The sequence below is a fragment of the Halobacillus litoralis genome, from assembly GCF_004101865.1.
In the GTDB taxonomy this organism is placed as follows: Bacteria; Bacillota; Bacilli; order Bacillales; family Halobacillaceae; genus Halobacillus; species Halobacillus litoralis_A.
Genome location: NZ_CP026118.1, coordinates 4,019,064 through 4,075,360 on the forward strand (window position 1 = coordinate 4,019,064; position 56,297 = coordinate 4,075,360).

A 56,297-nucleotide genomic window follows, 5' to 3' on the forward strand; every position below is an offset into this window, starting at 1 on the left:
ATCGTAAGGGAAAGCCATTGTATATGAAAATCCTCATTGCCGCACTTATTATTGCATTGTTTTTTTCAGTGAAAACATGGAATGACAATCGTGAGCGCAGTTTGGGGGAGTTAGTGAATTATGATGAAGAGAAGTTTGCAGGATTAGGATTTACACAAAATAGAAATCAAATTCCGGAAGGGCAAGGATTTCAATGGTGGACCTCAAATGAGGAGGCTGCCAAAGAGCTTGATGAATTTTTCAGTCAGTACAATGTGAAAAAAATATCTGAAGAGCATTATAACAAGCGCTTGAATAAAGAACCCACATTCCAATACGAAATCCAGCTCAGGGATTCAAATCCTATCCTTGTTCATGGTATGGCAACGAGGATTCATATCCTGGTCGGTCATTACTATGAAGTTACAAATGGCCCGATTGATAGAGAGTGGCTTGTTCAATTCAGTAAGAAATATGGTGAAAGTTCATGACGGAACAGACCTTGAAAAAAGTAAGGAGCGTTCTATTATACATAGCTTTTGTTGCCCTTTCTTTATTGGTGTCTTACTTACTTGCATACCCAGCAGGTTATGCACCACTTGGATATGGGGTGATTTCAAAGCAGGAGGAAACTGTTAAGATACAGCCTTATAATACTTGGGGCATTGAAAAAGAACCGATAATCTTTCAACCGGTCGAAGGTGAAGAATGGGAGATGAAAAGGTTAGTAGATCTGATTGAAAAGCAGGACATGTGGTACCTTATGTTCTTTGCGAGCTGCCTAATTGCGCTTTACATGGTTGGGACAGATTTACTGAAAGGTGAAACCCTGAAGAAAGTAGCGTGGGAGAAGTGTATTTGTCGTACTGTTTCCAGCGATATCACTAGTCCAGCATCTCCATGATATTCAGTATATATTGAAAAACTCGCTTTAATAGGAGGGAGTACGCATGTCAATCAAAGGGGTGAACCACCTCACTTTTTCCGTTTCAGACTTAAGCCGGTCAATCGCGTTTTATGAACAGGTCTTCACTGCCAAGCTTTTAGTGAAAGGAAAAAACACGGCCTACTTCGATTTGAACGGGATTTGGCTGGCATTGAATGTCGAGAGGGAGATTCCGCGTAACGAAATCGCATATTCTTACACGCATACGGCTTTCTCCATAGCTGAAGAAGACTATGATTCTATGTTTGAAAAATTAGAGAATTTGAATGTCAATATCTTAACAGGGCGCCCGAGGTCCGAGGACGATAAACGGTCCATCTACTTCACCGATCCTGATGGTCACAAGTTCGAATTTCATACGGGTACATTGCAGGAGCGACTGGCTTATTACAAAAAAGAAAAATCACATATGGAGTTTTTTGACTGAGCTAGTTTTTATATTCTAAAGGAGGAACACATGAATATCAGAAGAGCTGTATCAGAGGATGCCAGTCAAATCGCCAAAGTCCACGTTGATGTTTGGAGGACCACCTATGAAAATATCATACCAAATGAATACCTGAGACAGCTCAGCTATGATAAGCGAGAGCGATTGTGGAGAAAAAATATAAGAGAACTGGATGTTTATGTTGCTCAGAATGAACATGGGAATATCGTGGGATTTTCTACTGGCTCCCATAATTACAGGAACCGTTATAATGAATATGATGGGGAGTTGTCTTCCATTTACATATTAGAAGCTTATCAAGGCAGAGGGATAGGAAAGAAACTCTTGAAAGCTGTAGTCAGTCGTTTTGAAAATCTAAATATTACTTCAATGATTGTGCTGGTGCTAGAAGAAAACCCTGCGAAACATTTCTATGAGTCTCTCAGAGCGAAACGGATAGACTCAGTGCAGATTAAAGGATACGGAGGAGAACTTACTGAACTTGTCTACGGTTGGAAGGATATACACTCGATACACATTTAAATTAGCTTCGCATTAGATCAGTTTGAAATTTTTGTCCGGGAAGGAGAGTGTTCGTATCGGTTTTTGGGCTTCGATTTTTGTCGGTGGTATTTCTATTATTGGGTGGTTAACAATTTCATATTTTACCGGGTTAAGTGAAAAAGCAGATAACGGAGGGAAGAAATGAACCGATTCCACCACGTCATCAAAGACGAAAAACAGTTGAGAGCGTTAATCGGAGAGCCAAATAAGCTTGTTAATAATAAAGTGATCGATTATCTAGACGATAACTGTGCGAAATTCATTGCTCAATCTCCATTTCTGACTATGGCAACGTCCGATCGCCAAGGCTTTTGCGATGTTTCACCAAGAGGGGATTCTCCTGGTTTTGTGAAAGTGCTGGATGAAAAAAGTTTAATCATCCCGGAGCGACCGGGTAACAAGCGGACCGATTCCATGCATAACTTGCTTTCAAACCCTCGTCTAGGACTGATCTTTTTTATTCCTGGGCTAGGAGAGACCTTAAGAATCAACGGCAAAGCGACGCTTGTTATGGATGACGAATTGCTTGGACAAATGGCGTTTAAAGGGAAGAAGCCGTTGATCGGAATTGGAGTAGAAGTGGAGGAGTGCTTCATTCATTGTGCGAAAGCGTTCAAGCGGTCCGGTCTCTGGAACCCAGACACCTGGAAGCGAAAAGAAGAGCTGCCATCAGCGGCCAAGATGCTTGTCGAACATACCAAACTTCCAGATATGGATGAAGTAAATATTAAAAAGCGTCTTGATAAAAGTTATAACGAGCGTTTGTATTAATTTATAAAAAGTTTTAAACAAATGAGCCACTCAGCAATGGAATTCATCCAGTGGCGTGGGGATTTGTAAAAAGAATATATAGGGGGAGCACACCACTAATGAAATATGCAATTTCAGTAACAGATACGACCATGACTGGACATATCGAAAAAAGCGGGTTGGAAGTTTTGAAAAGACTTGATTCTTATGCGAAGTCTTTGGCTGCTATAACAGATTATGAGGAGCCGAGAGGGATAGTATTTCATGATTTGAAGTCAGCCACGGAATTATACTCTGACATTCCTTTGCCTGCATATACTTCAAGAGATCTGATACACCTCACTCCATTGGTGGATATATGGAAGGATCTATTTCGCCAATCTGCCGGTGACTCAGAAAAAGCTCATACGTATTACGATAAGCTGGATATAGACGACATCGTTGAGATAGCAGCCCACGAACTCACTCATCATGCAGAATTTTTCCACGATGATTTTGATGAAATAGACGAAACGAATATGTGGTTTGAAGAAGGACTTTGTTTTTATTTACCTAGAAAAATCATATTTTCAGAAGAGAAGCGGGAGGCGATTATGGAGGTGGAGTGTGATCTCATTCAACAATACAAAGATGAATATGGCGAGTATCCGCTTACCAAATTCGGACAAGCGGGTTACCGGGGAGGCGAACGTTTCGAATATTCAGCAGCTTTTTATGATTACTGGAGAAGCACTAAGGTGGTGACGACACTCGTTGAAAAGTATTACAATGGAGATGTAAACGCATTAGTAGAAGCCTATCAGAAGTGGATGAATGAGGAGAATGATATTGGCCTCCACACATTTTTCGTACGTGAGCAGGAGATGAGCCGACAAGAAGCGAATCAATTATGGTTGTTTTGATGAGCAGGGAGGATGCTGATGAGCATATCATATGATGAGAAATGATTAAGCGAATTTGTCGAGAAAATATCTCCTTTAGGGTGTGAGGAAGAAATAAAGTGGAAGAATTCAAAACATATTTTTGGAAGCGTTTTTGGTTTGTTTTTATCCCTTTGTACGTGATAGCAATTGTCAATGAACCTCTAATCATGGATAATCCATTTGATGAATTCGAAGATATTGGTGCTTTTTTGTTTCACTCAGCCTTTTATTTTGTTGCTTATGGTTTCCTCACCGCTATGCTTATCAATATACTATGGCGTTTTCACAAGCGGAAACATGGACGATGAAGTGTAAATTCGTTTGTGCTGTCCGCCATCTTTCTTATCATTAATGGCGAATGTCGAGGGCTCCAAGCTAAAGCTGACCTTTTATTTGGACACAAAGAAAACAAAAAAGCCCCCTGGGCCGTTCAAAGCTCAAGGGGGAGATTCAATAATCATTTTTTACATACAGCTACACCTAACGGATAGTAGACCCCTTCTCTTGGAGGTTCAATGGTGACACCACGCTGGTAAAAAATCTCCTTGTCCGGGAAATCTTCAAATAACAAGCTGAATTCTTCCGAAGTAAGCTGGAAATAGTGAAACGGTGACCCGCTTGGATGGTTTCTTCCTTTTCCGAACGGAGTGGAAAGGACGAGCGTGCCACCAGGCTTCAACAGGTCATACATTCGCTTTATGAAAAGGCGGTCGTCTCTCACGTGTTCAATCGTTTCAAAGCTGAGGATCGTATCGAATTGACCGATGTGTTGCGGCAGTTCTGAATCCATCGCATCTCCTTGCTTGAAGGTAAGCAGAGGATGATAATAATTATGGACAGCATATTGCAGCGTATCTTCACAAATGTCCACGCCAATGATTTCATCGATTTCTTCTTTTCTTTCCTTTGCAACCATCACGCTACCGTAGCCCGTCCCACATGCAATATCCAGAACTCTTCCTTTTACGTAGGGGGTTGAAAAGGTATAGCGTGCGATGTGTTCCAGCAGCATATTGTTCATCGGATCCATTTCTTTCGGAATGACACGTTCACCGTTATCTTCTAGCATAAAATCATTTCACCGCTTTGTATTATTTTTTTGCTCTAAATATTATAACACAGCGGCCATCCGTGATGCTGATCGCTGTGTTAGTTTCCAACACGGATGATAAGAACAATTCAACACTGCAGTTGAAGGGAGGAGGCGTCACTTAACAACGATGACAGGAGATTGAATATACTTGACCAGTTTATGACTGACACTGCCAAGAATCAACGTCTGTAACTTGTTGCGGCCACGGCTTCCGATCACTACACAATCATATTCATGCTCGTTGGCATATTCCGTAATTACTTCAGCCGGATTACCATGAAGGATGATGACTTCCGCTTTAACGCCTTTTTCTTCGATCTCCTGGACGCTGCCCAAGAATTTTTCTTTGCGTTTCATCGTAGCAGTATGGGAATCGCCATATTTTAAAACGTCTTCTTTGGATGATTCACCGTCTACTGCGTATATTAAATCGATAGTGACCTGATCTTTATATGGTTCCACCATTTTGAGAGTTTGTTCAATGGCTCTTGAAGAATGATCTGAACCATCTGTAGCTAGTAAAATTTTATTGAACATTTGTAGATGTCTCCTTTAACGTAAAATCTTTATTTTAATGGCCTGATTCTTTAGAAACTCCGCCCAGGCGGTTCAACAGGCGGTTACTTTCTCCGTTAAGTCCAACGAACCGGACCGGTATCTGTTGAGCATGGAATTTCGCTTCCACATGATCAAGTGCACCGATTGCGGAATCATCCCAAAGGTGTGATTCGCTTAGGTCAATGACGACTTCATCTACATCGTCTTTATAGTTGATACCTTCTTGGAATTCGGTCACTGAAGCGAAGAACAACTGCCCTTGTACATAATAAATTTTCTTTCTGCCCTCATTAGCGTATAGTCCGAGGACACGCACCTTAGAAATTTTGACAGCAAAGAAAATCATGCTCAGGACGACACCAGCAAGAACACCATAAGCAAGGTTATGAGTGAGGACCACTGTCAGGACTGTGACTACCATTACTGCTGCATCGCTTAGCGGTACTTTGTGGAGGTTCTTCAAGGAACTCCAGTCAAAGGTTCCAATCGATACCATAATCATGACCCCGGCGAGAGCAGCCATCGGAATTTGAACCACGACCCCACCTAAGACGATGATCATGAACATCAATACAATTCCAGCGACAAGTGAAGAAAGTCGTCCGTTACCTCCTGATTTCACGTTGATGACAGACTGCCCGATCATTGCACAACCGGCCATTCCGCCGAAGCATCCGGTCACGACATTGGCAATTCCCTGTCCACGGCTTTCTTGATTTTTATCACTATCTGTATCTGTCATATCATCGACAATGGAAGCAGTAAGCAGCGATTCGAGCAAACCGACAATGGTAAGTGCCATTGCGTATGGGAAAATGATCATCAACGTTTCGAAATTCAAAGGAATTTCCGGTAGAGCAAATAAGGGTAGAGTTTGTGTCAATTCTCCCATATCTCCAACGTTCCGTACACCGATATTCATACTGATCACAATTACAGATACTGTGACAATCGCTACTAAAGTGGAAGGTACAGCTTTTGTAATCAATGGAAAAAGGTAAATGATAGCAAGCGTCAATCCTACCAATACATAGATGATCCAGGGCTCGTTTACAAAGTGTTGTAATTGCGAAGTGAAGATAAGAATCGCCAAAGCATTGACGAACCCGACCATTACGGAACGGGGGATGAACTTCATGAATCTAGCTAACTTGAAAACTCCGAATAAAACCTGCAGTATACCGGTTAATATAGTAGTGGCTAACAAGTATTCGATGCCGTGTTCAGCTACAAGTGTAATCATGACTAAGGCCATTGCACCTGTTGCCCCTGATATCATACCGGGACGGCCACCCATAAATGCGATAACAACAGATATACAGAAGGATGCATAAAGCCCGACCATCGGATCTACACCTGCGATGATCGAGAAAGCAATCGCTTCAGGGATGAGAGCGAGAGCTACAACGATTCCTGAGAGAATGTCCCCTCGTAAATTACCAAACCAATTTTGCTTTAAAGATAAAGTCGACATAAATACCCTCTTCCTTTATTTAAAATTAAAGACCACTGAGTCTCGCAGTGATCAAATGCTTTCATTTGAAAAGTCTTGGTTTATTTTCATTGTTTATATTTAATAATCCTTTATAACCGAATATAATAGATTATAAGATAAAGCAATCATTTGCAATGGTTTTTTCATAGGTAAACGTTTACATGGATGAAGATTTTATAATTTCCAATTATGAAGGGGGATTTGATGATGTACAATCGCATTTTGTTAGCTTCTGATGGCTCTGCCCACGCCGCCCGCGCAGCCGAACATGCAGTGCATTTAGCGAAATTGGAAACGGGGGCAACGGTTACCGTTCTTTATTGTATTGATGGCTCTACTTCAAAAACAGATGTTTTAAAAGAAGATGACCGGACGCTGCTACTAGAAAAAAGAAAGAACCGGATTCAATCGACCGAAAAAGTGTTAGAAGAAGCTGATGTATCCTATGAAGTGGAACTCATTAAAGGAGACCCAGGGCCAAAGATCGTGGAATATGCAAATACCAATAAATTTGAAGTAGTTGTAATCGGGAGCAGGGGTCTGAACGGCTTTCAGGAAATGGTTCTTGGAAGTGTGAGTCACAAAGTGGCAAAACGGGTGAACTGCCCGGTTATGATCGTGAAATGACAAAACGGCAAGCCTCGATTAGCGGCTGTATTTCATATTTTCTCAGACCATAAAAAAAGAGAGGATCTGTATGTGCATCCTCTCTTCGTTATTCTTCAGGCAGATTTTTCAGGTGTTTCTTAATAAGTTGTGCAGTAGCGGATAAATCCAGAGGAGACGGCCGTCCGAAGGGTCCTGTCTGCTTTTGCTGGTACATCAATTTACCTTCTTCGTTGATTAAGAAATAGGCAGGCTCTCCATGAGCCCCATGGTCTTCATAGGGGGCACCAGTTTTATGTGTGAAGACACCGAAGGCATCCAGCACTGTAAAGAACTCATCTACCAATACCGGAAAAGATAAACTTTCATGCTCCGCCATCTGTTTCAATGTTTTCTGGTTTTCTGCTGCAATCGCCGCTACTCTAATATCCATTTTACGGAATGTTTCCATATGATTCCCGATATCTTTAAGGGTTTTTATACAATACGGGCACCATGATCCACGGAAGAAGACGATCAAATGCCAGGCAGTTATATGGTTGTTTTTCTGTTCCTCAAAAGAATAAGTTTCCTTTGAAATTGTAGGAAGCTTGAAATTCGGTACCTGGTCGCCCAGTTGTAAATCATACATACAGCTTTACCCCTTTTGATGGTCTGAAGTTTTTACTAGGATAGACGAAAATATCGACTTTGAAACATTGAAAACGCTTCTATTATATATAGAATGAATTAATGTCAAAATTTCATTGAGATATTCCACTTAAACGTATAAACTGTTACTATACTTGAATTAAAAGGTAGGTCGCATTTCAATGGATCAAGAACGCGAAATCATGACAATTTCCCAAGTCGCTGATTACTTGCAAATCAGTGAGGTAACAACGTATAAATTAGTACAAGAAGGGCGCATCCCGGGCTTTAAAATCGGCCGGCACTGGCGCGTAAGAAGAGATGATCTCCGTGAATATATTGCTGGTCTCCAGCATGGTGAGAATTTATAGTGTATACAAAAGATGCTGGGACAAAATAATTTTTCCGCTAGAAAACCCGAACGAATTCGTTCGGGTTTTCTTAATGAAGAAATAAATGCATACGCCGCTCCGGCAACATACTTGAGGCCACTGAAAAACACTTTTCAATCTAGAGGAACTGTTAAAGTTTGTTGTTGCTTCTCCCGAATCGCTTGTCGGTGGATGCTTGCCGCGGGCACGGCCTCAGCCCCCTCAGTAAGCAAAGACGGCTTACCGGCGTATTCCGCTCGTGCTATTCCCCCCAGGAGGAATCTATGTATGTTGCCTACGCTCCGTTTGATCCAATCCACACTATTGTTCGTCTTTTCCTGTGGCAGTTAGCGTTTTGTCTCAGCCCCTTTGTTTATGCTGACATTATCAAGTAACACCGTTTGGATAAGTTTTGCCAGATGATCAGACTGGGCTAAAGTTGACCATCATACCAAGCGAAATAACCAAAATGAATGGCTGCAACAATAACAATTCCAAGCATACCGAACATCATTAAAGGAAACGCCCAGTCTTTCCTGTGAATTTTCATCGGCCGGTAAAATGTGCGTGCACGTTCCCCTGTGAAACCTTTGGACTCCATTGCAATGGCTGTTCGTTCGGCTTTGCGGATCGCTCCTGCCAATAAAGGAATAGCAAACCGTTGATACTGAAGCCATTTTTCCTTGAAAGATTTTGCTTGGCCGACCCCTCGCACCCTGTGGGCAGCACGGACTTGTTGAAATTCGGTTCTCATCATAGGTAAAAACCGATAGCCGGCGAGGATTCCATAGGCTAACTTTGGTGGAAGTTTCAACTGTTGGATCAGGCTCAGGATGAAGTGGACCATGTTCGTTGTGAAGACGAACAATAATGATAAAGTTGCAAAGGCAAGAACTCTCAATGATAAGGATACCGCGACCCAAAGATCTTCGCGAGGAAACTCCCACCACAGTAAAGTGATCGTATGCTGCGGAGCACTGGCAGGGTTCGCGAAGGCGATGGTTGTCCATAACATTCCGAGTGCGAATAGAGTAAAAGGAATGAAATAATAAAAGTAATACTTTTTCCTGAAGGATCCGAACAAAAATGTAATACCAACCGTCCAGACTATATAAACGAGTGGTGTGATCGGATCGAACAAAAAGGCGAGCACAAACACAACCCCGATAATCGTCAATGCTTTGACAGAGGGATTGATCTCATGAAGAAACATAGGATCGCTTCCTTTCCTCGATCATCTCTGTCATTGTGATACGTGGAGGCTTTTCGATGGAATACTTTTCGAGATCCTGGTGCTTCCACAATATCTCCGGTGGTTTATCGAAAGCGATGGTTCCTTTTTCCATCACCACAACGCGCGTAGCGAACCTGTCTACGAGGTCCATGTCGTGTGTGATCATAATGATCGTCGTCCCTTGTTTATGCTTTTCCTGCAGCAAATCCATCAAACTTTCTGTCGAGCTGGCATCCTGCCCGAACGTCGGCTCATCAAGGAAAAGCATGCGTTGGTCAGAGACAATCATAGTGGCTACACTGAGCCTTCGCTTTTGCCCCTGACTCAACAAGAAAGGGTGTTGATTTTCCAGGCCATCTAAACGGCAGAGTTGTAGTGTGCTATGAACCACTTCTTGTAAACGACTCTCATGTATACCTTCCACTTTCAGGCCGAATGCCACCTCTTCGAAAACCGAATCCGTGATGAATTGGTGTTCAGGATTTTGAAATACATAACCGATTTCACTGCGTAACTGTTGTTCGCCCCATTTGCTTAAAGTCCTATCATGCAAAGTGATCTTTCCGCTTGAAGGTTTCGTGATGCCTGCCAGCAGTTTGGACAAGGATGTTTTCCCGCTGCCATTTGCCCCGACAATAGCAATCCATTCTTTCTTATGAATAGCCAAATCAATGCCGTTTAAAATCTTTTTCCAACCAATATTGCGTGTTGCCAGCCATTTTTCTGTTTGCTCTGCAGTCTTTTCTCCAACAATAGGAAAATCACCGCCTGAGGCCACATAGTCAGCGATCGTTAACGGAAGATCCCCACACCAGTTATGACTTAGGGCCTGTTTTGTAGCATATGGCAAAGATATACCTTGTTGTTGCAGGGCAGGGGCAGAATGAAGCAAGCCTTCCTGAAGAGACCCATCATAATATACACTGCCGTCCATTTGTAAAATGAAAACACGGTCAAGGATTTCAACCCAGCCTTCCAGTTGATGTTCGATTACGACCAGGGTCAAGGAAAGATGTTGTTTCAGGTATCTCAGCAAATCGATGAATTCCCGGGTCGCGATGGGGTCGAGGTTTGCTGTCGGCTCATCCAAAATGAGTACCTCAGGTTCCATTGCTAGCACACAGGCGAGCGCCAGCTTTTGCTTTTGCCCCCCAGAGAGTTGTGCGATCGTTTTTTCTTTAAATTCAAGCAAACCTACCCATGTTAAGACTTCCTCGACTTTTGCTCTCATAGCATTTAATGGCATAGATAAATTTTCAAGTCCGAATGCGACTTCATCTTCCACTGTTAGCATACAAAATTGTGTTTCAGGATCTTGGAAGACGACACCAATATGTTTGGAAATTTCACCTGGTTGATAATCGTTTGTTCTCTTTCCGTGTACCCATACTTCCCCACTCATCTCTCCATCCAGTTCTCTTGGGTATAGTCCATTCAAACAATGGGTAAAGGAACTTTTTCCAGAACCGCTTGGACCGAGGATCAGCATATCATCACCCTCCATTATGGAAAGCGAGACATCCTGCAACACCGGTGTTACACAATCTTCATAAGAAAGACTCAGATTCTCTGTACGTAGGATTTGTTTAGTCATGCTGCTCGTTGCTTTCTGCGTTCTTTTCCTAAGGCGAAGCTTGAGAGTACTCCCGTTTTTGCCAGAGAGTCACTGAGTGCTTTTCCTAGGACGCCTGAAATTAGCGCACCACTGATGATGCGGACAATGAACATGGCCAGTACATAACCGGTACTTAATGCAGCGAAGCCTGAGAGGAAGTAACCCCATACGAAACTGAAGACGGCAGCCATCATACCGGCGAGCATCAAAGTGAATAAATCATAGCGTTTATAACGGGTCATTGCGAACGCCGATTCTGCTCCAAGACCCTGGATCATCCCCGTTACCATCAATATCGGTCCCACCGCATTACCAAGCAACACTTCGACAGTGGCAGCAATTGTTTCTGACAGAAAGGCAGCACCGGGTTTGCGGATAATATAGGCAGCGATGATGGATACAATGAACCAAATCCCGAAGATGAAATCATAGCCGAGAGGTCCGAAAAAACCGACAAGAATTTTCCCCACAGGTAGAAACGCGAGGTAGACGACGGCGAATACAACAGAAAGTACGGACATGACGACAATTTCTTTAAGCTTCCAGCTATTCATCATTCAGTCTCCTTATGTGAAGGACTGTTGGCTGATACAGTGACCGTCATCACCGTATGCGAAGAACCGCTTTCTTCTGTTTCACGAAAGACATCTTCAAGCCCTGTGAAAATATCATGCGTATCCCCGTCCAGTCTTGTTGAATAATGAGCAGGGGAGACTTCGACCCCTTTTGATTTCATGGCTTCTATTTGTGCGTAAATGGTATCCATATAATCACCGCCACCCATAGGATATAATGAAAATTTAGCTGCAATCAGCAGGCGGAGGCCCGTTACTTTCGTTTCATTCAGACGTTCAGAAGACTCATCCATATACACATCTCCGGACGTATCTCCAGGGCATCCGATCGAAAAAGTACCTTGAAACGCTACGTGGACACCAGTTTTCGCGATATGCAAAAGAATTGCTTTCGTTACATCAAAAACGTGTTCCATTCGTCCTCTCACAGTTGTAGTCACATCATCGGTATGCAGCCATACTTTTGATGTATCGACCTCTTTCAAACTATCCATAATGTACGTAACAAACTGATCGGACATCGGGTGCACAGAAAAGGAGCAGCCCACAATACGAGAATTTTCACATGCTTGATTCATTTTTATTCCTCCTTTTTTAAGCACAAAAAAACTGCATCCCATGGGAATGCAGTCAACTATCGAAAAAGGAAGAACCTTGAAGGTCTTCGGCGAGAGCCGACTGCACTTCCCCACGCTAGTATTATCTAGTTCGGGTGCCAAGGGTCGGAATTATTTCCTCTCAGCCGCGTTACGCAGCTCCCCTAGTGCTAATCAATGGTTATGCAGTTATCGTACTTTGATTTCATAGTAGCGGATGTCGCTGGATTTGTAAACGGTTTGTCTTGAAGAGTTTTATTTAGTCCCTTTCGTGGGTTCTGCTTGGGGGAAAAATCTCTGATCGTCGAAAAACTTGGGCGATGTATAGTTCTTCATTGAAATCCGCAAACAAATTTGTATGTTTCACCTGAGCACCTTGTCCACACTTAACACCTCCTGAAACATAGATTAGTAATAGTTTTATATGGAAGGAGGTGGTCATATGATAGGGCTGAAAACAGTATCGACTGGCGTATTAAGAAAAGAACCTGTCACTATATCCGCTGTCGTCAACCTTGTTAATACAGGGCTGAGTTGTGAACAAGTCGTCATTGAAGTATGGAATTGGAGTTCTTATTCAAATCCTGTACAATTGCCGGTATTAATCGGAAATAACCAGCCAGTTGACTTCCCATACTCTCTTCCCGCTGGTAACTTAGCTGTGATGTACACGAATCTTTCAGGAGTTTTATTCTACGAAGTACGTGTAACTTATGCGGAAGATACGAATATCGTTGTAAACAGTTTTGGCAGAAGTAATGCATTAGCTGCTCAAGAAGGGAACACAGTCTTGAATAATCAATTTGTGCAAATTGAGAGCGACTGCTCTTAGTAAATAAAGATAGGATGCTTCTAAAAATGGAGCATCTTTTTGATTTTGCGGATGTTTTAAAAAATTGGAGTAAAAAGTACCAGATTATTGAAACTATTTGTGGTTTTCCATCGTATTAATAATGAAAGCGATTGAACAAGACTTAGGAAAAAAGCCTGATACGGCACTGGATAAATGATTCTTTGTTTCAAAACCTAATCTCTATGGAAGGGGGACCGTTATGTATTTTCCTTCGAAAAAAGATTCCTGGTTAGCAATGATTCTATGGGGTGTTGTTCTAGTATGCCTGATAGATGGAATTTTCAACTTCCAATGGGGAGTTTACATGCTGCCGTCGCCACTTGATGGTTATTTTATGAAACTGGCAGTTCTGCTCATTATTAGCGGATCTTTATTGTGGGTCTGGTTCCGCACCGGGTACAAAATCGGGGAACAGTGGCTGATCGTCCATTTTGGTCCAATTAAGAAAAAGATCCCTATAGAGGAAATAGGGAAAGTGTTTCCAAGCAAAGATCCATTCATTGCTCCCGCACTATCCGTAAACCGCTTGGAAATCCATTATGGCAATGGGCGCTATGTTAAAGTTTCTCCGAAAGATAAGGGGTTGTTCCTGAAACAATTAAGAGAAAAATTGACCCGCAAGGAGAGTCCTTATGATCATAGTTGAAAAGCTTATGAAAGTAGGAGGAAAGGAAATTCCTTATACTCACATTAAAAATGGTGGATCAAAAGTATGCTTTATGCTGTCAGGGGCAGGGTATACTTATGACCGCCCACTTCTCTATTATTCTACAATGTTGATGATTGAGAAGAATATAGATGTTATACAGATCCATTACTCTTACACAGCAGAAGAGCTGAGTCAGCCTCTTGATAAAGTGTCAGCCATGATCAACAAGGAGGTAGACCCGATCGTTCATGAATGGACCAATGCTTACGAAGACAGAGTTTTTCTTGGGAAGTCTATAGGAACCATCCCGATCCTAAATAAATATAAAGATAGACCAAAAACGAAATCCATTCTGCTCACCCCATTACTTAAATACGAACCATTTGCAACCTTACTGGAAAGAAACAGTAATGAAGTTTTGATCTTCACTGGGACAAAGGATCATCATTATATTCAGCAAAGAATTAAACCTCTTAGGAACAGGACTTATGCAACTCTTGTCGAAATCCCTGATGCTGATCATTCTCTTGATAATAGTCCGGTCAACACACTTCGTTCTATTGAGACCATCAAGCAAGTATGCACGGCTATTCGTGGGTTCCTTTGATTTTTCTTCCGCTAATTCGGGTAACGAAAGAGTGGAGGTGTTCGTATGACAGAGAAAGTAGATGAACAGGAGCAAACAAAAGATGAATATGTAGACTTGAAGATGGGCAAACATGATGTATTTTTCAAAAAGAGTTATGAGATTCTCTACACCTTGAATGATTTCTTATTAGGGCTCTGGTTCCTGGTCGGAAGTGTGTTTTTTTATTTTGAATCAACGAAAATGTGGGGAGTCACTCTATTTGTGCTGGGAAGTATTCAAATGCTGATCAGACCGACGATTCGTCTTGTCCATCGTTTTCATCTTCGTAAGATTTACTCCCAAGAGTATGAAAATAAACTATAACGAGATTGTGTTCTGGTAGAGATTGAAATTGGATTTTTCCAGAGCTCTGCAAATTTGGCGATACAAGCAAATTTTTTCAAATATTACCATTCGTGGTACGCTTTTCATAAAGCGACAAATAATAAAGGGTGAACCGTTTTGAGATTATTCTTAGTTATCACTATGTTCATATTGCTCACTGGGTGCGGTGTTTCCAGCCAACCTGTCCAATCTATTGAAGGACCGGTCACCTCTGTGAAAATCGGCGGCATGGAAGTCGAGTGTTCGGCTGCAGTGAAGAGGAATGCCAAAGGAGCTGCTGCTGCTACTGAAGAAGGTTATCCATGTCTTGTACTTATGCCTGAAGATATCCCGGTAAAAACGGCGGATGGTGACACTGTGAGCATGCAAGCCTTCCGTGAACAAGCAAAAGAAGAAGATATGCTTGATGTGAAGGTGGTTCTCGCCAATGAAAAAGATATCGGTGAAGATCCTGAAAGCAGGGAATTGACCGCTGCAGAAGTGGTCATTCTGGAGTGAGAATTCTTTGCCTCAAAAGATTGAAACGAAAAATTCTGATGGTCGGCTTTACTTGTGCGTGACGGCAAGTTTGATATTATATTTTGCAGAAGCGTCCCCTTGTTTTCCATCCCCGCTATTTCATTCCAGGATACGAAGGTTGATGGATAGGTTTTGTTTCACCTTCTGATATTTGCTCAACCACTGCATCAGAAACATGAAAAGGAGAGACGGTATGAAACGAGCGCTTTTCTTCTTTCTTATGATCCTTATTTTCACAGCTTGTCACCCTGGGCAGGGGGAAGGTGGTCTCCTTTCTAAAAAACAAGTCCTCACCATCAAGCCAGATGCTGACTACATAGAAATGAAAGATGGTGCGGTTTATACACATGGTGTCGATTGGATTGAAGAAAAGGACTATACCAAAGGGGAAAGAGTGGGGATCGTTGAAGAGGGGATGGCGAACCACCTGCCAGTAGGTGCTGAACTTTATACAACAAAAGAGCCCTCGGGCGTATTGATTGCTGAATACAGTGGTGACACCAAAAGGTATTTAGTCGCTATGGGCGAGTAGCATAAAAAGGAGAAAGTCATATGAAGCTTAAAGGCAGCCTATTGGTATTGATCGGAGCTGCAAGTTTCGGGTTTACACCGATTTTTGTAAAAAAAGGTTTCGAATATGGATACACACTGGGGCAGTTGAATATTACACAAATGGTTATCGCCTTCGTTCTATTATGGGTGTTGTGCCTATTTAAGCGAGTATCCATCAAGGACATGAATAGAAAAGATGCACTTCAAGTAATGCTGACAGGGACATCCGTCGGTTTGACCGGCATTTTTTATTATGGAGCCATGCAGTACCTGCCAGCTTCACTTGCTATCATATTATTGTTTCAATTTGTCTGGGTCGGGATGATTTATGAATGGATTTTCAGTAAAAGCAAGCCAACGAAAATCAATATGATTTCAATGGTAGTGACATTGACGGGTGTGTTCTTTGCCTCGGACGTTTTTCAGGGAGAAGTATTAGATTTGCCGGGAATGGGGATTTTACTAGGTTTCCTCTCAGCAATTACCTATGCTGGTTTCATCTTTTTCAGTGGAATCGTCGCCCCGAAAACAGACCCTGTGCTGCGCAGCTGGTTTATGGTTACGGGTTCTACCATTCTTATTCTGATCGTGTTCATGAAAGATATCCCGACAATCCAGATGACCGACGGAAGGCTTTGGGTGGTAGGGGCCGGCATCGCTCTGGTCGGGGCGGTCATTCCCCCGCTATTTTTTGCTGGAGGAGCCCCGCACATATCAGGGAGGCTGGCCAACGTGCTCGGTTCTGTGGAATTACCAGTCGCGATCATTTCCGCTATGGTGATTTTGTCCGAAACGGTCACACTTTTGCAATGGCTAGGTATCCTTCTGATTATTTGTGCGATATTGATTAATGAATTCGGTGGTAAATTGATGTATTCTTACCGAGAAGCTGTCGATAGAAGTGGCTGATCTTATCTGGAAAAGGGACGTCCCCCACTAATGCCTGTATAAGGGCGGTCATAACGATTGTTCATTGGTTATAATAGAAAATTCATTATAGAAGGAGCATGGACATGAAAACTTCTTTCAACAAAACGGATGAGTGGATGAAGAGAAACGCCCGGCCATTAGAGGCAGCCAGGTGGGAGTATCATTTTCAAGAAGGGGAGAAAGACCGAGTACTCGATATTCTGGCAGCATTCCAAAATGAAGATGGAGGTTTCGGTCACGGCATAGAACCTGATTTCTGGCTGCCTGCATCCTCACCGATGGCCACTTGGGCAGCGGGTCAGGTACTGAACGAAATTGGAGCCGATTCACAAGAAAAAATCGTCCAGTCTATGAATGAATATCTACTAGAAACCTATGAACCTGAATCAGGGATGTGGCCTTCTGTCCTCCCTGAAACCAATCACTACCCTCATGCTCCTTGGTGGCACTGGAAAGAGGGTGTTCAAGATAACTGGATGTTCAACCCTGGCGCTGAACTGGCCGGATACCTCATCAAGTGGTCGATAGAGGGGGGTGAAGCGGAGAAAACAGGCTGGTCCAGTGTCGGAAAAGCTGCTGCCCGGCTGATGGAAACAGAAACCATGGATAGCCATGAAATCTGCAATTATCAACAGCTGCTTAAGCTGTTAAAGCCGGAAGCCTTCACCCAATACACCTCTTATTCCTACTCAGAATTACAAGATAAAATAAATGAATTAGCTGAAAATTGTATGGAAAAAGACACCGCTAAATGGGGATCAGGTTACCAAACACTTCCTCTTGATATAATCGATCATCCTGGTCACCCTTTGGCTGGGAAGTATAAGCACTTGATCGAACAAAACCTGAATTATTATGAAGATCAATTAAATGCAGATGGAATCTGGGAAATCTCCTGGAACTGGGGCGATGCTTCCGATGCCTTCATGGTTAGTCAGCAATATTGGAAAGGTGTGCTGGCAGTCAACCGATATCAGCTTTTCCAAGCCTTCGGTTACTAGTAAGGATGTAAGCCATAAGACTGGAATAGCTGAAAGTCGGAACGGGGTGCTTTGAATGGAAATAGTAAACGTAGAAGCAATATCGGATACAATCATCCGTGATTTTTTAGAGTTGCACTGGGGGAGCACGAAGATGGTGGTCTCCAGTGGGAGTTATGATTGCACAATACTCGATGGGTTTGCAGCATTAAATGATCAAGCTCGACTCATCGGCTTAGTCACCTACATCATCCATGATGTTGAATGTGAAATCATATCCTTAGATAGTATTGTTGAAGGTGAAGGCATAGGCACAAGTCTTGTTCATTCTGTTGAAAAGACTGCAATGGATTTGCAATGTCGAAAGCTTACACTTATCACAACCAATGACAATCTGACTGCCATTGCTTTCTATCAAAAAAGGGGATTCCGATTTTCCCGCATCTTACATAATGCAGTAGAACAAGCGAGAAAAATCAAACCAGAAATCCCTATGACTGGTAATCACGGCATTCCAATAATTGATGAAATAGAAATGACCAAAAGATTTAACCCATAACAGGAGGAAAAAATGATGAAATTTTGGGCGCAAGCGGTCTTTAATATTTGTGTTTTATTCGGAGCGGCTCTTGTCACCTGGTATGAGGGAAGTGCTATCCGAATGAATCCGTGGGAATGGAAGTATAGTGCTCATTTTTCACAAATGTTCCATGGAGAAGTCCATACGGAAACAGATATCTTAGCGATCGACCACTTCATTTATGCAGCAAAATTCAAACCATTTTTCCCACTCATTATGGCTGGTTGTATTCTTCATTTGATTGTATTGACAGGCTTTGGATTATTGAAAAAGGAAGCAAAAAAACCTGCCTTGTACCTATCTCTTCTTGGTGTTTCCCTTTTCATTTGCAGTGGAATCGTTTTTCAATCGCCTGCCTCTGGACTGAAACTGTTTTCCGCCTTTTTTCTAATTACAGGTATAGCATGTATCCTAATGGCGTTGCTGATCAAATCTCCCTTTTACCAAAATAGAATCTCTGAAAAATTCATCAGCTGATGAATTTTGTAAGATTAACAGGTTCTTTGATGGTGCTCAGTGGAATCCTCCTTCTGTTGTCAAATGCTGATGATACCTTCCATATGAATGACTTGCCCTATATGTTGATCATTGTCGGACTTATGCTTATTATTACTGTCACTATTTTGCTTCAAAAGGAAAGCAGTCTGCTCTGCCGTGTTGGGTTTCATAAATATGAACGCATTGGTTGGGATGAGGAAATGCCAAATCTTGAAGTCGTAAAATGCCAAAGGTGTAACAAAGAGAAGAAAGTAATGAGGACTTTTTAAGCGGAACTTAAGATTAGCCGTATTATCTGAGATGTGGATCATCCAACCGGACATAGTGCGGAAAAAGTTTCAGTATGGTGGAGGTGCAAACTGGATAATAGGAGGTAGGTATTGTGATTGCAGGACAGTTAGCAGCACTGTTTCTCTTTATCGGTATCCCGCTTCTTTTCCTCGTCCTTATTGCTTTTTTAGTGAGAATAAAAAAACAATTGACTAGGGTAGAAGAAGAATTGAAAGAGATGAAAAGAAAGCAAGACGACCGTCCATAATTCCTGGAAGTTTTTCCACTGATTATAACTCTTGAACTATGGAAGGGACCTGAAAATATTAGGAGGTTGCTGAATCATGATTGAAAGGTTAGATACAGTCTGTTTAAAAGTCCGCGATGTCATTGAGTCCAGTAAGTGGTATGAAGAAAAGTTAGGTTTCACTGTTTCTTTTGAGGGTGAAGGTTACAGGGTGCTCAGTATTGGGGAGAGCAGCGTTCCTTTAACCATAGAGGAAGGAGAAGTAGAAGCAGGCAGAAGCAAAAGCTATCCGATTTTCTATTCAAAAGATATTGAAACTACATATAAGAAACTTCAATCAAAAGGTGTGCAGGTGAGCGAAATACAAAATGATGACGTGAACCACTTTTTTGACGTATACGACCAGGATGGCAACCGTATGCAAATCTGTTTCTTTTCTCAAAACGGAGAAAAATAATATGGAACTCTAGTTATTGTTCACTCAATTTATTTATATCCTGCTCTATTAACCCCACTACCATTTTTTCCAACAATGATATGTTTCTTTATACAATACAATGGTCATCTAGTAAAATTCGATTAAATGGATATAAGGGAGTGGGAAGAATGAATATCAGAGAAATGAAAACTAATGAAATTGATGACATAAAAACACTTCGGCTGGAAAGTTACAACGAATATGAAGAATTACTTTCCGAAAATCATTGGAGTGTATTGAAAAAAACGCTTCTGTCTGATTATGATTTAAAAACAAATGCGAAAACATTTGTGATTGAACTTGATGACAACATTGTTGGGAGTGTTGTTTTATTCCCTCCTTCCATTAAAGCTTATGATTGGAATGACAACGTTCAAAACTATCCGGAAATTCGTATGTTGTCCGTTAACCCTTCTTCTCGAGGGAGGGGGATTGCGAAGGCTCTTATCAAACATTGCATTCAGGTTTCAAAAGAAGAAAAACATTCCCGCATTGGTCTTCATTCCGCTTCTTTCATGAATGCGCTGCCTCTTTATGAAAAATTGGGGTTTGAGCACTTTCCAGAACTCGATTTCGAGCCCCTGAATGATGGAATAATAGTCAAAGGATTTATCAAGGATTTGAATGCGGGCTCCTAGAGACTCCTAACAAAGAAAAACAATTAGAAAGGTTGTTGGATGTGGAAAGAAAGCTCTATTTAATTGCACCAACTGTAGAAATAAAAGAAGAATATTTGGCTTTCTATAAGGAATGGAAGGAAAGCGGGGAAGTCATGACTCTATGGGTGATCGAGAAAGATCCTTCTGACTTTGAAAATATGGTCCAATATTTTAGCAGCAATGCAAGAGGAGTGAGTTTGCCTGAAGGCTGAGTACCTGACTCGACTTACTGGTTGACAGACGAAAACAAGAAAGTATTGGGTGCTGTGAATATCAGGCATTCGTTGACGGAACTGCTGATGAATGCGGGGGGACACATTGGATATGGAATCAGACCCTCTGAGCGTAAGAAGGGCTATGCCACTCGTTTGTTGGAACTTTCGCTTTTGAAAGCTAAGGAATTAGGAATCAAGAGAGCCCTGGTCGTATGTGATGAGAGTAATATCGGTTCCTTGAAGACCATCCTGAACAATGGCGGCCATCCAGATGAGGATTTTATTGAGGAAGATGGGAATGTAGTGAAAAGATTCTGGATAAATACTTAGCTTTACCCGGGAGGAACTTCTTATTATGGGAAGTTCCTTCTTATTTTGAAGCTTAAGGGTTGCAAATTAAATGAGAATAGTGAAAGATAGATAAGTATTTATTTTTTACATGTGTTACGGAGGATATTATGGAAACTACACTTAATCGAAAAATTATTCTTATTACCTTTATGATTGGCGCGTTTTTTGCTGTTCTGAATGAGACGCTTCTCAATATCGCTTTGACAGAACTTATGGAAGTTTTTGGTCTGGACGCACCGACAGTCCAATGGATGGCGACAGGATTCATGCTTGTCATGGGAGTTTTGATGCCGATCTCTGCACTATTGATCCAATGGTTTACTACAAGGCAAATGTTCATCGGTGTCATGTCGATCTTTTTGACAGGTACGATCATTGCTGCATCTGCTTTCAATTTTCCGATGTTACTGACAGGTCGGATGGTTCAAGCCGTTGGTACGGGATTGTTGATCCCGGTCATCATGAATGCACTGTTGCTGCTCTATCCACCTGAAGTGCGCGGGAAAATCATGGGAACGTTCGGCCTTGTCATAATGTTCGCACCAGCGATCGGCCCGACACTATCAGGCGTTATCGTAGACTTTCTAGGCTGGCGCTGGCTGTTTATTACAGTGATCCCATTCGCCGTCTTCTCGATACTTTTCGCTGTCAAATACTTACAGAATGTTGGAGAAGTGACCCGTCCGAAAGCTGATTACTTCTCCATCCTATTATCATCCATCGGTATAGGAGGAATCGTCTACGGGTTCAGCAGCGCTGGTGAGAGCGGAGAGGGCTTTGCGTCCATCCAGATCCTGACGGTCATCGGTGTCAGTCTTGTCAGTTTGATTCTTTTCGTCCTCCGCCAGTTGAAATTGGAGGAGCCTTTGCTTGATGTCCGTGTGTTTACTTATAAAAGCTATGCCAGGGGCATCACCATTTTCGTCATTGTCATCATGGCGATGTTCGCTTCTGAAATTGTCATGCCGATGTACTTGCAAGGACCTCTAGGGTTTTCTGCGAAAATGGCCGGGTTATTGCTGTTACCAGGGGCTTTATTGAATGGTTTGATGTCACCTGTCATGGGGACTCTTTTCGATAAATTCGGGCCGAGGAAGCTGATCATTCCCGGATCTATGGTCTTAGTGGGTGTGATGATTTTCTTCAGTAATATCAATCCATCGATTCCGGTATGGTCGTTCATCGTCGCGTATATTTTATTGATGCTGGCAGTTTCAGCCATTTTGATGCCTGCTCAAACGAATGCATTGAACGAGCTGCCTAAGCACTTGTATCCACATGGTACAGCGATTGCCAATACTTTGCAGCCAATCGGTGGCGCGCTTGGTGTATCGATTTTCGTAAGTATCATGAGTCAAGGACAAAAAGGTTATTTGGGCGGCCAAACAGGTGCAATTACTGGGGAAGTCAGGAATCAAGCGATGACAGCTGGTGTCCACCATGCCTATTGGTTTGCCCTTGCCTTATGTATCGTGATTTTTGTGATTTCTCTTTTTATCAAGAAAGCCATTGCACCAGATTACGAACCAGAAGAGAATGTATAATAGAAAACCACTTCCCGTGAAGGAAGTGGTTTTTTTCATGTTCCGATACATTGTTTGTAGCAGAGTCATCAACCGATGATCATCGGTTCTTTTGGATAATGATAACGATCTTTGGACACTTTTCCTCTGATGATAAATAGGAAAGAGAAAATTCCGATTCGACCGATGAACATCAAGGCAATGATGATTATTTTTCCTGCCCAATGTAAATCCGCTGTGATGCCCATGGATAAGCCAGTGGTCCCGAACGCAGAACATGTTTCAAATATTATTTGCATGAGAGTGAATTGCGGTTCGAAAAAATTTAATAATATGACTGCGAGTCCGGTAATGGCAATGGCCGTATTGATGACAATGAACGAACGGAAAATATCCTGAGGGTCAATTTCACGCCTGAATACCCGCACACTGCTTTTTCCACGTGCGTATGAAATCACACTGAGGAGTGTAATGGCAAACGTGGTTGTTCGAATTCCTCCTCCTACACTACTGGGAGATGCACCAATGAACATAAGGATACAAATGACCAGCAATGTTGGAGTACTAAAGTCACTAACATCCATCGTTGCGAGTCCGCCGTTACGGGTGGTTACAGATTGGAACAGGGAGAAGAATAATGCTTCATGCCATGATTTCCCTTCAAAAAAATAATTGCGATCAAGCAAATAGATGAGCACCGTACCAACAAACACAAGGGCCCCGAAGGTGATGGACGTTAATTTAGCAAATAAGGAAAAGTTAATGAAGTTTTTTTGCTTATGTGTTAGGTAATCTTTTATTTCGATCAGGACTGGAAAGCCGATCGCCCCAAGGGTAAGTAAAAGCATATTGATGAACTGCACAAAGTAATCATCCTCAAACATCACCAGAGATGTACCGGTAATATCAAACCCGGCATTTGTTGTCGCACTTACAGAGGCGAACATCCCCTGGACCACGGATTCTCCGACAGTCGGGAAATATTGTGTGAAATAGACGCTTAATATTAAAGCACCGACTGCTTCAATAAAGATGATAATCAAAAGAATTTGTTTGATGAGTTTGACCATCCCGGCAAACGTAGAGCGGTTTTGGTCTGTTTTGATCAGCTCCCGGCTTTTCAAACCGATTTTTTTACCAAGCATCAACCATATGAACGTCCCTAATGTCATGACACCGATCCCGCCGAATTGAAGGATGAACATAAGGACAAAATAGCCGGGTGTATTGAAAGTATCTGCTGTTGAGATAACGGTTAGACCAGTTACGCTGACTGCACTGACAGCAGTAAAAAGAGAGTCAATGAAGCTGATATGCATGCCTTCTTTATGTAAAAAAGGTAAACTGATCAAGATCGTTGAAATAACTACAGCGGAAAGATAGAACAATACGATCACTTGAAAGGGAGTAAGCTTATCAAAAAATTTATAGAATTTCTTTTTATACGCATAGGACATGGCTGGAGCTCCTTATTTTGACACATCGACTGAGTAACAAACCCTATATGGAGTTTATATTTTTATCATGGATTTGACAACAACATTTTACTTATTTAGTAATACTTCAGATGAATGGCTTAGGATACATTCAAGCTATTCGAACACACACTGCTTTAAATATATCATCTGATTTCGCAATAGTACCATATACCCTTGAATGAAAAGTGAAATTTGAGATGTAGGATATACGGAAAATCCGTAAACCTGTTTACAACATACCATAGGTGGAAAGTGAAGAATATGGTAACTGAAAGGAGGAGCTATGCATAAAGTATATCTTTCCATTATCGCGCTGATGTTAGTTGCTTTTTTCATGATGTTTTCATTCACTGAAGAAAAGAACCAAGAACAAAAGTTACCAAAGGAAGTAGAACAGGAGTCTTCAGAAACTGCTTCAAATAAAAATCCAGATAAACTTGTCATTGATGCAAGCGTCTTTAAAGAATATTTTTCCGATGTGAAAGCGGAAGACCCTAATTTAGAAGGTTCTGAAAGTGTAAGTATTAAAACAGACGAAATTCCTGAAGACAGACATAGGCAAGTGGCTGCTGGTTTACTTATAAAAGCGAAAAAATACATTGATGCTAATGGGGAATGGGTACGAACTCCCGGCAATAAAGAGCCTGACTTGAATTCTCCCACGAATGCTCAATTAAAGGAACTTATGCAATTGAAGGACACGGAACTGGCAACGAGCATCATCCAGAAATCTGTGCTTTTAAACGATGCCGAAGACCTGATTGAGGATGAAGAAATAAGTAAACAGCTTAAAGATGTTTCTGAAAAACTGATAGAAATTGAAATATATGAAAAAGAAACCTTCTATGACTTCAGCCTGGCATATAAAGAATACCAAGAGTGCGTCAAGCTCATTCTTGAGATGACTGCGGATATAGAATAAGATGGATGTAATAACGGACACTTTAAACGGGAGGAAATCCATCAGCCCTTCTGGAAAGTAAAACAAAGGAGCGAAGCATTTATGACTACATCAAACAAAGAATCCAGGACTTGCAGCCAGGGTCATACGTATTATAAAAGCAGTGCCTGTCCAGTTTGCCCCATTTGTGAGGATGAACAAAAGCCCGACCAAGGATTCCTTTCAAAACTTTCAGCCCCGGCAAGACGTGCTCTTGAGAATCATGATATACATTCTTTGCAGGATCTATCCACATTAAGTGAGAAAGAAGTGCTGAAGTTTCATGGGATGGGTCCAGCATCTCTTCCCATTTTAAAAAAAGCCTTGGATTCAGAAGGCCTGACGTTCCGGTTACCATAAAAGAAGCGATTCCCTATTATGGAATCGCTTCTTTTACTTTATAGAAAAAATATACTTTGGATTCATTGTCCAGCAATACGATGCCCTGAGGCAGTACTATTTGGAAATCCACATCTTCGAAAAGTCAAAATGGCCGAACGACTGAAATCGGACGCCTTGCAACAAAGGATGAAAGGTTCGCACTTTGATCGGATGGTGTTGGAAAATAAGCAAATGGTTGTCCTTTATGTAGCTCTCGATCTTATTCATCAGTTTTTCTCTTTCTTCAGCTGTGTGACATCTTTTTATTTTCTCCAAATGTTGATCGATCCACTCTAAACCTTGCTTTGGAAAAAGCCTTCTGAACAAGAGTGCATCATTATAAAAAGCACCAAGAAAAGATAAGTGATAATCGAGTGAGGAAACTTCCCCCATGAAAATTAAATCTATTTGACTGTCAATCGTACGGTTATACATATCACTGAAATTGAACGAGTGACTTTCAAAATGAATCCCATATTTTCGACCTTCCTTTACGAGCCAGTCTGCTTCCTTTACCGCATTCGGAAAGTCTAAATGATAGACACGTAACTTTTCCCCACGATAACCGGATTCATCGAGTAAAGCCGTAATCTTGCTCTCATCTTTTTGTAAATGCTTGGACCGCCATGGCACAAAACTGCTCGCTTCAACGTATTGATCGACTTCTAAATCCATCGCCATTTTCTTTATATTCAATAAGTGAAAAACAGCTTCACGAAAGGCGGGGCTTTGGACGACATTCCGTTTATGGAAATTGAAGGTGAGAAAGCGGAAGCCAGTTTCAATTTCGTCTTTGCTGGCTGGAATTTCAGAAGTGGCTTCATCAACAGTCAAATTGATTGCACTGGCTGCTTCGCGGGAGACTTTGAAGAAGCTTACTTCATCCAATAAGGGACGCTCTTTGAAATAACTGTCAAAAGCACCTAATACGATTTTATTTTCTGTGCGTTGCTTTAAAAAGAATGGCCCGGTACCAATCCATTCCCATTCATCGAAAGGTACGTCTTCAGGTAGAATACAGAAATTTGATGAAGCCATATATCTTGGGAAAAAGGGGTTCGGCTTTTTCAAATGAACAATAATCTTGTAGGGATGAGGGCAATCCACTCTTTCAATGTCTGCTGCCATCCAGGCAGAGGACGCCGGCCCGTTTTGTACGCGTCTGATGGTTGCCGCTACATCACGACTCGTCAGTTCCTCCCGGTGGTGGAACTGAACCCCTTTTCTCAAATGAAAGGTCCACTGTTCACCATCGTTGTTCTCCTCATAATGATGGGCAATATGAGGGATGATCGCATCCTTCTCTGCATCATAATTCAACAAGGAATCTCCTAACTGTTCTATGAGGTGGGCTTCAAAGGTAACAGCTACTTCCAAAGGATCCAAGGTAGTGAAATCCCTTGTAATGAATGCATGTAAGACATCTTTCGCTTGATGATGATCATCATAACTGAACAAACGTCGGATATCAGAAGAGGATTTGGCGATCCATGCTTTAGGTATAGGCAGACGTAACAACTGGGCTACTTGATCAAGCTTTTCACTTTCCACACAGGTTTTAACATAGTCTTCTACTTCTTTTTGGAATGGCTGATAGAAGGTAAGGGTGGAGTGATGGCCTCTGCCTTTTCCTGGTTTGTAGTTCAGCCATTTACGGTCTGTCATCTCCTTGAGTATGCGCTTGCTGTTTTTGTTTGTGCAAAACCAAATCGATTCAAGCTCTTGTAACTTGAAAGAACAGGATAAATCCGTTTCACGATCATGGAAATGGGCACGCAAAGAGAAATAACGCATAGTAAACATTCATTCACCTCCTAAAAGGGGACATAATTTTCTTGATTGTACCCTTTTTACCCTTTTTTGGAAACCCCATAATAAATGGAGAAGGAGGGGGAGACATGTTCAAAGAACTGCATCAGAATATTAGAATCCGGATTTATACTTCATTCCTGAGCCGGGTGGTCGGAGCGGCCGTTTTCCCATTCATGGCGATATACTTCACAAGTAAAATGAATGCAACTGTTGCCGGTATCTTGATTCTCATTCAAGTAGGCGTGCAATTCTTCACAGGATTATATGGGGGTTACCTGGCAGATATAATCGGGAGGAAGCGGTTGATGGTGACAGGAGAATATTTGAAGCTATTTGCTTTTGCTGGCATGCTGGCAGCCAATTCACCATGGCTTGAATCGGCCTGGATCACATTCATTATGATGCTGCTCGTCGGTGTTTCAGGAGGACTTGTCAATCCAGCTGCCGAAGCCATGCTGATCGATGTAAGTACAAAGGAAACAAGGTCATTCATGTACGCCATCAATTACTGGGCGATCAATATGTCGATGATGATCGGTTTAGTGATCGGAGGGTGGTTCTTTGAGAGGCACCTTTTCGAATTGATCGGTGTCCTGATAGGTATCAGCCTATTGACATTGTGGATGACCAGCACAAAAATTATCGATACATACAAAGTGTGTGACGAGAAAACGGGTGAAGGTTACGGGTGGAAACCTTTGTTGAAAAACTACCAGCTTGTGGTCAAAGATTTTTCCTTTCTAGCCTTTACTCTCGGAGGTGTAGCCATCTTAGGAATCGAATTTCAGCGCAATAATTTCATTTCCATACGGCTTGAGGAGGCAATCATTCCCCATATGGTTGATGTGTTTCACTTATTCTCTTTTCAACTGGATGGAATTCGCTTATTGAGTTTATTAACGGTTGCTAACACCCTGGCCATCGTCTTCTTTACAGGAATTGTTTCGAAATGGATCAAAGGACGGAAAGAAGAACCGATCATGTACACCGGATTCATATTGTTCGGACTAGGGTATGCATACATGGCCTTCAGTACGAATATCACGGGTTTATTCATAGCCGTAGCGGTCTTGTCGATTGGCGAATTATTGTATGTGCCGACAAGACAATCAATATTAGCAGATATTGTAGATGATTCAAGGCGAGGGGCTTATATGGCTTTCAATGGATTGGTTTTTCAACTCGGAAAAATGCTGGGAGCTTTGGGTCTCATTCTTGGAAATATTCTCGGTGGGTATGGCATGGGGATGTTTTATCTTGTCCTTGTGGTTGCCGGGATCTTTTTCTCAAGTGTTGCAATCAGGGGACGAAAAGCGCCGATCACCGAATTCCGTGCAAGTAGTTGAATATGGCATCATCTCATAGCAAAAAGAAAACCAGATCACAGAAAAGCGTGATCTGGTTTTCCATTTATTTTTTAATCAATTTCACATTGTAACTTGTTCCCGCTTCTGTACAAGTCATATAGGGCAAGCGTTCATACGGGAAATACTGGACGGATGTCGGATTCAGAGTCATGAACTCGAACAAATCCTCTGATGAATACAAATCATTCAACGGTAAATGAATTTCTCCACCATCCGTGGAAGGGATACGCGCTGCAATGTAGCCTTCATCTTTGATGAAATGTAAAAGATCCATAAAAATCTCCTTAAAAGTGGCACAAGGATGTTGCCACTCCCTATATATTTTCCCGGGTTAGTGTTTGACTAAACAAATGCACGATTTGATAAAGGTTCTATAAAAAAGCGATCCAGCCTGATTTAGCCGGATCGCTGTTATAAAATTAATAGTAAGGAGAAATCATCAAGTAGACGATGACACCTGTCAAACTGACATATAACCATAAAGGCATCGTCCATCTGGCAATCTTGCGGTGCTTATCCACTTTCATAGCAAGCCCGCGGAACAATGTTAAGAGTGCAAGCGGCACAATCAAGGCTGCCAAAACGATATGAGTGATCAAAATGAAATAGTATACATTGGCTACGAAACCTTCGCCGCCGAACGAAGTAGACTCCGCCATAGAGTGGTACGTAAGATAGGAAACAAGAAATAAGGCGGTAGAGGTGAAAGCAGCGAAAATGAAGCGTTTGTGCCACTTTATATTTTTTCTCAAAATCATGAACAAAGCGGCTGACAAGAAAACAAATGTGAACGAATTGAGGACTGCGTTCAATAATGGAAGCAGCTTGATATCAAAATCTGTGTCGCCACCGGCTTTCGGCACGAACAATAGGGCTACAACGATGACGTTGATGGCAATTGACAGCCCGACGACCCATGGGACGTAATTGAATTCCTTCTTCATAGGATCGATCCTTTCTTTTTTGAATCTTAAATCAGTATAAATAAAACGAGCAGCGAATGCTATGACAGAAAAAGGACAATATTTCTGTGAAGTTGAATTAAGCTGACAGCCCCGGTTGACTCGTATGAACGACCTGGGTATCTTATGACAACTGCAACCTTTTGAGTTATGCCCCAAATAAAGAAGCCGAGTAGGACGTTTTTATCGTTCAACTCGGCTTCCTTATTTTGATGAGACATACGGACCTTTACCCCTCTGGGAGCTTTAGTATTCGTTTGGTATTGACGGTTAGCTGAGGCCGTGCCCGCGGCAAGCATCCACCGACAAGCGATTCGTGAGAAGCAACAACAAACGTTAACAGCTCCTCCAGATTGAAAAGAGGTTTTCATGTAGCCTCTACTTGAAGGCTCTTTTAAAAAAACGGTTAAGACTTGATTGAGTAAACGTTATCTTCTAAATCCTGGGCTTTCACTTGCCCTTTTGTTTGCATGAACGTAAGGGAAACTTTGTTGAAGGCATCAGGTTGATCTAAATTGACTACATGACCACTATTCGATAACACGATCAAAGTTGCCTTAGGCATGTCCGTTAGATCTTTGGTGACATCCTTTTTGAACATATGGTCATCCTCTCCCGTCAAGTAAACAAATGTGAACGAATTGAGGACTGCGTTCAATAATGGAAGCAGCTTGATATCAAAATCTGTGTCGCCACCGGCTTTCGGCACGAACAATAGGGCTACAACGATGACGTTGATGGCAATTGACAGCCCGACGACCCATGGGACGTAATTGAATTCCTTCTTCATAGGATCGATCCTTTCTTTTTTGAATCTTAAATCAGTATAAATAAAACGAGCAGCGAATGCTATGACAGAAAAAGGACAATATTTCTGTGAAGTTGAATTAAGCTGACAGCCCCGGTTGACTCGTATGAACGACCTGGGTATCTTATGACAACTGCAACCTTTTGAGTTATGCCCCAAATAAAGAAGCCGAGTAGGACGTTTTTATCGTTCAACTCGGCTTCCTTATTTTGATGAGACATACGGACCTTTACCCCTCTGGGAGCTTTAGTATTCGTTTGGTATTGACGGTTAGCTGAGGCCGTGCCCGCGGCAAGCATCCACCGACAAGCGATTCGTGAGAAGCAACAACAAACGTTAACAGCTCCTCCAGATTGAAAAGAGGTTTTCATGTAGCCTCTACTTGAAGGCTCTTTTAAAAAAACGGTTAAGACTTGATTGAGTAAACGTTATCTTCTAAATCCTGGGCTTTCACTTGCCCTTTTGTTTGCATGAACGTAAGGGAAACTTTGTTGAAGGCATCAGGTTGATCTAAATTGACTACATGACCACTATTCGATAACACGATCAAAGTTGCCTTAGGCATGTCCGTTAGATCTTTGGTGACATCCTTTTTGAACATATGGTCATCCTCTCCCGTCAAGTAAAGTTTCGGGACGGATGCAGCGGTTGTTTCTATGTTTGTAAAGGTTTCCGGTACTGTGTGGACGATGTCATACCAGCCTAGGAAATCTTGGCGTTTCATTTGCGCAGCTTCCTGTATAAAGGCATTCCTTGAATCTTTATGATTGTCATTCGGCATCAAAATCCTGGCACATAGGGAATATAACCAAAGGTGTGGCGTTACATTCTTCAATAAGGTACCCCAGAGAAGCAACATCTTGGCGAGGAGGTTAATTCGTGTAATGGCTCCTCCCAGCACAGCTGTTGAAACACGGTGAGGTGCCACAGACAAGATTTTGTGGATGACGACAGAGCCTAATGAGATTCCCACAAAATGTGCTTTTTCTACCCCGATCTCATCAAGGACCTTTAATACTTCTTCCGTCACATCATCGAAAGAAAAACCGCCTTTATACTCAGAGACGCTTGATGATTTTTTGTGGCCGGGTAAATTCACAGCGATGAGATTGAAGGATTTCTTGAATGCTTTCATTTGAGGAAAGAAAATGTTGGCACTACCGCCGATTCCGTGGAGAAAGATTACGTATTCTTTTGCGGGATCTGACCCGATCACCTTATATTCTAACAATGGATCACCTGCTTTTTCACATGACTAGTAGATTACCAAACGTCATTATAATGGATAGAAGAGAAAGTAGCAAAGAATAATAGGCAGATAGTAAGGTTTAATGGTTTATTTATTAATCTCACTATCAGATTTCTTCTGCTTTTTTAGAATTCTAGAACATTATATATAATAAAAGCAGAAAAAGCTGTGACAGAAAAAGGACAAATTACCCGAAAAAAATCGTCCGAGCAATCATTTTTCGACATAAATCCATAGAAATGGAAAATATTTGAACTATTACCAGTGAAAAGGTTGATGTTGATTGAGAAGTCGGAGACGATTGTAAGTAGACTGATTTTCATAGAATAGGGGAGATGACAATCTTGAATTTAGCCGGTACAGCTGATGAATACTTGAAATTCCGCCATGGATACCCAGCAGAATTGTTAGAAAGGTTAAAGCAATACAGCATTGGTGTAGAAGGACAGCATGTATTGGACCTCGGCACAGCTAATGGCCTGTTTGCAAGGGATTTAGCGAACCAAGGGTGCAGGGTGACAGGAATAGACTTATCACCGGAATTAATCGATCAAGCCAGGCAAGTGAATGAGACTGATCAATTACCGATTGAATATCTAATCGGCAACGTGGAACACCTTCCGTTTGATTATATGACGTATAAGGTTGTGACAGCTGCCTACTGTTGGCATTGGTTCAATTCATCAAGAGTAGCTGAGGAAGTTCATCGCGTCCTTGAGAACAATGGAAGATTAGCCATTATCGACTACGATTGGATACCATCTATGAGCAGCATAGCTTCACATACTCAAAACCTTATCAACGAGTTTAACCATGCCAACCAGAATAACGCCGACCCTGAAAAGTACACTGCCTGGAGGAATGATCTTCTCAAATCCGGGTTTTCTGATGTTGAAACTTTTTCTATTGATGTAATGGAACCATACTCTGTTGAAAGCTGGATGGGCAGAATTCAGGCAAGTCCAGAGATCGGCGGAGCATTGAGTAAGGATGAAGTTGATCGGTTCAATGTTAAGCTTGCGGGATATTTAAGAAAAGAGACGGGTGAGACCTTCGATATTCCATACAGGGCTTTTGTAATCATTGCGACTAAATAGATTTAGCGAGATTGGATTATAACATAATTCATATGACTGTTAATAAGTATGGACTTCGCAAGCGGTGAAATCGTTTGAATGAAGAAGGTATTTTATCCTATTTTATCGAAATAAGAATTGTGGAGTAAGAATATGTAAATCCAGGGGGAAGGGCTTATGACCAGGAGTTTGAAAGAACAATTACATGAGTTGGAAGAAAGGCATATAAATCCTGAAGTGCGATCATCCGTTGAAAAGTTGGGTGAAATATTGGCCGATGACTTTTGGGAGATTGGCAGTTCGGGCAGGTCTTACAATAAAAAGGAATGTCTTGAACTTGGAGTAGTTTTATCGGAAATGACCATACATAATTACGAAATAGATTCCTTAGCCCCTGATATTGTTCTGGCCTCTTACTTTATTGAAGATAAAACAAGGAAGAGAAATACGCTCAGAAGCTCGATATGGAAACGGATAGATGGAAGGTGGCAATTGTATTTTCACCAAGGGACAATAACCGATTTGCATAGGGAAGATTCATGGAAAAAGTAACAACCCTCAAGGTCCTGAAAAGTCTAATACTCATAAAGGTGTGTTAACCATTCAATTACTTTTAGCTTTCGTTTTTATTGTCATTTTGCTTATAGGATTCATGGCTGAGAAGTTCAAGCGGCTGGAGGAGAGAGTAAGACAACTGGAACAGCAATGGAAGAAAGGAAAGCATTAGATGGCCGCCTGCATTAATTATAGGGTTGACGGACTTTCACTGACGCCAGCGGGGGAGGATGGGATTTAATGGATTTAGATGTTGGAGATGTCATTTCATTTGAACGGTCCTTTACAAAAGATGATGTTGAATTGTTTACGAAAGTATCTATGGATGAAGGAGACCATCACCTGACTCCCGATGATCAGGGGAGACTGGTCATTCAAGGATTGCTTACTGCTACATTACCAACAAAGATCGGTGGCGAAAACAATGTGCTGGCCCGCCATATGGATTTTGAGTTTCTAAGACCGGTTTTCACAGGGGACACGATCCTATGTGAAGTAACGATCACGGAATTGAATAGGAAAGACAATCATAAGAAAGCTATTTCAGCTTCTTTCCTTTGTACAAATCAAAAGCAGAAATCAGTACTGAAAGGGAATTTCTCGGGAGTTATCGTAAATGCTCATTAATCGATTCTCATTCACCGAATGGTCGAAGTGAAACTTATGCAGGTCAATCGTCGTCTATTTAGTAATGACAAAAATTGGAGGAGTGAGTATTTGTGATCAAACGTTTCGTTTTAACATTACTTTTAGCTGGTCTATTAGCAGGATGTGGGAAGCAGGAGATATCCTTCAAAGAACTTGAAGAACTACCTGAAAATTTACCTCCTGCCATGGAAGGAACCCAACTGACGATCGGCGGCAAGGGCCATTTTTCTTTAAATAATAAAGAGTACACATATGTAATCGTACCTGCAGAGCAATCCGTTGAATTTAATTCCGTCAACTTCTCCCCAAGGAAAGACAATGGAATTGTTTTTGATTACAAGGTTGCCAAGGGGAATCAGGAAGAATCAAACAATGATATGAATGTCGAAGTCATTGAATATGAACTTGATGATGAAATTCAGGAAAAAGTAGAGTCCTACTGGCACAATGGGGATATTTAATTGAAGGAAAAACAGAGCTTTCATTGAGAAAGCGGTGGGGCATCACCATTTAGACAGGCAACTGGAGAACTGCAACTTTCCAAATGATGCATCAAAGAAAAGAAGCCGAGTCGGACGGTAAAATCGTCCGATTCGGCTTCTTTTATGTTTTCGATGAGTTCCGATTCAAAGAACATCCTTCTTTTTAGAGGAGCAGCTGGTGAATTCCACGGCGTGCCAGCGGAAGCATCCACCAACAAGCGATTCGTGAGAAGCAATAACAAACGACAACAGCTCCTCTAGATTGAAAAGGGTATATCAGTGACCTCCATTTAGGTGGCACTTTTTTATTTGGCTTGGAAATTATCCCCTCCAGACTGATAATGTTGTTTAACCCTGCCCACGGCGCTTTCACACGCGCTTCCTAGTCAAAAGGTAAGGTCAGGTGTCTATTTGCTTAATTTTCAGAGAATGAATAATGGGTTCGACCTAAGAATTTTTTCAATATAAAGCTTAATAGCAATGGTTTTGCCTTTGTCTGCCCATAGACATAAATAACTAAATTCAACCAACGTAACTGATAATGGTTTTCAATTAATGTTGACATTGATAATCATTATCAACTACTATGACATTGAAAGACAGACCTCAACAAAAAGGAGTTTTCCATATGAGTGTATTTACAACAACGACAAATAAACAATTATTAGATCAACAGGAAAAACGCGAATCCAATGCCCGTTCCTATCCAAGACGTATTCCTTTGGCAATCAAAGAAGCGATGGGAATTCACATCACGGATATGGAAGGACGGAAGTATATCGATTGTTTAGCTGGTGCAGGAACGCTTGCTCTAGGTCATAATCATCCAGTGGTCATACAAGCGATAGAAGAGGTACTTCACGATCGCCTGCCATTACATACACTGGATCTCACAACGCACGTGAAGGAGAGTTTCGTTGATGAACTGTTCCAATCGCTGCCAGGTGGCTTTAAGGACAGGGCGAAAATCCAGTTTTGCGGACCGACTGGAGGAGATGCCATCGAGGCTGCCTTGAAATTAGCGAAGACAGCGACAGGGAGACAAAGCATTTTGACCTTCCAGGGTGGCTACCATGGATCGACTCACGGAACGATGTCCATCAGCGGCAACTTGAGTCCGAAGAAAAGTGTCCAAGGATTGGTCCCTGATACTCACTTTCTTCCGTATCCATATGATTATCGCTGTCCCTTTGGTAAAGGGGGAGAAGAAGGACACCAGCTGAGCAGCACCTACATCGAGCAGCTGTTGGATGATCCGGAAAGCGGCATTCTTCCGCCTGCAGCTATGATCTTCGAGACTGTGCAGGGGGAAGGAGGCACCATCCCAGCCCCGATTGGCTGGCTGAAAGAAATGCGCAGAATTACGGAAGAGCGGGGGATCCCGTTGATCATTGACGAAGTCCAGACTGGAATCGGAAGAACCGGTAAAATGTTCTCCTTCGAGCATGCAGATATCATTCCGGATGCCTTCGTCCTATCGAAAGCCATTGGGGGCAGTCTTCCATTGTCGGTAGTCATCTATGATCAGGATTTAGATGCATGGGAACCTGGTGCACATATCGGAACGTTCCGTGGCAACCAAATGGCGATGGCAGCAGGGACAGCGTCACTGAAATATGTCAAAGAAAATCGTTTAGACGTCCACAGCGAAAAAATGGGGGCACATCTGCTCCAATCGCTGAAGGACATTCAGCAGGACTTTCCACAGCTGGGAGATATCAGAGGACGTGGGTTGATGATCGGTGCAGAAATCGTAGATCCTTCTAAACAATCAACCCGGCAAGGAAGTTTCCCTGCCTATCCTGAATTAGCCAGCCGGATTCAAAAAGAGTGCTTCAACCGCGGGCTGATTCTGGAAGTGGGAGGCAGACATGGGGCTGTTGTTCGCTTCCTGCCACCTTTGATCATTACAGAAGAGCAATTGAATGAGGTCATCACAATCTTCCGGGAAGCCATCCAAGCTTCCTTAGAGGGGTGAAGCAATGATTTCATCTATACAAAAAAACTCAATCGGTATCGAGGCTTCGAAATTTGACGCCTTTTTTCTCCATCAGGGGAAAGAGGGGCTGGAAGCGTTCCGAGAACAAATCGATCTCGTTACGGAAAAGCTGGAGAAAGTATTTCGTGAGGCGGATGGTCCTTATACAGGCCAACCTCCGATGGAATTGAAGCAAAGTCTAGAAGAGAAGTTGAAGATCTGGAATAATCCCCGGCCGTTGAATGATGTATTAGAGGAATGGGAGCCGACGATTTTAAAAAACAGCCTGCAAGTATCCCATACAAAAAGTATTGCCCACTTGCATTGCCCGCCGATTCTTCCAGGCATCGCAGCAGAATTGATCATAGCTGCTCTCAATCAATCGATGGACTCTTGGGATCAAAGTCCTGCTGCGACTTATGTGGAAGCAGAATTGATCCGTCAGCTTTCAAGGCTTGTCGGGCTGCCAGCCTCCTCGGATGGTGTCTTTACAAGTGGAGGGACCCAGTCCAACTATATGGGGCTTCTACTCGCAAGAGATGCATTTTGTGCAAAGCAGTGGAACCATGATGTGCAAGCATATGGCTTACCTGGTGAGATGAAGCGGACGAAGGTGCTATGTTCCGAAGAGGCTCACTTCTCTGTAAAGAAATCGATTTCCCAGCTTGGTTTGGGGGAAGAAGCGGTTATTCCGATTCCGTCGGATGAGAACCATAGGATGAATCTCCAGCACGTGAAAGAGACGTTCACACAGCTGGAACAAGATGGCGCACTGCCATTTGCAGTCGTCGCGACATGCGGTACAACGGACTATGGAAGTATCGATCCCATGGAGGACTTGGCTGAATTGTGCCAAGAAAGAAATCTCTGGCTCCATATAGACGCTGCTTATGGAGGGGGACTCGTTTTCAGTCATCAATACAAACGAAAAATCGCAGGACTTCACCAGGCTGATTCCATTACACTGGATTTTCACAAATTAGGTTTTCAGCCGATCAGTTGTGGTTTGTTTCTCCTCAAGGATAGGCAGCATTACCGTCTGCTGTCCCATCATGCGGATTATTTGAATCCTGAAGAGGATGAGGAAGAAGGGATTCTCAATCTCGTCAACAAATCGGTTCAAACCACTAGAAGATTCGATGCCTTGAAGATGCTTTTGACACTGAATACAGTCGGAACGGATCTACTAGGGAAGATGGTTGACCAAACAATGGAACTCGCTGAATATGCGGCCTCAGTGCTGGAAGAAAAATCAGCATTTGCAGTAGAAAATCGCAAACCTGAATTAACGACGGTCGTCTTTCAGTACAGGCCGCTTCGTTCAGAGAACGTAAGTGATTGGAATCGTAAAATACAACAAATCTTATTCCAGGAAGGAAAAGCGGCGATCGCGAAAACGTCTGTAAATGGAGAGACGTATTTGAAGTTCACTATATTGAATCCGCGAACTAGTAAAGAAGACATTGATAAGGTCATCCAGGAAATTGAAAAAGCAGGGACAGAAATGTTGAATGGAGGTTATCAGAAGTGAAGAGTGTCAGAGAAATCGCTGAGGACGCGACGATGCAAAGTTTTCTCAATTGTTATTTAAGAGAAACGGAGAACTTCTCGGAAATGCCGGAGGAGCATGGAGCACCATGGACCGAGCCGGTCTGTGATAAAACCCTCCGTATTCCGCTGGACAGACAACAGATGGAGGTGGCAGTCCCGGTCCGATACTGGTCTTTGACAGGGCGGCACCTTTTCGCCTTCCCGATTTATTATCGGGCTGGTGAACACGGGGCATGGCAGGTGCTGGATTATGTCACAATGGCCACACTTTTAGTGAAAGAATGGCTGCTTGGACATGGCCGGAATTATTCAGAAGATGAAATGATGTTGAGAGTCATCCTGAGCTGCCAAAAAATCAAGGATGTTGTCGAACATCGTCGGGATGACCAACAGGAGCTCACCAAAGAGGATTTTGATTTCATCGATGCGGAACAATCTCTATTGTTCGGACATTTGCTCCACCCGACCCCGAAAAGCAAGCAAGGGTTGACAGCGGCTGAAGACCGGAAATATGCACCGGAATACAAAGGCAGGTTCAAGCTGCACTACTTCAGTGCTTCCCGGTCATTTGTGAACGAGGAGTCCAGCTTGCCCTTGTCTGCCTCTGACATCATTTTAGAAAATGTGAAAAGTTCTGTCGGGAAAGTTGAGCTCGACGAAATAATAGCTGGAGATCATCTGCTGATTCCTGTCCACCCGCTGCAAGTGCCAAGCTTGCTGGCTAAAGCCGAGGTTCAAAAGCTTTTGTCCACTGGTGCCTTAAAGGATTTGGGTGAGCTTGGACCAATCTATACAGCAACTTCCTCTTTCAGGACTTTATACAGTCCCGACTCGAGGTATATGTACAAGTTTTCCGTACCGGTCAAGATTACAAATTCGCTCAGGGTGAACCAACCGAAGGAATTAGACAGGGGTGTGGAAGTGGCTCGTCTTTTAGATACGGAATTGGGCGATGACTTAAACGAAAAACATCCGAATTTCACTATCATCAAAGATCCTGCTTCTATCAACATCCCATTGGATGAGGAAGTCTCAGGGTTCGAAGTGATCATACGAGAAAACCCTTTTTACGAGGACAGCAAACAGAAGAGTGTTGTCGCTGCTCTCGTTCAGGATAACGCCTACGGGGATGAATCCAGAATCCATTCTATCATTCAGGGCATAACCAAACGGGAGGGTCGTTCAATCGAAGCGGTGAGTGTCGATTGGTTCGACCGTTATTTAACAGTCAGTCTCGAGCCTGTACTTTGGTTATTTGAACAATATGGAATCGCTCTTGAAGCCCATCAGCAAAACTCGATCATCCAGTTGAAGGATGGTTATCCTGAGCATTTCTACTATCGGGACAATCAAGGCTATTACTTTTGCCAGTCTAAATCGGCGAAACTAGCTTCCCTTCTACCTGATGTCAACAAAACGAGTGACACGATTTGTGCAGATGAAACAGCCGAAGAACGGTTGCGTTATTATTTCTTTTTCAATCATCTGTACGGGTTGATCAACGGTTTCGGTACGAGTCGACTCGTTTCAGAAGAAAAGCTGATGACGATATTGAGAGACCGATTGAAATCACATCCGTCTTCTTCCTTGATTACTAGTCTATTAGAGAACGACAAACTTCCTTGTAAAGCGAATTTACTGACACGCTTATATGACATGGATGAACTAGTGGGACCGATGGAATCCCAATCGGTGTATACGAATATTGACAATCCGCTTGCTGAAAAGGTGGCATCTGCCCATGACTTATGACTTTGAACGGTTTGATCCAAAAATCGAACAGAGGATAGCTTTTCGAAAAGTGACCTTCGAAGATGTAGAAATCATTCACAAATGGATGAATGAAGAGCATGTCCATCCGTACTGGAATTTGAATATCTCTTTGAAGGCATTCAAAGACCATTTAGCAAAGGCGCTCGCCGATACCCATCAAACGCTTTACTTAGGCTTGATCGATGGCAGGGTCATGAGCTATTGGGAAGCCTACTGGGTGGAAGGGGACATCATAGAAAAGTACTATTCAGCAGCGCAAGCAGATCAAGGTGTCCATTTATTAATAGGGGAGAAGGCATTTCTCGGCAATGGGTACGCCCTCCCTTTACTGCGGGCGATGGTCCACTTCCAATTTCAAGACGAAGGCACGGACAAAGTCATCGCCGAACCGGATATACGAAATGAAAAAATGATCCATATTTTTCAGAAGTGTGGCTTCAATCCGGTTCGACCGGTCAAGCTGCCCGATAAAACAGGGTTATTGATGTTTTGCGAACGAGAAACTTTCGAAAAGAGGTGGCCATATGAATGAAGACCTCCATCCTTCAACAACTATCCATCATGTCATCGGGATTGGACTTGGTCCTTTCAATTTAGGGATGGCTGCACTCATGGATTCAATCGATGATATTCACTGCTTGTTCCTGGAAAGAGAACCGGAGTTTGAGTGGCACCCCGGCATGTTGATTGAAGGGACGACATTACAGGTTCCGTTTTTAGCTGATCTTGTCTCGATGATTGATGTGAAAAACGAGTATAGCTTTTTAAATTATTTGCAGGAACATAATCGACTCTATCATTTTTATTTTCTGGAAAAATTCCACATTCCCAGGAAGGAATACAATCACTACTGCCGCTGGGTGTGCAGGAAGCTCGATTCGTGCCGTTTCGAAAAGAATGTTCTTCAGGTAGAACCGTTAGAACATGAAGGGAAGACCGTCTATCGAGTGACCGTGGAAGACATGAAGTCGGGGACACACGAACATTTCTTAACGGAAAATATCGTCATGGGAATTGGAACAGAGCCTGGCATCCCGGAACCATTCCGCGAACATCTAGGTTCGAAGGTCTTCCATACTTCTGAATACTTATCGAAACGACAAGCCTGCCTTAACGGAGAGACTGTTGCTGTGATTGGGTCAGGCCAAAGTGCCGCTGAAGTGTTTTTGGATGTCGCCAAACAACAGCAAATATCCGGAGGTTCCCTTGAGTGGTATACGAGGTCGAACGGGTTCTTTCCGATGGAGTATTCGAAGCTTGGACTTGAGTATTTCTCACCGGATTACATTGATTTTTTCTATGAACTACCCCAATGGAAAAAAGATGCCCTGCTTCAGAATCAGGAACTTCTATACAAAGGGATCAGTGCAGAAACGATCGGTGAGATTTACGATCATTTGTATGAACGCTCCATTGGAGATGTCGAGCCACCGCTCCATTTGCAAGCGATGACAGAGATGACAGACCTCAGCTGGAATGGAGACACATGGACGTTGAATGGGAAACAGCGGATAAGTGAAGAAGCCGTGGAAACAGAAGCAGATGTCGTCATTCTCGGGACAGGCTATCAGCAAAGAGTACCCGTCTTTTTGCAAGAAATGAATGATGTGATTTCCTGGGATGAATCTGGAAGGTTCCAAGTGAGAAAAGATTATGCTCTGGACACTTCGCTTGATGGTGAAGGGGAAATTTACGTCCAAAACGGGGAAATTCATTCCCATGGTGTAGGCGCTCCCGACTTAGGGTTAGGGGCGTACCGGAATGCCGTGATCATCAATCAAATCGCTGGAAGGGAAGTGTTCCCAATTCCAGATAAACATGTCTTCCAAACGTTCGGAACAGTATCGGAACATAACTCCAGTTACGCAAAAATACGCTGAGAAAATAAATGGAAAGAAGGGGTCCCGTGTTATTCAAAAATGAAGTGCAAGAAACGTTTAAAGCCTCCACCTGGAAAGAGGCCAATCAAAAACTGATCGCTAAAATGCTGGCGGAATATATGTACGAAGATATGATCTTCCCGGAAATTATTTCATCTGAAAACCATCGCCACGTCTATGAACTTGTCATTTCGAGTGGGAAAAAGTATCAGTATCAAGCGGAGCCGCGCCTTTTCAACAGTTTTGATGTGAAATGGTGGACCATCGAAAAGGTCGGGAACGAAACAAGTAGCGAGGCCGAAAGTGCAATCGAGCTGCTTGTCGATTTGCAGGAAATCATAGGCATGTCACCAGAAACAACCGGACATTTGATCAAAGAGCTGAATGCAACGCTGATTGCCGATGCTCATCTTATGACGGAATCATCTAAAACATCTGATGAGCTTTTAAATACGGATTACGCTGAAATCGAAGGATTCATGAAAGGGCATCCGTGGATCACCTACAATAAAGGCAGAATCGGTTTCGGCTACGATGATTACCTGGCCTATGCACCCGAACATCAGCAGGAAATCCGTCTTTCCTGGATTGCTGTCCATCACAAACTGGCAAGCTTTCAATCAGTGGAAGGGCTGACTTATCAAGACTTGCTTGAAAAAGAATTGAGCAAAGAAGAAAGGGAGTCATTCACAGGTGAAGTCCTAAGAGCTGGTTACGATCCATCAGAGTATTACTTCTTACCGGTTCATGACTGGCAATGGAAGAATACGCTGATCCAGAACTTTCCGGAAGAGCTTGCTTATGGATCGATTATCCCATTGGCAGAAGGGAAGGATAAATACCTTCCGCAGCAATCGATCCGCACGTTCGTGAACAGGAGCTCGAAAGAAAAATATCACGTCAAATTACCGATGAGCATCCTCAATACGCTCGTCTATCGGGGACTCCCGGCTGAAAGGACGTTGATCGCACCGAAAGTCACCCAATTGATCAAAGGGATTTACGACCAGGACGCTTTCCTGAAAGAAGATTGCCGGGTCATTCTACCAGGTGAAAATGCCAGCATCAATGTCGACCAAAAGCATTACACAGCAGTGAAAGATGCGCCCTATCAATATCTTGAAATGCTTGGGACGATTTGGAGAGAAAGTATCTACAACTATTTGGAAGAAGGTGAGCAGGCTGTCACATTGGCCGCTCTGTTACATGAGGACCATGACGGGAAGCCGTTTATAAAAAGTGCCGTGGAAGCGTCTGGGCTGAAGACGGACGAATGGATGCAGCAGTTTTTCAAAGTGGTCATGGATCCGCTTCTTCACTACTTGTATCAGTACGGGACCGTCTTTTCTCCGCATGGTCAAAATACGATCATCGTGCTGAAAGATGCCAAACCCCATCGTCTGGCGATCAAAGATTTTGTCGATGATGTGAACGTCACAGACCAGAAGTTCCCTGAGCTGGACGGTTTGACCGACGAACTTAAGTCTGTGCTTAGAACCGAACCGCCAGAAGGCTTGACGCAGTTTATATTTACAGGATTATTCATCTGCCATTTGCGTTATTTGAGTCATATTCTTGAAAACCACCAGCTCTTATCCGAAGAGACATTTTGGCGTTTGCTTGCTGAGTCGATCCACGATTATCAGGACCGCTTCCCGCAATTGGAAAAACGGTTCGAGCTCTTCGATTTCTTCAAGCCAGAGATGACCAAGCTGTGTTTGAACCGGAACCGGATGGTCGATTACGGCTATGCAGATGGAGACGATCGACCACACGCATCGGAATTCGGTACAGTGACGAACGCTTTAGCCCAGTATAAAGAAGCAGCGAAAAGGTAAGGGTTTATCAGGTAAAGAAAGAGGGATTGTCAGTGGCTATTGTTGTACAGAAATATGGAGGCAGTTCATTAGGTACGACTGAAAAAATCCAAAACGTAACCGAACGTATAATAGAAGAAAAGGAAAAAGGGCAGCAAGTAGTCGTCGTCGTTTCCGCGATGGGGGACGCGACGAACCACCTCGTCCAATCGGCAAGAGACATCTCGCTCCACCCTGATGCAAGAGACATGGATTTACTGATTTCCACAGGCGAACAAGTGACCAGTTCACTCATGTCCCTTGCTTTGAAGGAAAGAGGAGCGGATGCCATTTCGATGACAGGATGGCAAGCAGGAATCCAAACGGAAGAGTCTTTCGGCAATGCGGCCATCAGCTCCATCGATTTGACCCGTATCCACCAACATTTGCAAAAAGGGAAAATCGTAGTCGTCGCAGGGTTTCAAGGATGTACATCATCAGGAGAAATATGTACGCTTGGACGAGGTGGATCCGATACGACAGCGGCAGCCCTCGCAGCAGAATTGAAGGCGATCCGCTGTGATATTTTCACAGATGTCGATGGTGTTTACACTGCAGACCCAAGGGTGATGAAAAACGCCAGGAAGCTTCCTTCCATGAACTATGAAGGGCTGCTCAACCTTGCAAAGATGGGAGCGAAAGTCATTCATCCAAGAGCTGTCCAGCATGCGAAAGAACATCAAGTCCCGCTGGTCGTCCGTTCGAGTTTCAACAAAGAAGAAGGGACGAGCATTCATCATCACCACTCCGTTCGTGATGACAGCTCCGCCATCGGACTTACATTCGAAGAGGGCCTCTCCCGCGTGAGATTATATAGCTCAGACGGTGAACCCCTCAAAAGCTCAGCCTTGCTGCAGCTTTTGAAGAAGGAAGAAGTAACAATCAAAGGGAATCAAGTAGAAGCGGACGGTTCGTTCACGGTGATTTTGCGTAATGAAGACCTGTACCAGACGCTCTCATGTTTTAATAGAAATAAAGAAAAAATCGGCATCGGAAGAATGAACCATAGTACTGGTCTGGCTGCTGCCCACCTCGTTTTTATAGACGAACAATCCGCAGATCAGTTCAAAAGCCGGCTGAGTATGCCGACGGAGCTTACTAATACTGATTTGTGGCCTTTTTCAAGCAGACCGGAAGTCTATAGTGTGCTGGTTGATGAAAAGCAGGCGGGTAGAACATGTCAAATTCTTCACGATTCATGTGTAGAATCTTGCTTAGATTTACAGGCTCACATCAATTGAAATTCTATTGGAAAAACCTTTTCACTCTTAAGTAGCTGTTAACGTTTGTTGTTGCTTCTCACGAATCGCTTGTCGGTGGGTGCTTGCCGCGGGCACGGCCTCAGCTAACTTGGTCAAGAAAACCACTTGACCAAGTGGATCTTCGGCTCGCGCTGTTCCCGCAGGCGTCACCACCGAACGCTCATCGTGGAATCAACATTGGCACATCTGAAAATCGCTGTACCCATGCTCCTCCAAAAGAAATGCTGCGCCACCGCTCAAGTAATACGATTTACACAATAAAGGAAGGCATGAAAGTGGGTTCCCAGAGAAGCTTATGGTGAAGTAAGAACTCCAGTGTTCTATAGAAATGATAAAAGAAGCCGAGTTGGACGATAAAATTGTCCAACTCGGCTTCTTTATTTGATGTATAACTCAAAATGTTGTAGTTCTTCAGTAGACTTGGGTAACCTCCACCTGTTTTCTTTGTTCATCTAGGTGAATAGGCAAACCAACCTATGCAAGAACCCATAGGATGCAATAAGCGAAAATTATTAATGTTAGGAGGGGATTCCAATAATAGCTGAACTACACGGCAAGTTTCTTGTCCAACGTTTTCTCGGAGCAGCATTGGAGATTTTGTTTGCAGGATTGATCGCTGTTTTTTATACAGAGCTGATGGATACAGGCCGTGGATATCAACCGAACCCAATCTTTTGGAAAACATTCATCATGACACATCTGACGTTCTTACTCGTCATTCCACTGTTTTCAAATGGAAGAACGATCGGGATGTTATTGACGAACCTTACTGTCACATCCAACAATGGGAAAAAGCCCAACTTTGCTCAAATACTCGCAAGAGCCTTCTTAGGATTCGGTCCTGTCATCGTGTCAAATGGGCTATGGTATTTCATTTCTATTTTTATCAGTCTCACAGATGAGAAAGGGCGAGGCTGGAGCGAACTAGTTTCCTATACGACAATCAAACAAAAAAACCCTCATTGAGTGCGGAATTTCCACCGTGCTTTTTTTATGTTAGAACTGCTTTTCTGCTTCGGAACAGTGAAAAACCGATGATAATGAAGGTCACTAAAATGAGGACCCACATCGCATCCCTGTAAACGGAAAAAGAGAGTGGCTCAATAAATCTATGGTACATTTCTACAAGCAGCCAGCCGATTGGGTAAATCGGTGCCGCTTTTCCATAGGAAGCGTTCAAAATTCTTTTGCCTTCCTCTGTTTTTCCGGCTTTCCCAAAAGAGAATTGGAAAAAAATAAAGACGGCAAATAGGAATAAGGGGATGAGTATTATACCGATTATCATCATTGGCGTTCTTCTCCTTTCGTCAACCTTTCTTTAATGGATTGGTCCAAATAATCATCGACAGGATTGCTTTTTCCGAAATTCCGGAGTCCATTCCCAATGAAGTAACCAGCAAGAGCGAGGCAGACCGCCAAAATGACAAAATCCAAATGAATCTCCATTACTACTCCTCCGTCCATTGATTTATTACCTTTTCTATACGCATCTATATGGGTAAGGTTTCATTTTCTCCAGGGATTCGTTGTATTATAATGGGAAAAGATAGCATCGGACTCATTGGCTGGATACTTACCTGGGTACACAAAGTGAAAGTCATTTCTCCTGAATCGCTCGTCGATCAAGTGAGAGAAGAAGTTCAAGCGATGTACAAGCAAGGGGCGCGAATCAAAAGCATTCATCTCTATCCTTTGCATTTTTATTTCACCCTATTTAACGTTACGGTAAGCCTTAACACAAGTAGGAGTAAATAAAAATGAGGTTTGATGTTACAATGAACAATACGACCAAACAATAGCAAGGGATGACAATATGAGATATACAGCAAAACTAAAAGTAAAACCAAAATCCGTCAAAGATATAACCAACGGCTACCCGTTGATTTCCAAAGATGCCATCGAGAACGACGAAGAGAAGATCGAAGAAGGCAGTCTTGTACAATTAGTCGACAGTAGTAACAACTACATTGCCACAGGGTATTACGGCATTCAGAACAAAGGAATCGGCTGGGTGTTGAGTCGTAAAGAAAAAGAGAAGATCGATCAGACGTTTTTTGCGAAAAGAGTTCGTGAAGCCGTCGAGAAACGGGCGAAGTTTTATGCAACGGAAGATACGACTGCATTTCGTGTGTTCAACGGTGCTGGAGATGGCATCGGTGGATTGACGATTGAATTCTTCGCTGGCTTTTATGTCGTGAACTGGTACAGTGAAGGGATTTATTCGTTCCGTGAAGAGATTTACCAGGCATTGAATGACACCGCTGATCCGCGTGGCGTTTATGAGAAGCTGCGCTTTGATAAGAATGGTCAATATGTGGACCAGGATGATTATGTGTCTGGTGAAAAAGGTGAGTTCCCGCTAATCGTTTCGGAAAATGGGATGAGCTATGCGGTTGATTTAAATGATGGGGCCATGAGCGGTATCTTCCTGGATCAACGGAATGTCCGAAAAGCTTTACGCGATCGCTATTCTGAAGGAAAAACTGTCTTGAACACTTTTTCTTACACAGGCGCGTTTTCTGTCTCAGCCGCTCTTGGTGGGGCGACGGAAACGACGAGTGTCGATTTAGCGAAACGCAGCTTACCTAAAACGATCGAACAATTTGCGGTGAACGGCATTGATTACGAATCACAGGATATCAAAGTGATGAATGTCTTTGATTACTTCAGGTATGCGGAACGTCATGCATTGAAGTTCGATGTCGTTGTACTCGATCCCCCAAGCTTTGCCCGTACGAAGAAGAAGACATTCAGTACGTCCAAGGACTATACGAAGCTCGTCAAAAATACGCTGAAGATTACAAGTGATGGCGGGTTGATAGTTGCTTCTACCAATACTGCCAGCTTTAACATGAAGAAGTTCAAAACATTTATCGATAAAGCCTTTAAAGAGATGAACAAGCGCTACGAGATTGTGGAAGAGCACCAGCTGCCAGAGGATTTCACAGTCCCGCACAACTTCCCTGAATTCAACTATTTAAAAGTCGTGTTTATTAAGGTATTGAACTAGAACGATCAGCCGAAGATACCTCTTTTTGAAAAAATAAAATATATGTTCATATTTGTGATACCAAAAGGGCACTTCTTTCGACTGTAGATACGAGAGAAGTGTTTTTTTATTATATTTAGAAAATAGGAACCCTTATGAACTATATTAAAGCGATCAACCCCTTCTATGACCAGCAAGAATTAAATCCTTAGTGAAAGTGCCCGCCTTCACTCCATTACTACTTTATCATAGTGGTGCGGAAGGCGTTTTTATCAGAATCCAATATTAAATGAATGGAGTATTAAGAAGGGCTCTAGAGGAGAAGCAGAAACTGGAGCTCATCTACATGGATGACAAAGGGAAAATATCACAGAGGGGCAACCGAATCGTGTCGATCAAAGAGGAAACTGTCATCGCTTATTGTTATACACGTGAGACTGTCCGGTCATTTAAGGTTGCCAATATCTTGTCTGTAACCCCTTATAGGGAGAGGCGGAGGTATAAAAAGATACCTTGAAATCAAGTTACCGAAATAAAATGCGTTTTTTCTATGTAAGGTTGCTCTGAAGAGACCATAAGTGGAACATGATAAGAGGTGAGAACCAGCTAATTATTGCATCAATGAAAATCGAGGTGGCGAGTGGCATTCATTATTGATTGCCATTTCATACATTTTTCGCTTGCTAAATACAGCAGGTACTCCATATGAAAAGGGGGCTTATTTTTTATGCTTAAGCATATACATACCCTAGCCCTTTTTAGGTAAGAAGGGAGGGCATAATTATCAAATACTTGAAATTTATTAAAACAGAGAGGTGGGGCAGCGGTATAGGTAACAAAAAAAGCACAACCTTGATATAAGGGGGGCCATGTATTAAATGCTTTTAAATATGAACATATTGACTTATAAATGCAGTGACAACTAATAAAATAGGTATTAAAAAAAATAAGAAGTGCGACCATTTAAATCTCATATTCATAAAAAAGATACGGGTTAACAACAGTAAGAAACATATACAGAACAATATGGTACCGTTTGTGGCTAATAACATAAATACCTTCGCAGAAAAGTCTAGATTTTTGATTAGTGGAATAATACTAGAATTTCCTATAATTAAAGTGAATATTGCAATGAAAATCCCCATAGCACCTAGATATTGATTGGTTATATTGTCTAATTTTTTTCAAAACTTTCTATCCTTTTTACAACTCTTTGATTTTCTTCTAGCTTCTCATTTATTTCTTTATATTTTTCATTTAAATTTTCTTGGATGAGAAAGTTGTAAACATCTTCTCCTGGAACAGTTCTCTCATTTCCTTTTGTCAGGCGTACAATACCATTAGATTTCCATTCCTCTTCTAACTTATAACTTCTTTCAAAACGTACTTTTGTTCCTTCTGTGCCAGATATATTATCTAAAATTGTAATTGATGCTGGAACAAACGTGATTAATCCTTTGTAGAATAGCCCCTTCATAACCTGATTAAATTCTTCATAACTAATTTCATCAGAAAAATATTTATCATAAATATCTTTTCTTATTTTCATTTTAAAAAAAGGGTCATGAAAAGTCGGAACGTTAACATTGTCCCCAATTTTTAAGATTATCTTTTTTTCAATTTCCGTTAACTCCTGAACATCAAACAACCCCATCAATCCCTTATAAGTTTTTCTAAATAACATTCTATATTAGGAGTAGTAATCATTTAAGTATTTTTTAACTTCCTTTTTATTAGGAGAATTACTTTGTTCAGCAAATTCAAGCAACTGCTTTATGAATTCCTCTTTAGATATTCTATCTTTCATTATAGAATTCAAAATAAAGTCTATTCTAATTTCATTTGCCTCATAATGTACGATATTTTCATACTCGTTAATGTTGCTATAATTGTCAGTAATGAAAAACAATCTTATAATGTTACTGATTAAACTAATCGCATAAAAAATAATAAACGTGAAGAAGTATAGGAAAAAGGACAAAAGAATATAAAACACAATTTCAGGAACCAACTCAAAGGTAGTATATAAAGAGAAGTGAAGCAAAAGGAATATCATTATTCCAATACCAATATTGAATGCTAAAAATTCAAAGCTAATGAATATCGTTTGAATAGAAGCATTCGGATTGATTTTTTTAATGGTAGCCAATACTTCTTTGTTCAGTGCACTAAAAATTATTGCTACGCCTGCTATGATAATACCTAACAAAGCAATTAAAGCTTGGATTATATTAAGGGTTATATCTTGTAAAACTTTAACGTAAGTATCAAAAGACCCATACATATCAAATTGGTAAAAAGCAAAAACAATAAGAATTGATATGATAAGGGAAGCTTTACATTCAAATGAACGTATATTTATATAATCTTTCCACTTATTGTTTGTAGAAAATCTATCAAGAATTCTAGTTTTCATCATGTCCTCCTACAATATGTTGCTAACAAGTGCATTTATTTTGCTTCGACATTCTTTAGCAAAATCAAGTAAGCCTGAAGGTTTTTCTATTTTATCTTTAACAGGTTTACTATCGTTGGTTGTATAAAACCTTCCGCTTTTGTTTGTTGCTTCTACATTTACATAACCTTTTAGTGTGGCTTCATCACTAGATAATTTTGAGTGGATTTTGTCTAATTGTTCAATCTCATTGTCAATCATACTTGAATCTACGTTTAAGCCTTCAGGTGCCCTTGAGGTAAACAATATACTTCTTTGTGTTACATTACCATCTTTATAACTATCTAAATATTCTTCACCATTGCTTTGTATGCTATCAAGCAGTTCGTCATCTGGATTGGGAGGCATTATTTCTATTCTTAAGGTTTCTAGTTCACCTATTGATTTCAACTGTTTTTTTATTTCGTTTACATTTAGACCTTCTCTTAATAATGATACTTCAAAGTAATATCTTTCATTCTTTGTAGACATACATTTATTAAGCAATTTTTTAAATACATCATTAAATTTAACGTAACCAAACCTGCTAGTTGTATTAAAGGTTATTATTTCTTTATATAAGTCATAGTAAAATTCAATTCCTTCCGTATGTTCGGCGGGAATCTTTTTGATTTCTCCAGTCTCTCCATTTTCTTCACCTATAAAAATTGTCATTGTTTTAAAGACCTTGCCTGTTATTGTGAAATCTAGTTCATCTTTATACTTCTCAATAGACTTAAATTTATAAATTTCCTTATGAGTGTATGGATTTCCCTCGTCATCCATTTGTATTGCTTCACTCACGTATTCCACATCATCTTTAATTTTTACATATAGTTCTTTTATAACCCGTTCAAACTCTTTTTTATCCTCATACACACGTAAAATATGGGAGTTAATATTCACTTTTGAAAAATATAATGTTTTACTCACAAAAATCACCCTTCCAGATAAAACCATATTGCTTCCATTCAGTTTTCTTACTTAATGAAATTCTACTGTACTATTTTAACATATAAATCCAATGAAACTATTAATTGTTATATTGATGGTAAAAAGTCTTAGTTAGGGTTTCTTAATGGTGATTCCAAAAAGATGTAAAAAGTTTATTGGTTCCGTTACTGGAATTACTCTTTTTTTATGTCTTTAAAATAGTTGAAGTTTCTCCTTTTTAAAATGTTTAAGATATACATTCACCATGTTAGAGTTTGGGTACAACGTTGATAAAAAGGTGACCGTGTAAGATGCACATGGGGTTCCGATAAAGGCAAAGAATTTAAAATTGTTAAGGTTCTGAAAGATACCTATTCATGTAAGACAGAAGGAACTGAAAGACATTATGAATACAGTAATAGAACCTAGAGTTGATGGAACGGGGCTAATAAAACCTTTCTGCCCCTTTGCTATATCTGAAAAGGAAGTGGTAGAGATGAATGAGGGCCTAAGAATTGCAGGTTATAGCCGTGTTTCAACCCAAAAGCAGGTTGAAGGGTTTCCCTTGATGAACAAAAGAAAGCCATACAAAAGTGGTTTGAACTTCATGAACTGGAACTAATAAATATATATGTTGATGAAGGGATATGCGGTAGTAAGTACCATGAAAGAAAAGCTATGCTTCAAATGGTTGAAGAATCGGATTCATTCGACTATATTGCCGTTTATTCAGTGGGTGGAATAAACGGCAGTGGTTAAAGCTTGTGTCAGCATTCGTTCAAGAGACTGTTTCACGATGTATGAATCGGAAAATTCCCCAAAAAAAACGTAGCACCCTATGCTTATTCCTCCTTGGGAAACATTGCACACAAACATGACTTAAAAAAAGGGAGGGTGAAGCAGAAGTTTGAGGGATAGTATTACGATTGGCAGAAGGAAGGCTAATATTTGCAATAGTAATTGTGGTCATATCTTTTTCAATTGGTTTCTAAAATTTGATAAATCTAATTAGAAGATGAATTGTTTTTAAAGAAGCACATTGAAAAGGCTAGCGCGTCAAAAAATATATTATTTAATTAAAAAGCAACGAACGAAATCAAGATCGATGCTCCAAGCTAATTCGTAATTGCACTCCATAATACTACTCAGGCTATAAACAATTCATTGAGAAAAGCAGAAATAAAGTTTCGAATAAAATAGCTAAACTCAATCATGTCAATGAACCCAAGTATTTAGACTATCTTTTAAAATTGCGTGATTTATCCTCTGAAGATTTTTAAGAGAGAAATGTTAAGTCTTTTATTTCACCTTGGATATGGACAAACTAAAGAAAACGTAAAGAGTAATGTTAGGAAAACAAATGACTGGGGACTGGATGGCTATATTGAATTAGATCCCTTAGGGTTAGACAAATTATACATTCAGGCTAGGCGGTGGAATCAAAACAGTGTAGCGTTGAATACATCCAACGATTTTCAGGTTCAATTGATTCCAAAGGTGGCAACAAAGGAATCTTTATTACCACTTCTTCATTTACTAGAGATGCTAAGGATTGTTGTAAAGAAATTAAGAACAATTCATTGCTGTTACTTGATGGATTCGATTTAGTGAAGCTTATGTTATGTAAGAACTTCGAGATATAATGGGAAAAAGCACTAGCTGTTAAGGCTATTGCTTTTTATGTATAAAGACTTAAATCGATAAAACATAATATTTTGAATCGTTTTCCAACGGTAACCACTCGATCTTTAAGTTCCTTCAATTATGTGTGATTCTTTTTTTCTTCCAGTGGGTTTATTTACTTCGCCATGAATTTTAAACGAATATTAGAGTAAAAACCTATGCCTCAGAAGTCTGTCAAATCTTCTTTCGGCATAGGTCTTCTTGTGAGATTATTATCTAGTTGAGCAGAACCTTCTCCTTAGGTGAGAAACGCTTATATTAGCAAACTTTATAAATCACATAATTATTTATACAGATGCCGGGAAGTAAATTAGGTACTGGTATGCTTTCTACAACTTCTCATAGAACCTACGAATTTTTTCCATCATCATCCGTCTTCTCTCTACTAGAAACTCATCAAAATTATTGGCAGTCATCGCAAATACTGATTCAGGAACACAATTCATCTTCATATTTTCTTTTAGTAATGTTTCATCATTAATTTCTCCAATTACAAACTGATTATTTGAAATTTGTTTTCTAACTATATCCATGTACTTTCCAGGTGCCTGGTCCTTGATAGATAAATTAACCGCCTGTTCAGTGTAGACATAGTTCGCGATTTGATTATAATGACGACGGTTATTATAGCCATTATTTTGCAAATATTTTTTAGGGAAAACATGATGGACATCACCACGTTCTTCAATTAATTGTTGGACTCGTATTGACTTTGATAAAAATGCATAATCGTTGTCATAAATCTGTGCCATGAGATAAAGATTGAAATAAGGACTGCTTGCAACAGATGTTTCCAGGTTGTCCATGAAAGTGTTTTCCCAATAAGCATCTGACAATTCCCCGTTCTCAATAGAGGTGATATAATCATTCGGGTTATCAGCATTGGCGAACCGTTTAATATCAAAGTCAAACATTGATTCAGGTGAACTTGAATATCTCTCTGTCAATATTGAAATAACGAGCCACTTTCGTACAGAATGATTTATATCAGAGGAATTAAAGCCACGTTCTCTTAAGAGTAAGAATAAAGCATAGGCAAAGTTAAGGCTGTTCTGAGATCTGATCAATTTGGAATCTATAATTCCGGTAGACTTTAAAATCATGATAAATCGTTTAAAGTTTGTTTCATCCACAAATTTGATGACCCCATCACTCAAATCCCTAAAAGAATTTTCAATGATGTCTTCTTTGTATTCTCTTGTTTCAAAATCACGACCAGACAGCAAACTTACTAAGTTTGACAACCGTCCACGCAAAAATTTAAACGTAAATGCCACCCGTAATACATCAGAATAACTCGGTTCGTAAATGTTTGTATTATAATCTTTAACCCACTTAATTTTATGGAAAGGATCAGAGCCAGCAAATTCACTGTCATTTTTTTTAATATCATCATAAATAGCCGGACTTTTGATTAAATGTGAAAAATAATCGACGGTTTTACGAATGATTGGACCTTTATAAACATCATTAACAGAGATTTTTGACATGGCAAAATCAGCTTGACTTAAACTCACACCAGCTGAATTTATTCTGATGAATATTTCTGTTACGGTTTCGATATCAAGAGTATGATTTAATTCAATGATCCCGAGAGTGCTGTGTTTAATATTTATTAACCGTTGAAGTATTGCATTTAGTTTATCTGGATTCATTTCAGGATTTTCCTGACAATATGTATTGATGAAATTAAACTGACTGAAGGTGTTATTAAATACCTTGGAAATATCAGGTATCCACTTCTTATCTTTTAATATTGCATTATTTTGCACCTCGAATTTTTCTTCAAAAGGATGAAATGCTATTTTAATACGTCTGTTTTGAAACTTCTTATTGAGAACTTCCTTACCAGAAATAGCTGCCATAAGTGCTGTTACACGTTGTTGGCCATCAATTAGAATTCTTTTGCCATGTGATATACTACCGTCCTTTAATCTGGCATCTGGGTTTTGCCATGTGATGATATAACCTATGGGATAATCTTTATACAGCGAGTCTAATAAATCACGAACTTTTGATGATTTCCATACAAACGGCCTTTGGATTTCAGGTATCGCAACGATATCTTCTTCTATCCATCCTAGTAAAGCATTGACCGTACTATTATTGACATTGTAGTTGGACATAATATGCTCCTTTTTCATTTCTCTTTATCACTATAATACCAAAAATCATAGATATACAGAAGGAACCTCTTGGTCATAAACCAAAGTGGGATAGAAAGGTTGGCGGCTTATATAGTCTCCTTTCCATGATAATCTATCATTGGTAAAATATACTTATCAAATGAAGGGGGCTCTAATATACCTACATATAATAAATTAGTACGTGATCTTATCCCACAAATTATTGAAAAGCAAGGGAAAGCCCTAGAAACTCAAATACTTTCAGATGAAGAATACAATAAAAAGCTGAGAACAAAACTTCAGGAAGAAGTGAACGAGTATCTGGAAGCAGAAAGTGATGAAGATGCCGTAGAGGAGTTAGCAGATGTCCTTGAGTTAATGAAGGCTCTTGCGAGGCAGCACGGTTCTTCTATAGAAGCAGTGGAAAAAGTACGTAAGGAAAAAGTGGAGAAAAGGGGAGCATTCGACGAGAAGGTGTTTTTACTACATGTCGAAGATTAATACATAGGAGAATTATATTAGAAAGACAAGGAGTAATTTATGAGTCACAAGTTGCGTGTGGGAGAACTCCAGGCCCTCTATTTAACGGAAGAGCAAATTTGGAGAACCTTCACAACCATTTTAACTACAAAGTCGAAGAAGTCTGCAACTTATAAATATGGTTTATTGAAGGCTATGATTGAAAATTTGTATCAAGTGGATGATAAAGAAATGGTAACTTATGATCAGCTTGCTTATTCTTTTGCAAAAATTTATTGGAACCTTGTTATACATCATGGATTAGAGCAGGGAACAAGCGGATTAGCAGTTGTGAATCGACTGATTGGAATTCAACAAGAAGAAGGTATTCCAAAAGATATCACCTTTGATAAACTTGATGCCATTATCCAAGTGAAGGCAACCACAAGAATAAAAGCAGTTATGAAAACAAACGTATTTGGAGCTCTTTATGGAGATACACAAGGTTCCTTTTATGCATTTGACCATAAAGAAGAAAGGTTTCAGTTTAACAGGGCTGTTTTGACATTCATGAGGAAATACCAGCTCTTAATCGTAGATCTCGTGAATTACCATATGGCTAAAATGATAGAGAAATTGAACGATGTTCCGCACATTAATTACTTGCTGGAAAAGGTAGAAAGTATTGCGAAGCGTTCTACTTTAAAGCCGTTTGAACGAGTGCTGCTTCAATATTTTGAAAATAGGTGTTTCTATTGTGGGAAATCCCTAAATAATGGACAGACTAAAACTCATGTAGATCATTTCATTCCATGGTCATTTGTGCAGTTGGATCAGTTATGGAATCTCGTCTTAACATGCAGTCACTGTAACACATCTAAAAATGTAAGTTGCCGGTTCGTGATTATCTTAGCTTGGTCGTCGAGAGAAATGAAGTTTTATTGGCACACCAGAATATTGTCACTCAGAATCAACA

At 41.3% G+C, this 56,297-nt stretch carries 67 protein-coding genes, 2 pseudogenes and 1 riboswitch (2 of these 70 cut by a window edge); of the genes and pseudogenes, 46 read left to right on the plus strand and 23 right to left on the minus strand.

Going from position 1 to position 56,297, the window contains the following annotated elements; all coding sequences use genetic code 11:
- From HLI_RS19960 to HLI_RS19990, 7 genes are all read left to right on the plus strand, one after another.
- Positions 1–470: the 3' portion of a hypothetical protein gene (locus tag HLI_RS19960; RefSeq protein WP_128526646.1), read on the plus strand. The gene continues 7 nt to the left of window position 1, outside the view; 470 of the gene's 477 nt are visible here — the last part of the coding sequence; the start codon falls outside the window, past its left edge; its stop codon occupies positions 468–470.
- A complete protein-coding gene (locus tag HLI_RS19965) occupies positions 467–883 on the plus strand; it encodes a hypothetical protein (protein ID WP_128526647.1) in 417 nt (138 codons plus the stop codon). The genes HLI_RS19960 and HLI_RS19965 overlap by 4 nt, the downstream gene beginning before the upstream one ends.
- Before the next feature lie 46 nt (positions 884–929).
- Positions 930–1,352: a metallothiol transferase FosB gene (gene fosB / locus HLI_RS19970; protein WP_128526648.1), complete on the plus strand. Its 423-nt coding sequence runs from the start codon at positions 930–932 to the stop codon at positions 1,350–1,352.
- A 30-nt stretch (positions 1,353–1,382) separates the two neighbouring features.
- The gene (locus HLI_RS19975) at positions 1,383–1,895 is read left to right on the plus strand and encodes a GNAT family N-acetyltransferase (RefSeq protein WP_128526649.1); all 513 of its coding nucleotides are present in this window, start codon (positions 1,383–1,385) and stop codon (positions 1,893–1,895) included.
- Positions 1,896–2,057: 162 nt separating this feature from the next.
- Positions 2,058–2,687: a pyridoxamine 5'-phosphate oxidase family protein gene (locus tag HLI_RS19980; protein WP_128526650.1), complete on the plus strand. Its 630-nt coding sequence runs from the start codon at positions 2,058–2,060 to the stop codon at positions 2,685–2,687.
- A gap of 98 nt (positions 2,688–2,785) precedes the next feature.
- Positions 2,786–3,568: a hypothetical protein gene (locus tag HLI_RS19985; RefSeq protein ID WP_128526651.1), complete on the plus strand. Its 783-nt coding sequence runs from the start codon at positions 2,786–2,788 to the stop codon at positions 3,566–3,568.
- Between the two features lie 98 nt (positions 3,569–3,666).
- Entirely contained in the window at positions 3,667–3,897 is a 231-nt protein-coding gene (locus HLI_RS19990) for a hypothetical protein (RefSeq protein WP_128526652.1), read from the plus strand.
- 149 nt (positions 3,898–4,046) lie between these two features.
- Here HLI_RS19990 and HLI_RS19995 read toward each other — a convergent pair whose 3' ends face one another.
- The 3 genes from HLI_RS19995 to HLI_RS20005 form a co-directional block, all read right to left on the minus strand.
- Entirely contained in the window at positions 4,047–4,658 is a 612-nt protein-coding gene (locus tag HLI_RS19995) for a class I SAM-dependent methyltransferase (protein WP_128526653.1), read from the minus strand.
- Positions 4,659–4,796: 138 nt separating this feature from the next.
- Positions 4,797–5,219: a universal stress protein gene (locus tag HLI_RS20000; protein ID WP_128526654.1), complete on the minus strand. Its 423-nt coding sequence runs from the start codon at positions 5,217–5,219 to the stop codon at positions 4,797–4,799.
- A 34-nt stretch (positions 5,220–5,253) separates the two neighbouring features.
- Positions 5,254–6,714 carry a SulP family inorganic anion transporter gene (locus HLI_RS20005; protein ID WP_128526655.1) on the minus strand — a complete coding sequence of 487 codons (1,461 nt, stop codon included), beginning with the start codon at positions 6,712–6,714 and terminating at the stop codon, positions 5,254–5,256.
- Between the two features lie 228 nt (positions 6,715–6,942).
- Here HLI_RS20005 and HLI_RS20010 point away from each other — a divergent pair, with 228 nt between their 5' ends.
- Positions 6,943–7,362 (plus strand): universal stress protein, encoded by a 420-nt coding sequence (locus HLI_RS20010; protein ID WP_128526656.1) that lies wholly within the window; start codon positions 6,943–6,945, stop codon positions 7,360–7,362.
- An 88-nt stretch (positions 7,363–7,450) separates the two neighbouring features.
- Here HLI_RS20010 and HLI_RS20015 read toward each other — a convergent pair whose 3' ends face one another.
- Positions 7,451–7,972, minus strand: a complete 522-nt coding sequence (locus HLI_RS20015) for a peroxiredoxin family protein (RefSeq protein ID WP_128526657.1) — start codon at positions 7,970–7,972, stop codon at positions 7,451–7,453.
- 181 nt (positions 7,973–8,153) lie between these two features.
- Between HLI_RS20015 and HLI_RS20020 the strand changes: the two genes are divergently transcribed.
- On the plus strand, positions 8,154–8,342 hold the full coding sequence (locus tag HLI_RS20020) for a helix-turn-helix domain-containing protein (protein ID WP_128526658.1): 189 nt from the start codon (positions 8,154–8,156) through the stop codon (positions 8,340–8,342).
- Positions 8,343–8,476: 134 nt separating this feature from the next.
- Here the strand turns inward: HLI_RS20020 and HLI_RS20025 are convergent, their stop codons facing one another.
- The 5 genes from HLI_RS20025 to HLI_RS20045 all read right to left on the minus strand — a co-directional run bounded on the left by HLI_RS20025 (position 8,477) and on the right by HLI_RS20045 (position 12,344).
- Entirely contained in the window at positions 8,477–8,662 is a 186-nt protein-coding gene (locus HLI_RS20025) for a hypothetical protein (protein ID WP_128526659.1), read from the minus strand.
- Between the two features lie 113 nt (positions 8,663–8,775).
- Positions 8,776–9,555, minus strand: a complete 780-nt coding sequence (locus HLI_RS20030; RefSeq protein ID WP_128526660.1) for an energy-coupling factor transporter transmembrane component T family protein — start codon at positions 9,553–9,555, stop codon at positions 8,776–8,778.
- On the minus strand, positions 9,542–11,170 hold the full coding sequence (locus HLI_RS20035) for an ABC transporter ATP-binding protein (protein ID WP_128526661.1): 1,629 nt from the start codon (positions 11,168–11,170) through the stop codon (positions 9,542–9,544). The genes HLI_RS20030 and HLI_RS20035 overlap by 14 nt, the downstream gene beginning before the upstream one ends.
- Positions 11,167–11,745 carry an ECF transporter S component gene (locus tag HLI_RS20040; RefSeq protein ID WP_128526662.1) on the minus strand — a complete coding sequence of 193 codons (579 nt, stop codon included), beginning with the start codon at positions 11,743–11,745 and terminating at the stop codon, positions 11,167–11,169. Before HLI_RS20040 ends, HLI_RS20035 begins: the two co-directional genes overlap by 4 nt.
- Positions 11,745–12,344, minus strand: a complete 600-nt coding sequence (locus HLI_RS20045) for a YkoF family thiamine/hydroxymethylpyrimidine-binding protein (protein ID WP_128526663.1) — start codon at positions 12,342–12,344, stop codon at positions 11,745–11,747. Before HLI_RS20045 ends, HLI_RS20040 begins: the two co-directional genes overlap by 1 nt.
- A 90-nt stretch (positions 12,345–12,434) precedes the next feature.
- Positions 12,435–12,538: riboswitch (TPP riboswitch) on the minus strand.
- 266 nt (positions 12,539–12,804) lie between these two features.
- Here HLI_RS20045 and HLI_RS20050 point away from each other — a divergent pair.
- From HLI_RS20050 to HLI_RS20115, 15 genes and pseudogenes are all read left to right on the plus strand, one after another.
- The gene (locus HLI_RS20050; RefSeq protein WP_128526664.1) at positions 12,805–13,194 is read left to right on the plus strand and encodes a hypothetical protein; all 390 of its coding nucleotides are present in this window, start codon (positions 12,805–12,807) and stop codon (positions 13,192–13,194) included.
- Between the two features lie 220 nt (positions 13,195–13,414).
- Positions 13,415–13,861, plus strand: a complete 447-nt coding sequence (locus HLI_RS20055; protein ID WP_128526665.1) for a PH domain-containing protein — start codon at positions 13,415–13,417, stop codon at positions 13,859–13,861.
- Positions 13,848–14,471: an alpha/beta family hydrolase gene (locus HLI_RS20060; RefSeq protein WP_128526666.1), complete on the plus strand. Its 624-nt coding sequence runs from the start codon at positions 13,848–13,850 to the stop codon at positions 14,469–14,471. The genes HLI_RS20055 and HLI_RS20060 overlap by 14 nt, the downstream gene beginning before the upstream one ends.
- A gap of 45 nt (positions 14,472–14,516) precedes the next feature.
- Positions 14,517–14,816, plus strand: a complete 300-nt coding sequence (locus tag HLI_RS20065) for a YrhK family protein (protein ID WP_128526667.1) — start codon at positions 14,517–14,519, stop codon at positions 14,814–14,816.
- Positions 14,817–14,954: 138 nt separating this feature from the next.
- Positions 14,955–15,335 carry a hypothetical protein gene (locus HLI_RS20070; protein WP_128526668.1) on the plus strand — a complete coding sequence of 127 codons (381 nt, stop codon included), beginning with the start codon at positions 14,955–14,957 and terminating at the stop codon, positions 15,333–15,335.
- 214 nt (positions 15,336–15,549) lie between these two features.
- Positions 15,550–15,888 carry a hypothetical protein gene (locus tag HLI_RS20075; protein ID WP_128526669.1) on the plus strand — a complete coding sequence of 113 codons (339 nt, stop codon included), beginning with the start codon at positions 15,550–15,552 and terminating at the stop codon, positions 15,886–15,888.
- Positions 15,889–15,908: 20 nt separating this feature from the next.
- The gene (locus tag HLI_RS20080; protein ID WP_128526670.1) at positions 15,909–16,817 is read left to right on the plus strand and encodes an EamA family transporter; all 909 of its coding nucleotides are present in this window, start codon (positions 15,909–15,911) and stop codon (positions 16,815–16,817) included.
- Positions 16,818–16,921: 104 nt separating this feature from the next.
- Positions 16,922–17,839: a hypothetical protein gene (locus tag HLI_RS20085; RefSeq protein WP_241655897.1), complete on the plus strand. Its 918-nt coding sequence runs from the start codon at positions 16,922–16,924 to the stop codon at positions 17,837–17,839.
- Positions 17,840–17,894: 55 nt separating this feature from the next.
- Positions 17,895–18,377 carry a GNAT family N-acetyltransferase gene (locus tag HLI_RS20090; RefSeq protein ID WP_128526672.1) on the plus strand — a complete coding sequence of 161 codons (483 nt, stop codon included), beginning with the start codon at positions 17,895–17,897 and terminating at the stop codon, positions 18,375–18,377.
- Between the two features lie 15 nt (positions 18,378–18,392).
- Positions 18,393–18,875, plus strand: coding sequence for a DUF4306 domain-containing protein (locus tag HLI_RS20095; protein WP_164908610.1), 483 nt, complete (start codon positions 18,393–18,395; stop codon positions 18,873–18,875).
- Positions 18,876–19,278: 403 nt separating this feature from the next.
- Positions 19,279–19,434 carry a hypothetical protein gene (locus HLI_RS21830; RefSeq protein WP_164908611.1) on the plus strand — a complete coding sequence of 52 codons (156 nt, stop codon included), beginning with the start codon at positions 19,279–19,281 and terminating at the stop codon, positions 19,432–19,434.
- Positions 19,435–19,510: 76 nt separating this feature from the next.
- Entirely contained in the window at positions 19,511–19,870 is a 360-nt protein-coding gene (locus HLI_RS20100; protein WP_128526674.1) for a VOC family protein, read from the plus strand.
- Between the two features lie 149 nt (positions 19,871–20,019).
- Positions 20,020–20,529 carry a GNAT family N-acetyltransferase gene (locus HLI_RS20105; protein WP_128526675.1) on the plus strand — a complete coding sequence of 170 codons (510 nt, stop codon included), beginning with the start codon at positions 20,020–20,022 and terminating at the stop codon, positions 20,527–20,529.
- A 41-nt stretch (positions 20,530–20,570) separates the two neighbouring features.
- Positions 20,571–21,095, plus strand: a pseudogene (locus tag HLI_RS20110) (GNAT family N-acetyltransferase).
- Positions 21,096–21,223: 128 nt separating this feature from the next.
- On the plus strand, positions 21,224–22,660 hold the full coding sequence (locus HLI_RS20115) for an MDR family MFS transporter (RefSeq protein WP_128526676.1): 1,437 nt from the start codon (positions 21,224–21,226) through the stop codon (positions 22,658–22,660).
- Positions 22,661–22,728: 68 nt separating this feature from the next.
- Here HLI_RS20115 and HLI_RS20120 read toward each other — a convergent pair whose 3' ends face one another.
- The gene (locus HLI_RS20120; RefSeq protein WP_128526677.1) at positions 22,729–24,096 is read right to left on the minus strand and encodes a TrkH family potassium uptake protein; all 1,368 of its coding nucleotides are present in this window, start codon (positions 24,094–24,096) and stop codon (positions 22,729–22,731) included.
- 304 nt (positions 24,097–24,400) lie between these two features.
- Here HLI_RS20120 and HLI_RS20125 point away from each other — a divergent pair, with 304 nt between their 5' ends.
- Complete coding sequence (locus HLI_RS20125; protein ID WP_128526678.1) at positions 24,401–25,039, plus strand: hypothetical protein; 639 nt, start codon at positions 24,401–24,403, stop codon at positions 25,037–25,039.
- An 81-nt stretch (positions 25,040–25,120) separates the two neighbouring features.
- The gene (locus HLI_RS20130) at positions 25,121–25,417 is read left to right on the plus strand and encodes an RNA polymerase alpha subunit C-terminal domain-containing protein (protein WP_128526679.1); all 297 of its coding nucleotides are present in this window, start codon (positions 25,121–25,123) and stop codon (positions 25,415–25,417) included.
- 96 nt (positions 25,418–25,513) lie between these two features.
- Here the strand turns inward: HLI_RS20130 and HLI_RS20135 are convergent, their stop codons facing one another.
- Positions 25,514–27,241, minus strand: coding sequence for an ABC transporter substrate-binding protein (locus tag HLI_RS20135; protein ID WP_128526680.1), 1,728 nt, complete (start codon positions 27,239–27,241; stop codon positions 25,514–25,516).
- Between the two features lie 95 nt (positions 27,242–27,336).
- Here HLI_RS20135 and HLI_RS20140 point away from each other — a divergent pair, with 95 nt between their 5' ends.
- On the plus strand, positions 27,337–28,596 hold the full coding sequence (locus HLI_RS20140) for an MDR family MFS transporter (RefSeq protein ID WP_128526681.1): 1,260 nt from the start codon (positions 27,337–27,339) through the stop codon (positions 28,594–28,596).
- A gap of 64 nt (positions 28,597–28,660) precedes the next feature.
- On the opposite strand, the gene HLI_RS20145 is transcribed toward HLI_RS20140, so the two are convergent.
- The 4 genes from HLI_RS20145 to HLI_RS20160 form a co-directional block, all read right to left on the minus strand.
- The gene (locus HLI_RS20145) at positions 28,661–28,891 is read right to left on the minus strand and encodes a hypothetical protein (protein ID WP_128526682.1); all 231 of its coding nucleotides are present in this window, start codon (positions 28,889–28,891) and stop codon (positions 28,661–28,663) included.
- Positions 28,892–29,036: 145 nt separating this feature from the next.
- Complete coding sequence (locus tag HLI_RS20150; protein ID WP_128526683.1) at positions 29,037–29,561, minus strand: DUF420 domain-containing protein; 525 nt, start codon at positions 29,559–29,561, stop codon at positions 29,037–29,039.
- Between the two features lie 424 nt (positions 29,562–29,985).
- The gene (locus tag HLI_RS22050) at positions 29,986–30,369 is read right to left on the minus strand and encodes an alpha/beta fold hydrolase (protein ID WP_241655898.1); all 384 of its coding nucleotides are present in this window, start codon (positions 30,367–30,369) and stop codon (positions 29,986–29,988) included.
- A 424-nt stretch (positions 30,370–30,793) separates the two neighbouring features.
- The gene (locus HLI_RS20160) at positions 30,794–31,618 is read right to left on the minus strand and encodes an alpha/beta fold hydrolase (RefSeq protein WP_128526684.1); all 825 of its coding nucleotides are present in this window, start codon (positions 31,616–31,618) and stop codon (positions 30,794–30,796) included.
- Between the two features lie 362 nt (positions 31,619–31,980).
- Between HLI_RS20160 and HLI_RS20165 the strand changes: the two genes are divergently transcribed.
- The 4 genes from HLI_RS20165 (at position 31,981) to HLI_RS20180 (ending at position 34,376) form a co-directional block, all read left to right on the plus strand.
- A complete protein-coding gene (locus HLI_RS20165) occupies positions 31,981–32,733 on the plus strand; it encodes a class I SAM-dependent methyltransferase (RefSeq protein WP_164908612.1) in 753 nt (250 codons plus the stop codon).
- A gap of 156 nt (positions 32,734–32,889) precedes the next feature.
- Entirely contained in the window at positions 32,890–33,264 is a 375-nt protein-coding gene (locus HLI_RS20170) for a nuclear transport factor 2 family protein (RefSeq protein ID WP_128526686.1), read from the plus strand.
- 243 nt (positions 33,265–33,507) lie between these two features.
- Positions 33,508–33,894: a hotdog domain-containing protein gene (locus tag HLI_RS20175; RefSeq protein ID WP_128526687.1), complete on the plus strand. Its 387-nt coding sequence runs from the start codon at positions 33,508–33,510 to the stop codon at positions 33,892–33,894.
- Between the two features lie 92 nt (positions 33,895–33,986).
- Entirely contained in the window at positions 33,987–34,376 is a 390-nt protein-coding gene (locus tag HLI_RS20180) for a hypothetical protein (RefSeq protein WP_128526688.1), read from the plus strand.
- A gap of 20 nt (positions 34,377–34,396) precedes the next feature.
- Here the strand turns inward: HLI_RS20180 and HLI_RS20185 are convergent, their stop codons facing one another.
- Positions 34,397–34,639: a hypothetical protein gene (locus tag HLI_RS20185; protein ID WP_128526689.1), complete on the minus strand. Its 243-nt coding sequence runs from the start codon at positions 34,637–34,639 to the stop codon at positions 34,397–34,399.
- 386 nt (positions 34,640–35,025) lie between these two features.
- Here HLI_RS20185 and HLI_RS20190 point away from each other — a divergent pair, with 386 nt between their 5' ends.
- From HLI_RS20190 to HLI_RS20220, 7 genes are read left to right on the plus strand one after another with little or no spacing between them, the layout of a single operon-like run.
- Positions 35,026–36,375, plus strand: coding sequence for an aspartate aminotransferase family protein (locus tag HLI_RS20190; RefSeq protein ID WP_241655899.1), 1,350 nt, complete (start codon positions 35,026–35,028; stop codon positions 36,373–36,375).
- A gap of 4 nt (positions 36,376–36,379) precedes the next feature.
- Positions 36,380–37,906: a pyridoxal phosphate-dependent decarboxylase family protein gene (locus HLI_RS20195; RefSeq protein ID WP_128526691.1), complete on the plus strand. Its 1,527-nt coding sequence runs from the start codon at positions 36,380–36,382 to the stop codon at positions 37,904–37,906.
- Positions 37,903–39,678, plus strand: a complete 1,776-nt coding sequence (locus HLI_RS20200) for an IucA/IucC family protein (RefSeq protein WP_128526692.1) — start codon at positions 37,903–37,905, stop codon at positions 39,676–39,678. The genes HLI_RS20195 and HLI_RS20200 overlap by 4 nt, the downstream gene beginning before the upstream one ends.
- 22 nt (positions 39,679–39,700) lie before the next feature.
- A complete protein-coding gene (locus HLI_RS20205; RefSeq protein ID WP_128526953.1) occupies positions 39,701–40,231 on the plus strand; it encodes a GNAT family N-acetyltransferase in 531 nt (176 codons plus the stop codon).
- Positions 40,224–41,579 carry a lysine N(6)-hydroxylase/L-ornithine N(5)-oxygenase family protein gene (locus tag HLI_RS20210; protein WP_128526693.1) on the plus strand — a complete coding sequence of 452 codons (1,356 nt, stop codon included), beginning with the start codon at positions 40,224–40,226 and terminating at the stop codon, positions 41,577–41,579. Before HLI_RS20205 ends, HLI_RS20210 begins: the two co-directional genes overlap by 8 nt.
- 26 nt (positions 41,580–41,605) lie before the next feature.
- The gene (locus HLI_RS20215; protein WP_128526694.1) at positions 41,606–43,417 is read left to right on the plus strand and encodes an IucA/IucC family protein; all 1,812 of its coding nucleotides are present in this window, start codon (positions 41,606–41,608) and stop codon (positions 43,415–43,417) included.
- Between the two features lie 32 nt (positions 43,418–43,449).
- Positions 43,450–44,676 carry an aspartate kinase gene (locus HLI_RS20220; protein WP_128526695.1) on the plus strand — a complete coding sequence of 409 codons (1,227 nt, stop codon included), beginning with the start codon at positions 43,450–43,452 and terminating at the stop codon, positions 44,674–44,676.
- Between the two features lie 27 nt (positions 44,677–44,703).
- Here HLI_RS20220 and HLI_RS21835 read toward each other — a convergent pair whose 3' ends face one another.
- The gene (locus tag HLI_RS21835; protein ID WP_164908613.1) at positions 44,704–44,850 is read right to left on the minus strand and encodes a hypothetical protein; all 147 of its coding nucleotides are present in this window, start codon (positions 44,848–44,850) and stop codon (positions 44,704–44,706) included.
- A gap of 435 nt (positions 44,851–45,285) precedes the next feature.
- Between HLI_RS21835 and HLI_RS20225 the strand changes: the two genes are divergently transcribed.
- Positions 45,286–45,663: an RDD family protein gene (locus HLI_RS20225; protein ID WP_164908614.1), complete on the plus strand. Its 378-nt coding sequence runs from the start codon at positions 45,286–45,288 to the stop codon at positions 45,661–45,663.
- 25 nt (positions 45,664–45,688) lie between these two features.
- Here the strand turns inward: HLI_RS20225 and HLI_RS20230 are convergent, their stop codons facing one another.
- A complete protein-coding gene (locus tag HLI_RS20230) occupies positions 45,689–45,985 on the minus strand; it encodes a hypothetical protein (RefSeq protein WP_128526697.1) in 297 nt (98 codons plus the stop codon).
- A complete protein-coding gene (locus HLI_RS21840; RefSeq protein ID WP_164908615.1) occupies positions 45,982–46,143 on the minus strand; it encodes a hypothetical protein in 162 nt (53 codons plus the stop codon). Before HLI_RS21840 ends, HLI_RS20230 begins: the two co-directional genes overlap by 4 nt.
- 90 nt (positions 46,144–46,233) lie before the next feature.
- Here HLI_RS21840 and HLI_RS20235 point away from each other — a divergent pair, with 90 nt between their 5' ends.
- On the plus strand, positions 46,234–46,452 hold the full coding sequence (locus HLI_RS20235; RefSeq protein WP_241655900.1) for a WYL domain-containing protein: 219 nt from the start codon (positions 46,234–46,236) through the stop codon (positions 46,450–46,452).
- Between the two features lie 58 nt (positions 46,453–46,510).
- A complete protein-coding gene (locus HLI_RS20240; RefSeq protein ID WP_128526699.1) occupies positions 46,511–47,707 on the plus strand; it encodes a class I SAM-dependent rRNA methyltransferase in 1,197 nt (398 codons plus the stop codon).
- Between the two features lie 1,153 nt (positions 47,708–48,860).
- Here HLI_RS20240 and HLI_RS20250 read toward each other — a convergent pair.
- The 3 genes from HLI_RS20250 to HLI_RS20260 are packed head-to-tail and all read right to left on the minus strand — an operon-like array spanning position 48,861 to position 51,053.
- Positions 48,861–49,334 (minus strand): hypothetical protein, encoded by a 474-nt coding sequence (locus HLI_RS20250; RefSeq protein ID WP_128526701.1) that lies wholly within the window; start codon positions 49,332–49,334, stop codon positions 48,861–48,863.
- Positions 49,335–49,376: 42 nt separating this feature from the next.
- Positions 49,377–50,102, minus strand: a complete 726-nt coding sequence (locus HLI_RS20255; RefSeq protein ID WP_128526702.1) for a hypothetical protein — start codon at positions 50,100–50,102, stop codon at positions 49,377–49,379.
- 9 nt (positions 50,103–50,111) lie between these two features.
- Positions 50,112–51,053, minus strand: a complete 942-nt coding sequence (locus HLI_RS20260) for a DUF4747 family protein (RefSeq protein ID WP_128526703.1) — start codon at positions 51,051–51,053, stop codon at positions 50,112–50,114.
- A 406-nt stretch (positions 51,054–51,459) separates the two neighbouring features.
- Here HLI_RS20260 and HLI_RS20265 point away from each other — a divergent pair, with 406 nt between their 5' ends.
- The 3 genes and pseudogenes from HLI_RS20265 to HLI_RS22305 all read left to right on the plus strand — a co-directional run bounded on the left by HLI_RS20265 (position 51,460) and on the right by HLI_RS22305 (position 52,696).
- Positions 51,460–51,675 carry a hypothetical protein gene (locus HLI_RS20265; RefSeq protein ID WP_128526704.1) on the plus strand — a complete coding sequence of 72 codons (216 nt, stop codon included), beginning with the start codon at positions 51,460–51,462 and terminating at the stop codon, positions 51,673–51,675.
- The gene (locus HLI_RS22300) at positions 51,675–51,812 is read left to right on the plus strand and encodes a recombinase family protein (RefSeq protein WP_431357406.1); all 138 of its coding nucleotides are present in this window, start codon (positions 51,675–51,677) and stop codon (positions 51,810–51,812) included. Before HLI_RS20265 ends, HLI_RS22300 begins: the two co-directional genes overlap by 1 nt.
- 528 nt (positions 51,813–52,340) lie before the next feature.
- Positions 52,341–52,696, plus strand: a pseudogene (locus HLI_RS22305) (restriction endonuclease).
- Between the two features lie 369 nt (positions 52,697–53,065).
- On the opposite strand, the gene HLI_RS20280 reads toward HLI_RS22305, so the two are convergent.
- Positions 53,066–54,862, minus strand: coding sequence for a GmrSD restriction endonuclease domain-containing protein (locus tag HLI_RS20280; protein ID WP_128526706.1), 1,797 nt, complete (start codon positions 54,860–54,862; stop codon positions 53,066–53,068).
- 255 nt (positions 54,863–55,117) lie between these two features.
- On the opposite strand from HLI_RS20280, the gene HLI_RS20285 reads away from it, so the two are divergent.
- Both HLI_RS20285 and HLI_RS20290 read left to right on the plus strand, forming a co-directional pair.
- The gene (locus HLI_RS20285; RefSeq protein ID WP_431357407.1) at positions 55,118–55,363 is read left to right on the plus strand and encodes a nucleoside triphosphate pyrophosphohydrolase; all 246 of its coding nucleotides are present in this window, start codon (positions 55,118–55,120) and stop codon (positions 55,361–55,363) included.
- 39 nt (positions 55,364–55,402) lie between these two features.
- A protein-coding gene (locus HLI_RS20290; protein ID WP_241655901.1) for an HNH endonuclease crosses the window boundary here: on the plus strand, positions 55,403–56,297 show its 5' portion. The gene runs 5 nt beyond the window's last position; the window shows 895 of its 900 coding nt (coding positions 1–895); its start codon is at positions 55,403–55,405; its stop codon lies off the right edge, out of view.

Excerpts from the sequence above, each read along its gene's own strand:
- HLI_RS19965 (WP_128526647.1), top strand. The coding sequence starts at position 467 with ATGACGGAACAGACCTTGAAAAAAGTAAGGAGCGTTCTATTATACATA.
- fosB (WP_128526648.1), top strand. The coding sequence starts at position 930 with ATGTCAATCAAAGGGGTGAACCACCTCACTTTTTCCGTTTCAGACTTA.
- HLI_RS19975 (WP_128526649.1), top strand. The coding sequence starts at position 1,383 with ATGAATATCAGAAGAGCTGTATCAGAGGATGCCAGTCAAATCGCCAAA.
- HLI_RS19980 (WP_128526650.1), top strand. The coding sequence starts at position 2,058 with ATGAACCGATTCCACCACGTCATCAAAGACGAAAAACAGTTGAGAGCG.
- HLI_RS19985 (WP_128526651.1), top strand. The coding sequence starts at position 2,786 with ATGAAATATGCAATTTCAGTAACAGATACGACCATGACTGGACATATC.
- HLI_RS19995 (WP_128526653.1), bottom strand. The coding sequence starts at position 4,658 with ATGCTAGAAGATAACGGTGAACGTGTCATTCCGAAAGAAATGGATCCG.
- HLI_RS20000 (WP_128526654.1), bottom strand. The coding sequence starts at position 5,219 with ATGTTCAATAAAATTTTACTAGCTACAGATGGTTCAGATCATTCTTCA.
- HLI_RS20005 (WP_128526655.1), bottom strand. The coding sequence starts at position 6,714 with ATGTCGACTTTATCTTTAAAGCAAAATTGGTTTGGTAATTTACGAGGG.
- HLI_RS20010 (WP_128526656.1), top strand. The coding sequence starts at position 6,943 with ATGTACAATCGCATTTTGTTAGCTTCTGATGGCTCTGCCCACGCCGCC.
- HLI_RS20015 (WP_128526657.1), bottom strand. The coding sequence starts at position 7,972 with ATGTATGATTTACAACTGGGCGACCAGGTACCGAATTTCAAGCTTCCT.
- HLI_RS20020 (WP_128526658.1), top strand. The coding sequence starts at position 8,154 with ATGGATCAAGAACGCGAAATCATGACAATTTCCCAAGTCGCTGATTAC.
- HLI_RS20030 (WP_128526660.1), bottom strand. The coding sequence starts at position 9,555 with ATGTTTCTTCATGAGATCAATCCCTCTGTCAAAGCATTGACGATTATC.
- HLI_RS20035 (WP_128526661.1), bottom strand. The coding sequence starts at position 11,170 with ATGACTAAACAAATCCTACGTACAGAGAATCTGAGTCTTTCTTATGAA.
- HLI_RS20040 (WP_128526662.1), bottom strand. The coding sequence starts at position 11,745 with ATGAATAGCTGGAAGCTTAAAGAAATTGTCGTCATGTCCGTACTTTCT.
- HLI_RS20045 (WP_128526663.1), bottom strand. The coding sequence starts at position 12,344 with ATGAATCAAGCATGTGAAAATTCTCGTATTGTGGGCTGCTCCTTTTCT.
- HLI_RS20050 (WP_128526664.1), top strand. The coding sequence starts at position 12,805 with ATGATAGGGCTGAAAACAGTATCGACTGGCGTATTAAGAAAAGAACCT.
- HLI_RS20055 (WP_128526665.1), top strand. The coding sequence starts at position 13,415 with ATGTATTTTCCTTCGAAAAAAGATTCCTGGTTAGCAATGATTCTATGG.
- HLI_RS20060 (WP_128526666.1), top strand. The coding sequence starts at position 13,848 with ATGATCATAGTTGAAAAGCTTATGAAAGTAGGAGGAAAGGAAATTCCT.
- HLI_RS20065 (WP_128526667.1), top strand. The coding sequence starts at position 14,517 with ATGACAGAGAAAGTAGATGAACAGGAGCAAACAAAAGATGAATATGTA.
- HLI_RS20075 (WP_128526669.1), top strand. The coding sequence starts at position 15,550 with ATGAAACGAGCGCTTTTCTTCTTTCTTATGATCCTTATTTTCACAGCT.
- HLI_RS20080 (WP_128526670.1), top strand. The coding sequence starts at position 15,909 with ATGAAGCTTAAAGGCAGCCTATTGGTATTGATCGGAGCTGCAAGTTTC.
- HLI_RS20085 (WP_241655897.1), top strand. The coding sequence starts at position 16,922 with ATGAAAACTTCTTTCAACAAAACGGATGAGTGGATGAAGAGAAACGCC.
- HLI_RS20090 (WP_128526672.1), top strand. The coding sequence starts at position 17,895 with ATGGAAATAGTAAACGTAGAAGCAATATCGGATACAATCATCCGTGAT.
- HLI_RS20095 (WP_164908610.1), top strand. The coding sequence starts at position 18,393 with ATGAAATTTTGGGCGCAAGCGGTCTTTAATATTTGTGTTTTATTCGGA.
- HLI_RS20100 (WP_128526674.1), top strand. The coding sequence starts at position 19,511 with ATGATTGAAAGGTTAGATACAGTCTGTTTAAAAGTCCGCGATGTCATT.
- HLI_RS20105 (WP_128526675.1), top strand. The coding sequence starts at position 20,020 with ATGAATATCAGAGAAATGAAAACTAATGAAATTGATGACATAAAAACA.
- HLI_RS20115 (WP_128526676.1), top strand. The coding sequence starts at position 21,224 with ATGGAAACTACACTTAATCGAAAAATTATTCTTATTACCTTTATGATT.
- HLI_RS20120 (WP_128526677.1), bottom strand. The coding sequence starts at position 24,096 with ATGTCCTATGCGTATAAAAAGAAATTCTATAAATTTTTTGATAAGCTT.
- HLI_RS20125 (WP_128526678.1), top strand. The coding sequence starts at position 24,401 with ATGCATAAAGTATATCTTTCCATTATCGCGCTGATGTTAGTTGCTTTT.
- HLI_RS20130 (WP_128526679.1), top strand. The coding sequence starts at position 25,121 with ATGACTACATCAAACAAAGAATCCAGGACTTGCAGCCAGGGTCATACG.
- HLI_RS20135 (WP_128526680.1), bottom strand. The coding sequence starts at position 27,241 with ATGTTTACTATGCGTTATTTCTCTTTGCGTGCCCATTTCCATGATCGT.
- HLI_RS20140 (WP_128526681.1), top strand. The coding sequence starts at position 27,337 with ATGTTCAAAGAACTGCATCAGAATATTAGAATCCGGATTTATACTTCA.
- HLI_RS20145 (WP_128526682.1), bottom strand. The coding sequence starts at position 28,891 with ATGGATCTTTTACATTTCATCAAAGATGAAGGCTACATTGCAGCGCGT.
- HLI_RS20150 (WP_128526683.1), bottom strand. The coding sequence starts at position 29,561 with ATGAAGAAGGAATTCAATTACGTCCCATGGGTCGTCGGGCTGTCAATT.
- HLI_RS22050 (WP_241655898.1), bottom strand. The coding sequence starts at position 30,369 with ATGAAGAAGGAATTCAATTACGTCCCATGGGTCGTCGGGCTGTCAATT.
- HLI_RS20170 (WP_128526686.1), top strand. The coding sequence starts at position 32,890 with ATGACCAGGAGTTTGAAAGAACAATTACATGAGTTGGAAGAAAGGCAT.
- HLI_RS20175 (WP_128526687.1), top strand. The coding sequence starts at position 33,508 with ATGGATTTAGATGTTGGAGATGTCATTTCATTTGAACGGTCCTTTACA.
- HLI_RS20190 (WP_241655899.1), top strand. The coding sequence starts at position 35,026 with ATGAGTGTATTTACAACAACGACAAATAAACAATTATTAGATCAACAG.
- HLI_RS20195 (WP_128526691.1), top strand. The coding sequence starts at position 36,380 with ATGATTTCATCTATACAAAAAAACTCAATCGGTATCGAGGCTTCGAAA.
- HLI_RS20210 (WP_128526693.1), top strand. The coding sequence starts at position 40,224 with ATGAATGAAGACCTCCATCCTTCAACAACTATCCATCATGTCATCGGG.
- HLI_RS20230 (WP_128526697.1), bottom strand. The coding sequence starts at position 45,985 with ATGATGATAATCGGTATAATACTCATCCCCTTATTCCTATTTGCCGTC.
- HLI_RS21840 (WP_164908615.1), bottom strand. The coding sequence starts at position 46,143 with ATGGAGATTCATTTGGATTTTGTCATTTTGGCGGTCTGCCTCGCTCTT.
- HLI_RS20235 (WP_241655900.1), top strand. The coding sequence starts at position 46,234 with ATGGGAAAAGATAGCATCGGACTCATTGGCTGGATACTTACCTGGGTA.
- HLI_RS20240 (WP_128526699.1), top strand. The coding sequence starts at position 46,511 with ATGAGATATACAGCAAAACTAAAAGTAAAACCAAAATCCGTCAAAGAT.
- HLI_RS20255 (WP_128526702.1), bottom strand. The coding sequence starts at position 50,102 with ATGAAAACTAGAATTCTTGATAGATTTTCTACAAACAATAAGTGGAAA.
- HLI_RS20265 (WP_128526704.1), top strand. The coding sequence starts at position 51,460 with ATGAATACAGTAATAGAACCTAGAGTTGATGGAACGGGGCTAATAAAA.
- HLI_RS20280 (WP_128526706.1), bottom strand. The coding sequence starts at position 54,862 with ATGTCCAACTACAATGTCAATAATAGTACGGTCAATGCTTTACTAGGA.